Origin of the sequence: uncultured Shewanella sp. (genome assembly GCF_947497935.1) — a bacterium.
Classification (GTDB): Bacteria; Pseudomonadota; Gammaproteobacteria; order Enterobacterales; family Shewanellaceae; genus Shewanella.
Map to the genome: position 1 here is coordinate 173014 of NZ_CANMIO010000001.1, position 56877 is coordinate 229890.

The window sequence follows — 56877 nt, forward strand, 5'->3', positions numbered from 1 at the left end:
TTGAGGTAATCAAAGAGCAAAACAGAGCGGCGGTAAAGCCTATAAACGGCAACTTCAAAACAGCATCCTTAATATTAAACTTAATGGACTTTAGCCCTTATTATTTTCTAAACTTTTGTCTGCCTTTTAAATAGCCTTGGCTCACGAGCAGAAAGGCCATAAGTTACCTTATTTCCAGTTGCTGAAGAAGCATTAAAATGCTCAATTTTAGCCAATAAAAAAGCCAGCATCTCGCTGGCTTTTTTATTGGAGGGTAAATCCGTTACATAATTATAGGCCTAAGAATGACTTAGACTTAACCTTGCGGATCTCTTTCTCGTCAGACCATTCGATTAGGCCTGTTTCTAGGTCCATTAAACGCATGGTCATCTTGTAGTAAACGTCTTTAGTGCTGCCATCTTGCTTAACGATGCTAGATAGGTTGCCGTATAGCATGAACTGGGCACCAATTTGACGACCGAAGTTTATCGCAGTTGATGGATCAACCATGCCAGAGTTGTTTTGGTAGTCTAACTGCTTACGCACTGAGTCCACTTTTGTCATATCGATAAAGCGGAATTTACCCGAACGTAGTAGCTTGTTGCTGATTGAGTCGGTAACCGATTCAGTATCGATATGCTCAGAGGTTTTGTTCTTGATCTTATCGACGAAGATGATTGGGCGATCGTTGGCAGTCATCGCCACCACTGGTGGGAAGGTCAGCATGCTGTCGACCATCTTAGCGGCAATCGCTTGAAGATCGGTTGAGCCGAAGTTCTCGTTAACGGTTTCCACTTCTGTGGCATCACCGTATTCAACTTTTGATTGGCAGGCAGATAAACCGATAACTGCTGCAAGAATAAAAATGACTTTAAATTGTTTCATAGTAAGTTCCATACAAGTGATAGCTAAATGATTATTGAATAAAAACGGGTGTAATTACCAGTGTCAATTACCCAGACTAAGGTTGTACGTCCACTTTTGACTTCAATGGGGTCGGCTGGATTGTTGTCTAGCATGAGTGAATAACGACCTGGTTTTATATAGGTGCGGGCGAGTTGTGCCTGCTCAGGCAAGGTTAACCAGCTGCGTCTATCGGCTTGTTCGCTGACGACGTTAAAAATCTGCATGGCGATAGAGGCGTAATCGATGTCATTGTTGCGTTTCTTGGTTTCACTCTCGACGCTTCGAGCCATCTCAGATTTTGCATAGATCCGTGCGGCTTGCCTAACGAGCGCTGCGGGAAGCTCCTCTTTGAGAGCGGTAATGGCTAAGGCATCGATATTGGCTAAGGGGGCAGTTTTTAGCACTGTACCTAAGCCTTGAATTTGCCCCTGCCTGACGGGCTGCCTATTAGGGTAGTAGGTGGCTAACGACGCCGTCTGCCAATTACCGTGAATGGTAAAAGGCACGGTGAAACTCTGTTTCTCCGGTACGAAGCCACGCTCAAGCATCACGATGATCTGGCCATCCCCTTTGTTCGGCAATACTGCATCCCCCCAACGTCGCTTAAATTCATCGTACTGCGGCATAGAGAGTTGCTTGGCGAGTCTGACTAGATCTTTCTGCAGGTAGGGGTTATTAGGGGTGATCTGCGCCGCCTTTCGATAGTCGATGAAGGCATCGTTAGGCTCTCCTAGTATCTCATGCAGCATGCCTGTTGTGTAATAGCTATAGGCGTTCAAAAAGGAGCTGGTGGTTGTGCCTGCAGCCTTACTGAGCTTATTCATCTCGGCGTCTATGGTGCCGTTTGCCATGGCTTGTACCGACTTGTTGGACTTTTGGTAGCGGGCCTGCTCTTGGCTTTGTAGCTCATTGCTGCGGCGCACTTCGACTAGTGCACCCTGGGGATCGCCAGCAAACAGGTAGTTTAGCGCCTGATATTGGTGCAGCATGATGCGCTCATAACCTGGGCCGCGATAGGGAATAACATTATCGTTGACGAAAAGGCTACTGGCAGTCGCTCCCGCGTCGCTTAGGCTGAGCTTGGCCTTGTCATCGAATGCGAGGTAGGCAGATACGGCTTGCTGGTAATATTGTTTACTGGCATCGAAGTTACCGGCTATCTGTGCGCTTCGTCCGGCTTCTTGGGCATAGAGTAAACCATCGGCCCCATCAATTTTTGACTCAACAATCTGTGCGGCATTTTGTGGGGTGGGTGAATTTAGCTGAGCTTTAACGGGAGCTATTTGAGAAGGGTAATTAATAAAAATACTGTTAAACGCGCAGCCACTAAGGCTTAGCATCATAGTCGCTAGCAGTAGTAAGCTTCTCATTTTAGGATCTCATTGATTTGCATTAGTAGCATTGTCTTCCTTAAAGCTGACTTTGTCTGGCTAATGAACTCTGAACAACATTGGAGCTGTTGGGCGACTCTATTCAATTATAAATGATTAAAGTAATCATAATAAAAACATACAATATTTCAGTACGATATCAAGGCTTTTATAGCGTACCTAAGCTGAACATAAGATGAATATCGTAATCCGATGCTTAAAAAGTACAGGCTATGTTGTACTCTTTTTACTCGGTTAAATCTACTCATCTTAAGTGGCTTGAACCATTAATAATGGGGAGGAGGTGTTTCTTCTGACTGGCTTGCCATATTGCTAGGTTCAACGGCTTGTAACTTGCTAAGAAGGAGTCGTAGTTGCTCCTGCTGTGACGCAAGCAAGTTATTGAGTTTAATTACCTGTGTATTGAGCTCTTCAATGGTGCCGTCTTGAAAGGCAATTTTCATTTCTAGCTCTTCGACTCGATTTTCTAAATTATCCAAATTAACCTCTGATGGATAGGGGATTTCACTTTCTCTGCGACTGATTTTAAGAGGCATCAGAGATGTTATGGTTATGCAGAGTATACAACGCCTGCCTATCTATAGGGAAACTTGCTTTCTAAAACAATGCAGGCAATAAAGCTTAATACTGATTGGTATGAATCAGGAACCTGAATGAAAGCTGACAATTGCGCTTACTGAGTGATGTTGAGAATGAACTCGCTCCGATTTTTGCTGTCTTTAAGGTGACGATTAAGATAATCACTGCTAAGTTAACAGCGAGAAAGCGCTATATTTGGCGAGACAAGTTTAGAGAATCGCTCCATATCCAATTGAAGAAGATTGGTTATTACTAGACGAATCGCTTTTAACCAATCTGATTGGAATAACCAATTTAACTAGTATAAAGTGGTTCGCCTAAATAAAAATAAAGGTTAGTTTAACCACGTGTAAATGCTGAGGAAGCTTTAATGAAATCGATTTATAAATATTCACTAGTGGCTTTGGCCGTAGTCGGTCTAACGGCGTGTAACCAAGAGCAAGCTGTTGCTGTCGATGCCCCTGTAGAATTAAAAACTGAAGCACAAAAAGAAGCTTACAGCGTGGGTGCATCAATCGGTACTTACATGGCTGGCCATATTAAAGAGCAAGAAGAGCTAGGTCTTAAAGTGGACAGAAGCTTGATCGTGACAGGTTTCAGCGAAGGTCTAAACAGCGAGCTAAAACTGACACAAGAAGAGATGCAAACGATTTTGCAAAGCCTTGATGAGAAGCTAAACGAGAAGCGCCAAGCACAGGCTGCAGCTTTAGCTGAAAAGAGCCTAGCTGAAAGCAAGGCTTTCCTAGAAACTAACAAGGCGAAAGAAGGCGTTGTAACAACAGATTCAGGCCTACAGTATGAAGTGATTACCGAAGGTACAGGTGAAAAGCCTGTGGCTGCAGACACTGTTAAAGTTCATTACGTTGGTACACTAACTGATGGTACTGAGTTTGATAGCTCAGTTGCACGTGGCGAGCCTGCAACTTTCCCATTAAACCGTGTTATTCCAGGTTGGACTGAAGGTGTTCAGTTGATGTCTGTTGGTTCTAAGTACAAGTTTGTTATTCCTGCTGACTTGGCTTACGGCGACCGTGACACTGGCACTATCCCAGCAAATTCGACACTAGTATTTGAAGTCGAGCTGTTGGATATTCAAAAGGCAGATGCTCCTGTTGCTGAAGCCGATGCGGCTCACGCACACTAATTGATGTTCATGACTCATGCTCGATCTTTCGATTGAGTGATGATAGCGACGAAAATTGATAGCATTAAAAAAGGACGCATTTAGCGTCCTTTTTGTTGGCTTTTATCCATCAACTTGTCTTCTGACTAACAATTTCTGTTTGTACTGTTTTTCTCGGTCTTTCTTATGGCTAAAAATTCCTATCTTCAGCTCTGTTTTTAACCTTAGCGAATACTTGTGTCATTTTATCTTGCGTGAATCGGCGCAAGCATAGAGTTATTGGGTTAAAATGACTTTTAGAAGAGATATTTAATTTTTGAGTCCAATTATGGAATACGAGTTTTTACGTAACACGATTACCGACACTGTATTTGCCCGCTTCAGTATGGATCATGAGGCATTAGGCTTTTGGTTGTCAGAAGAGCTTGCCGACAATAGCGACCTTTATGTCGAGATCTGTCAGCAAATTGCGCGATTACAAAATGGCCAAGGTAATGAGTGGCGTTTGGTGGGCAAAGCGTTATCGCTTGAATTGGATAGTGAGCAAGCCAGAGTCTTTGCCAATGACATCGAAGATAATGATGATCAAGAATTGGATGAATCCATGTCATTTTATGATGGTGAGTCGGAAGCCTTTTGTGGATTAGAAGACTTTTATGAAGTGATAGTGAGTTGGCGTCGTTTCTTAGACGAAAATTGATTGCCGATCCTCAGATTTATTTGTAGACAAATAAATACCAAAAAGCAGCCGAGTGGCTGCTTTTTTGATCTGACTGGCTATCTTTTTAGAGCCGGTTTGCTATCAGTCTTACTGATTTAGATAGCGTACCGCCATTTCAGTGCGTGACTTTGCATTCGCTTTACGCAGCAAGTTTTTTACATGCACTTTTACCGTGCCTTCACTAATGTGTAGTTGTTCAGCAACGATACGATTACTCTGACCTTCGGCAAGATGCTGCAGAATTTCGAGCTCTCTTGGGGTGAGGTTTTCAAGCCACTCTTGCTCGTTAACCGAGCTATTGAGCTCTGACAAATACTCTTGCACGGTATCGCTGATCACTCTGTGGCCTAACATGGCATTTTTGAGCATCTCAAGCAGTAGATCTGGCTCAGTATCTTTAAGCAGGTAGCCATCGGCACCGGCTCGAACTAAGCGGATCACGTCTTGTTTAGCATCCGATACCGTTAAAATCACGATACGAGAAGTGACACCTTCTTGCCTGAGCGCATTAAGGGTATCTAGACCTGTCATTCCCTTCATGTTGAGATCGAGCAATACGATATCAGGTTCGTCATCACTCACTGCTGATAGCGCATCTAAACCACTGCCTGCTTCTCCAAATAAGGTGAAATCAGAGTCAGAGGTAACAAGCTGACAGATCCCACGACGTAGCAGTGGGTGATCATCAATAACTAGAACTGAGTAGGGCTTTCCCATTTTAAGGCCTCCTGCTGAGGTATATTCGTCAAAGTAATAACGCTAAAATCCATTAATCGCCCTCAAAAATCAGCAGCATAGAAGTTGAATTCTATTCGCTTGGCTCCTGTTGAGGGGGGAAGGTAAGGGTCACAGTAGCCCCTCCTTTTTTATTCTGGCTAAATTCTACCACACCCGAGAGGCGGCTGGCGCGTTCATGCATAATTCCTAGACCAAAATGTTGGTCCCTCTCTTTTAACTCCTCAATGCCAACACCGTCATCACTGATACTGAACACCACTTTTTCCTTCGATACCTTCTGGCAGCTAATATGGATATGTTTGGCATTGGCATGTTTTATGGCGTTTAAGGTCGCTTCACGAGTGAGCTGTAAAATATGAATATGTTGATGCGGGCCCAATAACTGCGCAGGTAATTTGTAGTCCAAGCTGATAACTGCATCAGATTGACTGCGTAGCTGCTCTATCATGGCCTCTATTGCATGGCCTAGGTTCGGGTCTTTGATGGTGAGCCTGAAAGTGGATAGTAGCTCTCTGAGCTGAACATAGGCGGTATTCACTCCTTCATTAATTTCTTGTAGCTGCTGCGCTGCGGTTTCACTCTTAGAGGTCTTATCTAGCTCTTTAGAGAGTAGATTGACTTGGATTTTTAGGAAAGATAGCAATTGTCCCAAAGAGTCATGTAACTCTCTGGCAATTACGCCACGTTCCTCCATAAGGGCGAGTTGCTGACGCTGCTCACCTGCGTTATAAATCACCATAGAGCGGGCGAGCATGATGGCAAAGTTATTAAACAGTGGGAAAGAGAAGGCCTTGGAGGAGAGCACTTCTAAGTACCCTAGGTTGTTCTCTTCAAATTGTAATGGGAACTGATGGGTGCTTTCGCTATTGTGCGGCCAATCACCGTCGTTGTCAGTGGTGATGATGTCGACGACCTCACCATCTTGAACCATGACGAGGCGTAAGTGGGCCTCACTCTCGTGGGTCTGAAGTTGGTTGAGCGCTTGGCTCAAGCTATTAGAGTCTAGCTTGCTGGAATGCAACATCACTAGGCTATCGTAGAGTAAGGTCAATTCGTTGTTAGCGCGGGTCAGAGCGATGGTTTTTTCCTGTACCTGTTCCTCTAGTCCTTGATAAACACCTGCCAGCTTTTTCACTGTCGAGTCTAATGCACTGCTTAATGCACTTAATTCTAGGTACTCTGTTTTAGGCATCTCTACATTAAAGTTACCTTGTGAAATTGTATCTGCAGCCTGCATCAATTGTTGCAATGGTTTAACAACCTTGCGTTTTGCGAGTCTTACGGTAAAGAAGGCAATTAACAGCATTAACGCTAATCCTGTTATTTGACTCACGGCTAAAAACCTTAACTTTAGGGCGGCATATTGCTCAGTTTCGAGCACGAAAAGATCGATTGTATCGACAAAGTCTTTTAGCGCGGCGGCATATAATCGAGAGTTTTCAGTCTCTATGTAGTAGCGCATCACCTGCCACTTGTCGATAACGCTCAAATATTTCTCTTTTAAATCCAGTGGTGTATACCAGCCCATTGATTGCTTAAGTGCCTGAGAATGTAGGGTGTTCTCGAATTCTTGAATTTTTTCGCTGGCACCTTCACTGCCTGAGTTTGTATAAAACATGAGGCGGTAACTTTGCATGCGCAGTGAACCTGAAGCGTTAATGGCTCTGGCATCTCCTAGGCTATAAGACAAGTTGATGATGGCGAAAATAGCTAGGGCACTCGACAATAAAATGAGTGTGAGCATGAAGCCCCAAATCGCCGAAGTGAGTCTGCCTTTTTTCATTTGAAAATCTCTTTATTGGAGTACATAAGCCGATAATTTATAGTCGTTTAACATTAGTGGATACTTGATTACATTAACAAATACGCAAAAGTGTGACCAACAACACGTTCACAAGTTGATCTACCGCAAGGTTTACATCGGATACCTCATAGGGGGTATGTCTTTGTTAAGCGCAAGTGATTAGATTCAACCTTGTAATAGGTGGGACTATACAAAAGAATATAAAAAGTAACATGGAGATGAGATGGTGAAAACATTAACTAAAAAGTCTTTTGCACTCAGTGCAATCGTAGCTGCAAGTTTAATGGCTGGTAGCGCAATCGCAAGTGATAAAACAGAGCCTCGTAACGAAGTTTATAAGGATAAGTTCTCTAAGCAATATAACAGCTGGCATGAAACTTCTGAAAGTGTAGAGATTATTGATGCGCTTGAGCAAGATCCAAATCTAGTTATTCTTTGGGCGGGTTATGGTTTTGCTAAAGACTATAACAAGGCGCGTGGCCATATTTATGCGGTAACGGATCTGCGTAATACGCTACGTACTGGTGCACCAAAAACGGCTGAAGACGGCCCAATGCCAATGGCATGTTGGTCTTGTAAGAGTCCAGACGTACCACGCCTGATTGAAGAGCAAGGTGAAGACGGTTACTTCAAGGGTAAGTGGGCTAAAGGCGGACCTGAAGTTGTTAACTCTATTGGTTGTTCAGACTGTCACGAAAAAGGTAAGTCTAAACTACGCCTATCTCGTCCATTTGCAGAGCGTGGTATGGAAGCAATTGGCACACCATTCGATAAAGCTTCTCGTAAAGACAAGCAGTCAATGGTTTGTGGTCAGTGTCACGTAGAATACTACTTCGAAAAGACAGCTGATAAGAAAGGCTTCGTTAAGTTCCCATGGGACAAGGGCACAACTGTTGAAGATATGGAAGCATACTATGATGCTATCGACTTCGCAGATTGGACTCACGCCGTTTCTAAGACGCCAATGCTAAAAGCACAGCACCCAGGTTATGAAACTTGGCAGCTAGGTATGCACGGTAAGAACGATGTAAGTTGTACTGACTGTCACATGCCTAAAGTTAAGAATGCCGAAGGCCGTAAGTTCACCGATCATAAAGTGGGTAACCCATTCGATCGTTTCGAAGAAACTTGTGGTACTTGTCATGAGCAAAGCAAAGAGTTCATGGTTAACCTTGATAAAGAGCGTAAAGCTAAGGTTAAGCAGATCCAACTTCAAGCTGAAGATCAGCTAGTTAAGGCTCACTTCGAAGCAGGCGCTGCTTGGGAAGCGGGTGCGACTGAAGCTGAAATGGCACCAATCTTATTGGATATCCGTCATGGCCAATGGCGCTGGGATTATGCAATCGCTTCTCACGGTGTTGCATCTCACGCTCCAGATGAAGCCTTACGTGTACTAGGTACTGCGTTAAATAAAGCTGCTGATGCTCGTGTTAAACTAGCTCAACTTCTTGCTAAGAAAGGTGTTAAGCAGCCTATCGCGCTTCCAGATATCTCTACTAAGGCTAAAGCACAAGCGGCTCTAGGTATGGATATGAAGAAGATGAACGCTGATAAAGCTGAGTTCAAGAAGACTATTTTACCTAAGTGGGATGCTGAAGCTGAAAAGCGTGAAGCCACTTACAAGTAAGTCTTACACTGCATAGTGTTTAAATATTAAAAGCCCTCATTTGAGGGCTTTTTATTATTGGCTTTAACCTAGTTTAAATAACCCGATATTCAGGTTTAATAGCCTTAGCTTTAATAACAAATCTCTAAAGAGCAGAGCGACTCTTGTTTATCGGATCAGTCTGTTTATTTGATTAACTTTAGCAGGCCTTTAAACCGCTGCCCCATCGCTTGATGCTGTAGCTCAAACAGCAGTGACTCCACATTGGTCTGTACTGCGCCGCTTGCCAGCATCATTTCAATACCGCTGGTTTTATTGGCCTCTTCCCGCGAGGAGACGGCATCGACCACAAGGTGTACATAATAGCCGTTATCTAATAGATCTCTACAGGTCTGGTAGACGCAGATGTGGGTTTCAATCCCGGCAAGGATAATATGTTTCTGAGTTAGGTCTGTGAGTCTTGTTTGAAACTCATTAGCCTGCCATCCACTGAAGTGCTCCTTGGCGATGGGCGATGTGGTCTTATTTAGTTCAAGGGCTAATTCTTCACTGGTTACGCCGAGTTTATCGGGGATCTGTTCCAGCCAAAGGATTGGGATTTCAAATAATTGCCCGCCCTTAATCAGCTGCGCTAGCTTTTGATGCAGTTGCTCACTCTGGTGCATTATCCGCGCTAACTGCCCCTGAACATCTACCACAACCAATACGCACTCTTCTGGTTTTAGCATCTTTGCCTTCTTTAAATTTATAAGAGGGAGAGTGTGCCAGTAAAGCGGATCTCTCTGAGCCAGCCAATTAGAAATAAGTCTAAGTTGGCACTGCGTGATCTTTGTGCACACACTGAATAGTTGCACCTTGTTGGTGCATTTATATGCGGTATTTTGTTTTGCGGTTTCCCTATCTATCTGAATTTATTGGTTTAGATGTTTTGGCCTAATGCTTGAATTGTGTTTACACAAATCGAAAAAGGAATTGGAGAGAGTCATGAAATTGGTTAGTGCGATCATTAAGCCATTTAAATTAGACGATGTGCGTGAGGCGGTGGCGGGTGTCGGTATTGAAGGCATGACGGTCACTGAGGTGAAGGGTTTTGGGCGTCAAAAGGGTCACACCGAGCTATATCGCGGCGCCGAGTATCAAGTGGATTTCTTACCTAAGGTAAAGCTTGAGATTGCGATTAAGGCTGACAGGTTAGAGATGTTACTCGAGGCTATTACTGGTGCGGCTCGGACCGGAAAGATAGGTGACGGTAAGATTTTTGTGACAGATCTAGAGCAAGCAATCCGGATCAGAACTGGCGAACATGATAACGAAGCACTTTAAGGGGATAAGCGAATGGATGATTTAACCAAATTGGGATTGACGGTAACTGAGTTACGCTTTGCCCTAGATACGTTTTACTTTTTGATTTCAGGTGCATTAGTGATGTGGATGGCGGCGGGGTTTGCCATGCTTGAGGCGGGTTTAGTGCGCTCGAAGAATACCACTGAGATCTTAACTAAAAATGTTTGTTTGTATTCGATTGCTTGTGTTATGTACCTGATTGTTGGCTATAACATCATGTATGTTGATAATGGCGAGGGGGGATGGTTACCCTCATTTGGTTCCTTGATTGGTACTCAGTCAGCAGGTGCCGACCATGCACTAGAATCAGATTTCTTCTTTCAGGTGGTATTTGTTGCTACAGCTATGTCTATCGTATCGGGTGCCGTGGCTGAGCGTATGAAGCTGTGGGCTTTCTTAATTTTTTCAGTCTTTATGACGGCGGTGATCTATCCGGTTGAAGGCTACTGGACATGGGGCGGTGGTTTCTTGTCGACCGCCGGTTTTGTCGACTTCGCTGGTAGTGGTATCGTGCATATGGCTGGCGCGGCTGCAGCGATTTCAGGGGTGTTACTGCTAGGTGCACGTAAAGGTAAATACGGTGCTAACGGCCAAATCAACCCTATTCCTGGTTCTAATTTGCCCATGGCAACCTTAGGTATGTTTATTTTATGGATGGGCTGGTTTGGTTTTAACGGTGGCTCTCAACTGCTGTTGTCTGACGCAGAAAATGCCAGTGCGGTAGCTAAGATTTTTGTTAATACCAATTCGGCTGCGGCTTTTGGTGCTATTTCAGCATTAATTGTATGTCGACTCATTTGGGGCAAGGCTGATTTGACCATGATTTTAAATGGCGCATTGGCAGGCTTAGTGGCAATTACCGCCGATCCCTTGTCTCCGTCACTGGCTATGGCGGGTGTCATTGGTATTGCTGCAGGCGGTTTAGTGGTGTTCTCGATTGTGGCCTTCGATAGAATTAAGATTGATGATCCTGTTGGGGCAATCTCAGTTCATGGTGTTGCGGGTTTATTAGGCTTAATCTTGGTGCCTGTATCGAATAGTGAGGCTTCGTTTTTAACTCAGTTATATGGCGCAGCTGTGATTTTCGCTTGGGTGTTCTTTGCTTCGGGAGCGGTATGGATGGCACTTAAGCTGACCATGGGGATCCGTGTTACCGAGGAAGAAGAGTATAACGGCATGGATGCATCTGATTGTGGTATCGACGCATATCCTGAGTTTGTCTCGGTTAAGAGTGGCAGCTAGTCAGTCAGCTTTAAAAGATATCAACCACGAAGCGCTCACTTCGTTTGCGACACTGTAGTGAGCAACTAATTTGGACATGAAGAAAAGAAAAACTCGATATTGCTTTTCTTCGTGTCCTTTGTGGTTCATTGTTATATTTCGAAGTTATCGCATGTTTATCGGAATTTTTGACTCTATCTTTTCGTGTTTAATACACAAGAAATTTAAGCTAAAGTAGATGCAATATTGCTCATTAATGGTTCATCTATGAAAGCGTTCAATTTTCTGAGTTGTCTACTGCTCGCAGGACTAATAACACTTGCAACGCTAACAACAAGTGTGAATGCTGGGCAAGTAGTTGTGCGTAAGTCCAGTGAACCCTTCGATGCCTTTGCGGTGCGAAATGAGGTGCAAAGGCAACATGCATGGCGTGAGGCGTTACGTTTTCAGCAGCAACTTCAAATCTTACAGGCTTTGCCCTTAGGTTGTGTGCCTGTGGTCATGCCTTATCATCACTTCTCCTGCCAAGGCTTATATTACCGCCCCTTTCCCTACCAGAATAAAGAGCTATTCATTCAAATCGATCCCCCAAATGTCGCGGCTCCTTCGTCTCAGGTCGATTAAGCTTAGCTAGGGAACGCCTCACTGGGTTTACGTTTTGTAACGCATTTACACTCTAGTTGTATTTTCATGGCATATGCTTAATGCAGAGAATCTTTGCGTAGAGTATGTGATGAAACGGTCTATTCTTCTATTAATTCTGCTACTCATTCTATGTATGCTGCTAGTGAGCGGCTGCGCAACTCAGAGCGTCCAAACGTCTGACAACTTATCTGTTTATTTTTATGATGAGTACTTCAGCCCTCCTCAAGCTCTGCCTGATGCCGACACGCTCTTTGACCTGCCTGAGGACGCGTTAAACTCTCTTCGAAGGGAGGTGAATCGCTCTAAGGGCTACCAACATCAGTCTAAGATTATGCTACATGAGTGGTTAGCCAATTATATCAATGCGGCTGATGGGGGCTTTAGCTATGCCGATAACGTCACTCGTAGCGCGAGAGATACCTTTGATGATAGAGAGGGGAATTGTTTGTCGTTAGTGGTATTAACGGCGGCTTTGGCAAAGGAGTTAGGTGTTAAGGTGGAGTTTCAAGAGATTGATATTCCACCCGTATGGGATAGGCAGGGGGGCTTCTATCTTGTGAATGGTCATATCAACCTTAAACTTCTTCCTCAAGATAAAGGCAATGTCTTTAATATTTCTACGCAATCGATTCAAATTGATTTTTTGCCCGAGCGGGCCATGCAGGGCTATCAAAAAAGCAGAGTGAGCAAAGCGACCGTAGTCTCTATGTTCTATAACAATATTGCGGCTGAAGCGCTAGTAGAAGGGAATTATGATCGCGCCTATGGGTTGTTAAAGCTTGCTCTGGAGCAAGATGAATTGTTCTTACCTGCGCTAAATACCTTAGCCGTTCTCTATCGTTATAAAGGATTAGATCAGCAAGCAGAGGCTTTGTATAAATACGTATTGAGTGTTGAGCCTGAAGAAATGAATGCCCTTAATAACTACGCCATCATGTTATCGGCACAAGAGAGGTTAGGTGAGTGGGCCGATGTCCATAAGGTGATGGAACTGGCGCGCATTCGAAATCCTTATTACTACTATGGTATGGCACAGCAAGCTTACTTCGATAAAGAATACCAAGATGCACTCACCTGGTATAAAAGAGCGATTGCTAAAGCCGACTATCGACATGAATTCTATTTTGGCCTATCGCGTACTTATTGGGTTACCGGGGATGAAAGGCGTGCTGAGCAGAGTTTAAAGAAAGCGCTCAAGCTAACGACCGACGAGCATAATAAACGCCGCTATCAAGCTAAGTTACATGCCATGAGAAGCCATTAGCGTGATTACCTCATAAATATTAGACGGCAGTATTGCCCTCATCTTTAGGTCAGCAATACCATAATATATCTGCTTTTATCGGCCTGGTATTTTACTTGGTTTTGCGGCCGAGATGACATAGCTCGGGATCCTGTTTATGTCCCACAGCTCTACTTAAGCTGAAAAATACAAGCTGTCGATAATTATCGGCAGTTTTTTTTGGTTATTAAGGTCATTTTGTTATCACTGCTATAGATTTTCTTATCAGTTATTTTCTTTTTAAACAATAAATTAAAAATAATCATATGAAATAATAATAACTTGATTGCAATCTGGGTTTTTACTGGATAAATTGAATGCAGTATCACAATTGAGAGATCTGTATTCATAGGCTAGACGGAGCTAAGTATTACCATGTATTACCAAAATGATGATGTTCGAATTAATAAGATTAAAGAGTTGTTGCCTCCAATTGCTATCTTAGAGCGATTTCCTGCAACTGAGAACGCATCGGCTACCGTGTTTAATGCCCGTGAAAATATTCATAACATTTTAGCCAAGAAAGATGACAGGCTATTAGTGGTGATTGGTCCATGCTCTATTCATGATCCTGTGGCGGCACTCGAGTATGGTAAGCGTTTAGTTGAACTGCGTGAGCGATATAAAGATCAGCTTGAAATTGTTATGCGGGTCTATTTTGAGAAGCCTAGAACAACTGTGGGTTGGAAGGGATTAATCAACGACCCATACATGGATAACAGTTTTAAACTAAACGATGGTTTGCGCACTGCCAGAAAGCTGTTGTTAGATCTAAACAATCTGGGCTTACCAACTGCGGGAGAGTTCTTAGATATGATCACGCCCCAGTACGTGGCTGATCTTATGTGCTGGGGAGCCATTGGTGCACGCACAACTGAGTCTCAGGTGCATCGGGAATTGGCCTCGGGTCTGTCGAGTCCTGTCGGCTTTAAAAATGGTACCGACGGCACTATCAAGGTGGCTATCGATGCGATTGGCGCCGCAAGCGCGCCTCATCATTTCTTGTCTGTGACCAAGTTCGGCCATTCGGCGATTGTCGAGACCAAGGGTAATCCAGATTGTCATATCATCTTGCGTGGTGGTAAAGAGCCAAATTACAGCGCCGAGCATGTCGCCGATATCAATCTGCAGCTAGAGAAAGCTGGTCTGGCTAAAAACATCATGATCGACTTTAGCCATGCCAATAGCAGCAAGCAGTTCGAACGTCAGATGCTTGTTGCGGAAGATGTTGGCACTCAGATGGCAAACGGCGACAGGTCTATCTTTGGTGTAATGGTTGAAAGTAACTTGATTGAAGGGCGACAGGATCATATCGAAGGTCAATCACTTTGTTATGGTCAAAGTGTGACGGATGCTTGTATCGGCTGGAAAGATTCTGAGAAGCTATTGGATATGCTCAACGAGAGTGTCGTTAAGCGCAGAAATTGCTAGCTTTAAATACATAGCTATAAATACAAAAAAAGGAGGCATTAGCCTCCTTTTTTACAAATCATTGAGTCGGATAAGGTTATTTTATCTCTTGCTCAATTAAGTATTCGTTGGCTTTCGCTAAGCTGCCAAAAGAAGCAATTAGATTACTCTGTCCCTTTTCTTGGATCTCAGGGTTTCCTGATTGAGTCATCATCCATATCCATGTTTGGATGAGTGGTAAGGGGGGATATTTTGGCTTGGATGAGTCCAGCATGTTTGCATCCTTTTTTAGTTAACGTTAAAAGAGCATTTTTTTAGCCCTTCTTGCCTGTTTACCTTTAATATTTTGCGGAAGAGTATCAAATTCTTTTCTTTGGGTTAACAGAATTTGCGCTACTTAACACAAAATTACCGAGAAAGGTGCAAACTACTCCTTATGGAGAGTCTAAAATGCACTCTGTCGGGCTAAAGTCGTACGATACCACAGCTTGTTACCTATGGTCGTTAACTTTTTATAAACATTACTCTGATGTGATTTGTGCCGAATAAAGCTAACTTACTATCACTTAATTAAAAACCTTCTTAGTTTGCACTTTTAAAGAATTTGGAATTTTAAATGCGCCCCTCTTTATATTTCGATGGTCCAATTGGTAAATTAAATTGGCATGTATTGCGCATGCTATGGCCTTACCTGATCGAGTTTAAACAAAGAGTCGGCTGGGCCTTGTTATGTCTGGTTATTGCAAAAGTAGCCAGTGTAGGCCTGCCGTTTGTTCTTAAGGCGTTGGTTGACGGTCTCTCTAACTCTTCTGCCGAGGAGCTTATCTCGGTTCCGATCTCTTTAGTGATCGCCTATGGCTGCATTCGCTTACTGAACACCATTATTTCAGAGGTGAGAGACACGCTATTTGGGCGAGTGACAGAGCGAGCTATTCGCCGCCTAGGGATGGCGGTGTTCGAACATCTGCATCGTTTGGATATGGGGTTTCACTTAGAGCGCAGAACGGGGGGATTATCGCGAGATATCGAGCGTGGTACCAGTGGCATGAGTTTCTTGATGCGCTTCATGGTGTTTAACATTGTGCCGACGATTCTTGAAATCATTCTAGTCGTGGGGATCTTATTTTATAACTATGGCTATGCTTTTGCCGGCGTGACGCTGCTCTCGGTGATTGCTTATGGGGCTTATTCGGTTGTTGCTACCGAATGGCGTACAGGCTATGTACGTGATGCTGCTAAAGCCGACTCGGTCTCTAATACCCGAGCGATCGATAGCTTACTTAACTATGAAACGGTTAAATATTTCAATAACGAGCAGTATGAAGCTCAGCAGTATGATGTGGCTTTGGCGCAATGGGAGGAGGCTAAGCGTAAGAATCGACTCTCCCTGTTTGCATTAAATGCGGGGCAGGCTTGTATCATCTCGGTGGCGATGACATTGATGTTAGGTATGGCGGCGTATGATGTGGTGCAAGGCGAGATGACCATAGGTGATTTTGTATTGATCAACGCCTTTATGATGCAATTATTCATTCCACTTAATTTTTTAGGTTTCGTTTATCGAGAGATCCGCGGCGCCTTTGCTAATATCGAGCGGATGTTTGATCTATTGGATAAAGTCCCTTCGATCCAAGATTCGGCTGACGCTAATAATCAGGTATTGACCCAAGGTCGTGTGACATTTCAGCAAGTGGGATTTAGCTACGACTCTAGAAAGATTTTAGATGATGTCAGCTTTACCATAGAAGCAGGCCAAAAAGTGGCAATCGTTGGTGATAGTGGCGCGGGAAAGTCGACTCTGGTTAAGCTATTATTTCGTTTTTATGATGTGGACCATGGGCAGATCTGTATCGATGGTCATGATATCCGCTCCTTGACGCAGAACTGTTTGCGCAAGGCCATAGCGATAGTGCCACAAGATACTGTGCTGTTTAATGATACCTTGGTTGAGAATATTCGCTATGGTCGCCCTGACGCTACTCGAGAAGAGATAGGTGCAGCGATTAAGATGGCACACCTTAGCCACTTTATTGAGAGCCTTCCTGAAGGCGGGGAAACGAAAGTTGGAGAGCGGGGCCTAAAGTTATCCGGTGGAGAGAAACAGCGAGTCGCGATAGCGAGAGCAATCTTAAAGAAGTCACCTATTTTGGTTTTCGATGAGGCGACCTCATCTTTAGACAGCCATTCTGAACAGGCAATTTTAACCGCCTTAAAGGAGGTGGCAAAAGGGCATACAAGCTTAGTGATTGCTCATCGACTCTCCACCGTTGTCGATGCTGACCGTATCATAGTTTTGAGTAAGGGCAGAGTGGTCGAAACGGGTAACCATAACGAGTTACTCGCAGCGAAGGGCTTCTATGCTAATCTTTGGCGAGTACAACAGGAGTAAGTTTGGTTAAAACCTGCTTATTATTAAAGTATTATTAAGCAAAGCAGGTTTAGGGTTCAGCATAGGTTCAGTTTCATGTGTCTATAATCGTTCTTAACTTAACGGGACGCTAATGCTGAGAAGGTCACAATGAAAAATATACCTATACTCGTACACATTGAAGGGCAAGACAGCCAAGTAAACACCGACTGGCTTGCGATAATGGCGACACTGAAAAAACGTGGGCTAGAAAATGATGAGCTTGAAGTGGTGTACTTTGAATTATGTGCCGGTATGAGGGTGACTACCCGAGGGTTAGGCTTAGCCAAAGCCAGCCCCATCGATCCATTACAAGGCCTGTTACATGAGCCAAAGTTTTCGGCTAGAGATTATGCAGGCATGCTAAGTGCTTAATTAATTTAGTGTTTTATCACTCAAGTCTATCGCTCAAGGCTCTCGCTCAAGGCTCTCGTTCAAGGCTATCGCTCAAGGCTATGCCGATTAAGCTTTAGCTACTTGGGCCTTTAATCACTCAAGTAATTGGTTTACCCATTTTCCAACCGTCGCAGATCAGCTTAGGTTGAGGAGAAGGTTCTTTTGTTGGTTTCAATCCAATGATTTTACCTTCTCTAAAGCAGATAAATTCACCTTCAATGTTGGTCATTCGCTGACAAGTGCTACAACTTGCCGATAGCGGCTTATTGTTTGAAGACGTATTTGAATTGCTCACCGTATATCCCTCACTGCTACTTACTTGCGTCAAATTAATCTTGTGTAGAAGTTCGGTTATCCCCTTTCCCGAAGCCCGTATTTAATCATTTAACGATCAATATACCAAGCTTTATACCTCATTCAGCTAAATAGTTTTCCGTTTAATTCGCATTTTAATTCATGTTTGGCCGTCAGGTTTTGTTGTTAAGCTTACTTACCAAAGTGGGTTTGGGTCAGGTTTACGTCCCCTGATTCAGTAATCGAGAGTTGATATAGAGTGCCATATTGAGCTTCATCAATGGTCGGAAGACTCGGCCCTCCTAATGCCTTAATGATAAGTGGCACAGTGTTGGAGTGTCCGGCAATTAGGCTATTCCCCGAAGTTTGATTGACTAAAGTGACCACTGAAGCCACATGAGCCTCTACTCCAAACTGAGTGTCGGCAATGATTACCGGAAGTGAGCGTTGACTCGAAATGGGATCTAAAGTCAATTGGGTTCTTTGATAGTTAGAGGCAATAAGCTGAGAGAGTTGGAGTTGTTTTAGCGCTTCAGTTAGCGCCAGTGCTCTTTGTTGTCCCGCTTGAGTCAATATTGGGTTATGACTGCCATCTTCAATTTTTTCAGCATGCCTAACTAATACAACTGTCTTCGTTGGCGAGGCGCTCTTAGGGTCAATGATTCCGGGGGCGATTGGCTGTGCGCCACCGACCCAGCTCATAGTAAAAAGTAGTAGCCCGAGCATAGCGACTGCGATTGATTTTAGCTGTGATCCCATAACTCCACTCCGTTAATGCTAACTTGTCTATTGGCTAGACTATTCTTTCTGAATATGAAATAAAAGCTAATGCAGGTATCCCATTTGCAGGAGTCTGCAGGACGCAGCCTCACTCTGTAGAAAAGACTAACAACGGGAAGTTATTAGGATCTGGGACGGTTGAGTTGAGTGTTTAGGTTTAATTGTTCATGTTTTGTCAGCTGTTTAGGAGGTGCTATGTGGATTGAAGGTCGGGTCATAGAGAGGCGAGACTGGAACGATAAATTATTCTCGCTAAAGATTCGCGTCGATATTGGAGATTTTACAGCCGGACAGTTTATTAAGCTCAGCCAGGTAGTGGGTGAAAAACGAATTGGCCGAGCTTACTCGTTAGTTAACCCGCCGGGAAGTGATTATATAGAGGTGTTGGCGGTGGCCGTTGAAGAGGGGCAACTATCCCCAAACCTACAACTACTCGACGTCGGTGACGTTATTGATGTCGCCACCAAAGCGTCAGGCTTTATGACCTTAGATGAATTACCGAAAGAGGAACATAAAGGCAAGCATCTATGGTTTTTAGCCACAGGTACGGCAGTCGGGCCCTTCATCTCTATGATGGATACCAATGAGCCTTGGCTGACCTATGAGAAGTTAGTCTTGGTCTATGGAGTGCGTAAAGTTGAAGACTTAGCTTATCTTGAGCAGCTTAAGCAATATGAAGCAAGCTATCCGCAGCAGTTCAAACTGGTGCTATCGGTGACGCGTGAAGAGTTTAGTGGCGCACTGTCTACTCGGATCCCCGATGCCATTACCTCTGGAGAGTTAGAAGCTAAAGTCGGTTTAACGCTTAGCCCAGAGACTTCACAAGTGATGATTTGTGGCAATCCTGAGATGATTACGCAGTCACAAGAGGTATTAAAAGCTAGAGGATTAGTGAAAAACCTTCGCCGTGCTCCGGGACAGGTTACCGTTGAACGATATTGGTAGAGTGATAGGGCTGCAGGCTTACTATTTTTAGATGCTGATTAGTGGAGCTTTTTCATCCGTCTTAGCCTAGATTCTGTGGATTTATAATAGATAAGGCTAGCTTGAGGTTTTGTCACGGACTGTTATGAATTAATTATTAGCTAACTCCATGTAAGTTAAGTGTTTGCTTATGTAGATCTAGTTGTCATTTTTTAGTTAAAACCATGACAAATGCTTGCTGTTTATGTAAGTTTTTATTACTCTTGCTGCAATTGAGAATTATTATCAGTTGCACCTGGTGATTCGAACACTCGTTTAGGGAGAAGAGTAATGAAAATGGTAAAGAGTCTAGCTGTGATAGGACTGACTTGTTTTGCATCTATAGCCAATGCTGCAGATAGACTAACAGTTTATTCCTACCGACAAGCCTTTTTAATCGATCCTATCTTAGAGAACTTTACTAAAGAGACGGGTGTGAAAGTCGATGTCGTCTTCTCCAAGAAGGGGATAGCCGAGCGTATGGTGCGTGAAGGACGATTATCTAAAGCCGATATAGTATTAACATCTGACTTTTATCGTTTGATGGAGTTAGTGGAAAAGGATTTAGTCGTTCCCGCGAATAGTGACATTCTCAAGCAAAATATCCCTGCAAAATATCGCTCACCAGATGATGAGTGGTATGCGCTAACCATGCGAGTTCGCAACATTTATTCTTCTAAAGATCGTCTTGGCAAACTCGATATCAACTACGAAGATTTAGCGGACCCTAAGTATAAGGGCAAGATCTGTACTCGCAGCGGTAAACATCCATACAATGTTTCTCTCGTTGCTTCTATGATTGCTCACCACGGAGAGCAAGAAACTAAAACATGGCTTGAAGGTTGGAAGGCAAACTTAGCTCGAAAGCCACAGGGTAATGATAGAGCGCAGGTGAAAGCGGTAAGTGAAGGCTTATGTGACTTAGCAGTCGGTAATAGCTATTACTTAGGTAAGATGCTACAAAACCCAGAACAAAAGCAGTGGGCCGATGCGATAGAGATTAACTTCCCTAATCAAGATAATCGTGGCTCGCATATCAACGTATCCGGTATGGCATTGGCCAAGCACTCTAAGAATCAAGCGGTAGCGCTTCAGTTGATGGAGTATTTATCTGGTAATCAAGCGCAGCAAGCTTATGCTGAAGTTAATTTTGAATATCCAGTTAAAGCCGATGTGCAGCCGTCAGAACTCGTTGCTTCTTGGGGAACGTTTAAAGCCGATGACCTACCTATCTATAAGTTGGCTGAATACCATGGCGCAGCGATTAAATTGCTAGATGAAGTGAAGTTTGACCTTTAGTTAAAGGCTGGTCACAACTTAAGGTTGAGCTAACCTATTCAAGCTAGACTAGAAAGAGCGGTTTGAAGTTAATGGTTTAGCTCAGCCTAGCAATATTTCAGTTAACCTATCGTTTTAGATAGGTTTTCTTGTTTATAACGATAATGGTCTCTAACAATAATTAGTCCCGTACACTTAGGTAGTTAATATTATGGTTTTAGGCTTAGCCAAGGGCTGGTCTGTCGCTGGTTATACTTTAGCATTACTGGTTATCATGCCACTTATTGCGTTAATCGCTCAGTCTTTGTTGCCCGATGAAGCAGTATTTGGCCACCTGTTTAACACGGTTTTACCCACCTATATCAGTAACAGTCTGTGGTTGATGCTTTGGGTTGTCGTTGGCTCACTACTCATTGCTATTCCGGCTGCTTGGCTAGTGGCTAAGTGTCAGTTTCCTGGTCGTCAAGTCTTTCAGTGGGCACTGTTACTGCCATTAGCTATGCCTGCTTATGTGGTTGCTTATGTTTATACGGATCTGTTTGATTATGCGGGTCCAGTTCAGGGAGCATTACGCAGCTTTTTCGGTTGGCAGACGCCTCAAGATTACTTCTTCCCTGAGGTGCGTTCATTAGGCGGTGCCTCGATCATGTTGGCGCTGGTACTATTTCCCTATATTTATCTGTTAGCCCGCACTGCTTTTATGGAGCAATCGGCGAGTTTAAGTCAGGCTACGCGCGTGATGGGCTGTGGCCCATGGAAAAGCTTTTGGCGCTTAAGTTTACCTATGGCTAGACCTGCATTAGCGGTCGGTGCGGCCTTGGTGGCAATGGAAACCGCGGCGGATTTTGCGACTGTCAGTTACTTTGCTGTGCCGACATTGACCACAGCGGTTTACGATACTTGGTTTGAATATGGCAGCTTAACGGCGGCGGCAAAGCTGTCTACCATTATGCTGTTGGTGATTTTTGCCATGGTGGGCTTCGAGCGGTTCGCGAGGCGTAAACAAAAACTATTTCAGAAGCAGTCGACGACTGGCGAACTCGATATTTATCCACTGTCAGGTTTTAAGGCATTTGCGGCAACGAGCTACTGTGGTGCTCTTTTAACTCTGGCATTTTTGTTGCCGTTTATTATCTTGCTGCAATACGCCTATGGTTATTTTGCACAGAGCTGGAATCAAGAGTTTTTTGAATACAGTTTTAATAGCTTATGGATCTCTATGCTAGTAAGTGTCATCTGTGTAGCTATTGGTATTGTGCTGATGTTTATTCGCCGTATTAGCCCAAGGCGCGCAGACATATTGCCTTCTAGATTGGCCTCAACAGGGTATGCACTGCCTGGTACAGTATTGGCTATCGGTATCTTAGTGCCTTTTACTCAGCTCGATTTTGCTATTAACGATCTGGTTGAATACTTTGGTTTCGTCGGCCCTGGACTTATCTTAACCGGCAGTAGCTTCATCATTGTCTGTGCCTTTACGATACGCTTCGCAGCCATTGCGATAGGCAGTATTGAGAACAGTTATAAACGTATCTCACCATCGCTGGACATGGCTGGGATCACCATGGGTCTTAAGCCATTAGGCCTTTTAAGGCTGGTACATATGCCTTTGCTTAGAAAAGGTATCTTTGCTGGGTTACTACTGGTGTTTATAGAGTGTATGAAGGAGCTGCCCGCAGCCTTGCTTCTAAGGCCTATAGGCTTTGAGAACCTGGCGACTTATGTATTTCAATTTGTGTCGGATGAACAGCTCGAACACGGTGCGTTAGCCGCCATCGTAATAGTACTCGTAGGCTTAGTTCCACTCATCTACCTTAACCGTTCCTTGGAGCAAGATAACTAATATGGCGACGTTACAAGTTAAGCAAGTGTTTAGCGACTATCAAGGACAAGAGGTGTTAAAAGGCCTAGATCTCACGGTTGAAAAGGGGGAGATAGTCGCCCTCTTAGGTCCTAGCGGTTGCGGTAAGACCACCTTGCTGCGAGCTATCGCCGGTCTGCAGGCGATAAGTCGCGGTAGCATCACCATAAACGATAGAGTCGTTGCGGATGATAGCTGTTTTATTGCCAGTGAACAGCGTGGTGTCGGGATGATTTTTCAAGATTATGCGCTGTTTCCCCATTTAACCGTTGCCGACAATATTCTATTTGGTGTGGTTACACGCGATAAGGCCGTAAGGAATGCTCGTTTAGAAGAGATGCTCTCGTTAGTAAAGCTTGAAGGACTCGCTAAACGTTATCCTCACGAGCTTTCTGGTGGGCAGCAGCAGAGAGTCTCTATTGCTAGGGCGCTAGCCTATGAGCCAGAGGTGCTGTTATTAGATGAACCTTTCTCTAATATCGACGCTAAGGTACGCCGAGAGATGATGCTAGAGATTAGAGATATTCTAAAAAAGCATAATGTAAGCGCAGTTTTTGTGACTCACAGTAAAGATGAAGCGTTTGTGTTTGCCGATAAATTAGCGCTGTTTAATCAGGGGCAAATTGTGCAATGCGGCGAAGCGGAAAGTTTGTATTCAGCACCTTCTGATAAATATGTGGCAGACTTTCTTGGGACCGGAAATTACATAGAAGCGAAGGTGCTTGATGGTCACCGTATTGTTACCGCAATAGGTGAGATTGAGAGTGAATCGCTGCTCAGTTTTCCGATACAGAGCCAGGTTGAGGTCTTGCTAAGGCCACAGCACCTACTATTGAAATCTGATAAGGAGGGGATTGGAGAGGTTATTAGCCGTCGCTTCTTAGGTAATATCTGCCAATATCAGGTACAAGTAGCTGACAATATGCTGGATATTCACAGTTCAGAGCTTGATTTTATCGTTGGTCAGCGGGTTGCTGTCGAATGTAAAAATCATAACTTGGTATTGTTTTAAAAGAATTTTATTTTACAGCCTGAGAGTCAGTGCTGTGCTGCCGCGGATTAAGAGTACCGTAGGCGCCATTAAACTCAATGAGCCTATAGGAATTTTCTATAAATTATAGTTATTGTGCGTCAGTTAATGATATTAATAATTAAAGTTATAGATAATATTGCCGAATATTAATTAAGAGAAAGGGTTACTTATAATAATGGATAGTCAGGTTATGCCTCGTGAACAGCTTGGAGTATGTGCAGAAGGAAATTTGCACAGTGTCTATTTAATGTTTAATGCTAATGAGAGTGTCGAATCTGACATGCGCCCTTGTGTGGCCAATGTTGCTCAATACATCTATGAGTTGGCAGATCAATATTCTGATAGTGCATTTAACGGTTTTGTCGCAGTTGGTGCCAACTACTGGGACACCCTATACCCTAATGCTCGACCAAGTCAGCTAAAGCCTTTCCCTGCAATGAATCGTGATAATCGAGATGCACCAGCTATCGAATATGATCTATTCGTGCAGCTCCGTTGTGACCGTTTTGATATTTTACATTTAGTCGCTAATGAAGTTTGCCAAATGTTTGAAGGCCTAGTAGAGCTTGTAGACGAGGAGCGTGGCTTTAGATTCCTCGACTCACGCGACCTAACGGGCTTTGTCGATGGCACTGAAAACCCTAAAGGGCGCAGCAGACAAGAAGTGGCCTTGATTGGCGATGAAGAGAGTTCATTTAAAGGCGGTAGCTATATTCATGTGCAAAAGTTTGCCCATAACTTGAGTAAATGGAATCGACTCCCTGTTAGGAAGCAAGAAGATATAGTGGGTCGTACTAAGGCCGATAATATCGAATATGCCTCGGCTGACAAACCACTGACGAGCCACATTAAGCGTGTAAACCTTAAAGATAGTGAAGGCAAGTCGATGGAGATCTTAAGGCAGAGCATGCCTTACGGCTCAGTTAAAGAGCAAGGTTTGATGTTTATCTCTACTTGTCGTAATTCGGTACATTTCGAGAAGATGTTAGAGAGCATGGTGCACGGTGACGGTGAGGGGAATCACGATCATTTATTGCATTTTACTCAAGCGCTAACGGGCTCATCATTCTTCGCACCTTCCCTAGACTTTATGATCTCAGTCAACGGCTAATTAGCCCGTTTATTTGAGTAATAAAAAACGCACGTTAAGGTGCGTTTTTTATTGGGAGTGATAGTGAAGTTTATTTGCTATCAACTTCGTCGCTATCCCAATAATTAGTGGTTCGACGAGCGTAAATCTCGTTAACAGATTTTACCAGTACCTTATTGGTTTCTGGATACACGACCACGTCGTGAATGTCTCGGTTGCCGACGACAAGAAAAACAAAGTCTTGATCGCTATGATTAACGAGTTTGTGAGATATACCCGTATCGGCGTTGAAGCAGATATACTCTCCTTGGCTAAAGGTGTGCGGCTCATCGTCGATATAGAGCGTTGCTTCTCCATGCATCGCATAGATGTGCTCTTCTTCTTTGGTGTGGTAATGCGCTACCGCTGAAGACTTACCTGGCGCTAAGCGTTCCATAGTCACACCGATTTTTTCGCCGCCAGCCGCGTCACCTAAGTGTTTTTGCTCGCTGGCATACTTATCTGCATGCTGCCAAGGTTCCCAGCATAGATCATTGATATTTATTATTTTACTCATATTTATTATTCCCCTCGACTAACAATACTGTCGTTTAGGATTATAACGATTATTGCTGAAGAGAAAAGTGTCATTCAATATATAGTATAAAACATACTGTTTTAGAATGAAGCGAGATGAATACTTGCTTTGAATTTATAGCAATCATGATAAGCAAGTGAGCGGCTCAGAGTTAACTCATTTACTAGTGAGAATGGAGATTGGGAGCAATAGATACAAAAAATGCTGTAGCCCTGAGGGTACAGCATTTTAGATGCCGAGAGGTCGTCGCTTAAGGCAATAATTAAAGCACGAGCTTAGTCGGCGTAATTAAATAGTGACTTAACTGTCTCTAATGTATCTTCGATACTATGAATACTTGATGGGCAGATGAAAATCGTATCATCACCAGCAATAGTCCCCAAAATACCTTCAGGCTTGCCTATTGAATCAAGCAGACGAGCGATTAACTGCGCTGCACCTGGGCTTGTTCTAACGACAATCATAGACTGATTATGGTCAACATCTAGAACTAAGTTTTTCAGTGGGCTGCCTGCTGTAGGCACGCCAAGTTCTGCTGGGAGGCAATAAACCATTTCCTGTTTGGCGTTACGGGTTCTAACAGCGCCAAATTTGCTGAGCATACGAGATACTTTAGATTGGTTGATATTGCTAAAGCCCTCAGCTTGTAGGGCGTTAACTATTTCGCTTTGGGAACCAAATCGTTCCTCTTTTAAAATAGATTTGAAAGTCTTAACTAAATCATCTGAGCTTCTACTAGCTTGCATATATTATTATTCTTTATTCAAAAAAATCTGCTCTATCATGATTATTTTCGCCATTTTTGTCAATTGGTATTCGTTTTTTTGAATAAAAATTCATTAAGGAATTCGCTTAGGCTGAATGAACAAACTTAAGTTAGAATGATTATTCTAATTTTTGATTTGCTGATTTACCTTGCTTATTGCTCTACAAGCGCGATGTTCACTCGCTTTACTCGTCCCCCCTCTTATATTAGCGTTCTGAATTATACGGAACGCGACTAAGGGATAATTGAAATTTTTTTGTGAATCCAGTACTGTTGCGGCATTGGGAAGATGGATCTAAATCACAAAATCCGAGAATTAACGGAGATAATTATGAAAGTTGCTGTACTTGGTGCTGCTGGTGGTATTGGCCAGGCGCTTGCCCTATTGTTAAAAACTCAACTACCTGCGGGTTCTAAATTGTCGCTTTATGATATCGCTCCAGTGACACCTGGTGTTGCGGTAGACCTAAGCCACATTCCAACTGCGGTCGAAGTTAAAGGTTTCGCAGGCGAAGATCCAACAGCTGCACTAGAAGGTGCTGATGTTGTGCTTATTTCTGCAGGCGTTGCTCGTAAGCCTGGAATGGATCGTTCAGATCTATTTAACATTAACGCAGGTATCGTGCGTAACTTAGTTGAGAAGTGTGCCGCGACTTGCCCTAAAGCATTAATCGGTATTATCACTAATCCTGTAAATACCACGGTAGCAATTGCTGCCGAAGTATTGAAGAAAGCGGGTGTTTACGATAAGAATCGCTTGTTCGGTGTGACGACTCTAGATGTTATCCGTTCAGAGACCTTTGTTGCTGAAGCAAAAGGTTTGAATGTTGCTGATGTTAAGGTTCCAGTTATTGGTGGCCATAGTGGTGTAACAATTTTGCCTCTGCTTTCTCAGGTTGAAGGCGTAAGCTTTACTGATGCAGAAGTTGCAGCACTGACTACCCGCATTCAAAACGCGGGTACCGAAGTGGTTGAAGCTAAAGCCGGTGGCGGCAGCGCGACACTGTCTATGGGCCAAGCGGCTTGCCGTTTCGGTCTGTCATTGGTTCGCGGCCTTCAGGGTGAAGCTAATGTTGTTGAGTGCGCTTACGTCGATGGCGGCAGCGAACATGCAGAATTCTTCGCACAACCTGTTGTATTAGGTAAGAATGGCGTCGAAGAAGTGTTAGCTTACGGCGAGGTGAGTGCATTTGAAGCAGATGCACGTGATGCGATGCTAGATACACTTAAGGCTGATATCCAGCTAGGCATTGATTTCGTTAAGTAATCAATATTGAGTTGTGGCTAATCAATTAGTCACAACTAAAAAGGGAGCCATTAGGCTCCCTTTTTTGTTTTCGTGCTTTAGCTTTATTGACTAATTGCTACGCTGAGTTGCAATTTTAGCCAAAGAGATAAGCGCAGTTTTATAATCCGAATCAGGAATAATTGATAAGGCTGCAATCGCCTTTTCTGACTCTTCAATTGCGCGTTGCTCTGTGTACTCTAATGCACCACAGTTTTTAAGTGCGGCAAGAATGACGTCGATATGCTCTGTACCGTCACCTTTCTCGATAGCCTCACGGATAAGAGCTTTCTCTGTGTCGTTACCGTTTGCCATGGCAAAAATAAGCGGCAATGTAGGCTTACCTTCGGCTAAGTCGTCACCTATGTTTTTACCCAGCTCTTCAGTTTCAGCAGTGTAATCGAGTAGATCATCGGTTAACTGGAATGCAGTACCTAAATACTTACCGTAATCGGCTAAGGCTGTTTGCACTTCTATTGGGCTGTCTGCAAGTAATCCTGCAAGGCGAGTGGCCGCCTCAAACAGTTTTGCAGTCTTGCAATAGATAACACGCATATAACTGTCTTCAGTGGTGTCAGGGTCGTTACAGTTCATTAACTGTAGGACTTCACCTTCTGCAAGTACGTTGGTCGCATCAGCAAGAATTTCTAGTACGTCTAGACACTTTAGTTCAGTCATCATCTGAAATGAACGTGTATAAAGGAAGTCGCCTACTAATACACTGGCACTATTTCCGAAAAGTGCATTGGCGGTTTTTCTTCCACGGCGCAACATAGACTCATCGACGACATCATCGTGTAAAAGTGATGCTGTATGAATGAATTCAATAATGGCGGCCAATTTAAGGTGAGAATCACCTTTATAGTCTATGGCGCGAGCTGCTAGAATAGATAGCAGAGGTCGCAAGCGTTTACCGCCACCGTTAATAATGTAGAACCCAAGTTGATTAATTAGGGCAACATCTGACTCTAGTTGTTTATAGATCAGTTGATTGACAGCTTGCATATCGCTATCAGTCAATTGACGAATGGCGTTTAAATCCATAAGTAGGCTCTAGTTCTTGTTGGCTGCGGAGTAACATTGCAGCTCAATTAAGGCTTAATGTTATAATAATTGGATTCTACCTAAATTTACGGTACAAGACAGTAGTTGTAGATGATTGTGAGAGTTATTTGGGTCTTTTTTTATTCTAAGTTAATTAAGGCTTGTCAGCAGCCTGTTCTTAGCGTAAACTCCGCGACCATTGTCATTAAAGCTTTTATAGCACCCCTGCATCAAGCATATATGTTTTGAGCGGCGTGTTAGAATATCGGAGTAAAATAGCTATGTACGCTGTTTTTCAAAGTGGCGGCAAGCAACATCGCGTTGAAGCCGGCCATACAGTTCGTTTAGAGAAATTAGAAGTCGCTACAGGCGAAACTATCGAGTTTGACCAAGTTCTTTTGGTTGCTGATGGTGAAACTGTACACGTTGGTGCACCTTTAGTAGAAGGTGGCAAGGTTGTTGCTGAAGTTATCAGCCACGGCCGTGCAGACAAGGTAACTATTGTTAAGTTCCGTCGTCGTAAGCACCACGATAAGAAAATGGGCCACCGTCAGTGGTTCACCGAAGTTAAAATTACAGCTATCAACGCTTAATTAGGAGAATAACTCATGGCACATAAAAAAGCTGGCGGTTCTACTCGTAACGGCCGCGATTCAGAAAGTAAACGTCTTGGTGTAAAGCGCTTCGGCGGTGAATCAGTTCTAGCTGGTAACATCATCGTTCGTCAACGTGGTACTAAGTTCCACGCTGGTGTTAATGTTGGTATCGGTCGTGACCACACTTTATTCGCACTTACCGATGGTAAAGTGAAGTTTGAAGTTAAAGGTCCTCAGAACCGTAAGTTCATCAGCATCGAAGATTAATTTTTAGCTTAAGCTAATAATTAATATAAGCCCCGCCATTGGTGGGGCTTTGTTTTTTCAAAATTAAGTAAATTGTGTTTTGGCGACTAGAATCGTTAAGAGTATAATTCTTTCATTCTGTGGTGCCAGGAGTTGGTATGAAGTTTGTCGATGAAGCTATTATCCGTGTAGAAGCCGGTAATGGTGGCAGTGGTTGCGTTAGCTTTAGACGCGAAAAATATGTTCCGGATGGTGGTCCTGACGGTGGTGATGGTGGTGACGGCGGTAGTGTTTATCTACAAGCCGATGAAAACCTCAATACACTGATCACTTATCAGTTTGAACGCTTCCATATTGCCGAGCGCGGTAAGAATGGTCGTGGTCGTGATTGTACAGGTCACGGCGGTGAAGACTTGATCCTTAAAGTGCCTGTTGGTACTCGCGCTATCGACAACGATACCGAAGAAGCTCTAGGCGATTTAACCACACATGGCCAAAAGTTACTTGTGGCTAAAGGTGGTTTCCATGGCCTTGGTAATACTCGTTTCAAGAGTAGTACTAACCGTGCGCCAAGACAAAAAACCTTAGGTACTGATGGTGAAGTGCGTAGCTTGAAGCTAGAGCTATTACTGTTAGCCGATGTGGGTCTACTTGGTATGCCGAATGCGGGTAAGTCAACCTTCATTCGCTCTGTATCGAAGGCTAAACCAAAGGTTGCGGATTATCCATTTACGACTTTGGTTCCTAATCTAGGTGTTGTTAACCCAAGACCTGGTCAAAGCTTTGTAATTGCGGATATTCCAGGACTTATCGAAGGCGCTGCCGATGGTGCAGGTCTTGGTGTACAGTTCTTAAAGCACTTAGAGCGTTGTCGTGTGTTGTTACACATCCTAGACGTTGAGCCTATCGATGGTAGTGATCCGGTTGAGTCTGCTCGTGCAATCGTTGGTGAGCTTGAGAAGCACTCTCCTAAGCTTGCTGGTAAGCCACGTTGGTTAGTGATCAACAAAGCTGATTTGATGTTGGAAGAAGAGCTGCAAGAGCGTATCGACCATATCGTTAAAGAGCTTGAGTGGGATGGTGACATATACACTATTTCAGCTTATAACCGCGAAGGAACAGCAGAGTTAGCCCTTAAATTATTAGACTTTATCGATTCACTTCCTCCTGAAGAAGAAGTTGATGCTGATGCTGAAGTTGAATTTAAGTGGGATAACTATCATCAGAATGCAAATGATTCTATTAACGAAAACTTTGACGACGATTTCGATGATGACTTCGACGACGATGATTACGATGTAGAAGTTATCTACCAAAGATAATTATTTGCAGAAAGGGAAGTTGAAAAAAGGTGTACGCTACAACGCAAAATGACATTACTCGTCAAGTCGTTAGGGTTGCTCAACTTCTTTTAGCTTATGGCGCTGAATCTGATCTCGTTGAAGAGATCACTCAGCGCTTAGGCCACGCCTTAGGTTTAGAAAGTGTCGAGATATCCATCTCCTCTAATTCCCTCGTTTTAACCAGTCTTTCTGTCGGTCGCTGCATCACAACGACACGACGTATTCGCGAGCATGGCATCAATATGACCGTGGTTTGTGAATTACAACGCATCTGCTTACTGACCGAAAAAGGTATTTACGGCCTATCTGAAGTACGCAAGCGTGTTGGTCGAATCCAGCCCAAAACTTATCCTGCTAGATTTGTAGTGCCCATGATAGGCCTATCATGTGCGAGCTTTTGCCACCTTTTTGGTGGTGACTTAGTGGCTTGTTTGATCACCTTTTTAGCTTCTGCTGTTGGTATGTTTGTGCGCTTATCTATCGCTAAGCGTCACTTTAACTTATTGCTTAACTTCAGCATCACTGCTTTCGTGACGACCCTAGTCGCACAAACCGGTTACCAGTTTGATTTAACCGATACGCCAAAACTGCCTATGGCTGCGAGCGTATTGATGTTAGTCCCCGGTTTTCCAATGATTAACGCTATCTCTGATATGGTAAAAGGCCATCTCAACGTGGGGATCTCGCGCTGGGGACACGCCACTTTATTAACCGTTGCGTCAGTGATCGGCATAACCATTGCGATGCAGATAGGTGGATTGTTTTAATGGTGACGCTTATCTTAACCATGCTCAATGATGCGATTTTTTCTGCTATTCCGGCAATAGGTTTCGCCATGGTGTTTAATGTTCCGCGCCGATTCCTGCCTTATTGTGCTATGGCTGCGGCGATGGGACACGGTAGTCGTACCATGTGGTTAAGCTTTGGCTTGCCTATTGAGTGGGCGACATTCTTAGCGGCGGCTCTGGTGGGGATTGTCACGATTGCCTTCGCCAAGAAACACTTAGCTCCCCCTTTGATGTATGCCGTTGCGGCGATCATTCCTATGATCCCGGGCACTTACGCCTTTAATACCGTTATAGGCTTAGTGCAATTAACAGCACAGGCAGATATGAGCCCTGAGCTGATTTATCAGGTGGTCAGTAACGGCCTTAAAACCGTATTTATTCTCGGTGCGCTTTCGGTGGGATTAGCCATGCCGAGTCTGCTCTATTTCCGATCTCGTCCAGTCATCAAATAACTTAAATTTTTCGAGCCAACGGGGCAGTTGTGTCAAATTTTGCTTCACATTAGACCCATAAAAAAGGGAAGTATCATGAAAATAGCTATGATTGCCGCGATGGCAAATAACCGCGTTATTGGTAAAGATAATCAAATGCCATGGCATCTCCCAGAAGATTTACGACACTTTAAAGCGATGACCTTAGGTAAGCCCGTCGTTATGGGAAGAAAGACCTATGAGTCGATTGGTCGCCCGTTACCAGGTCGTCATAATATCGTCATCAGCCGTCAAACAGATTTGGTTATTGATGGGGTTACAAGGGTTAGCAGCTTTGAAGAGGCTAAGGTAGCCGCGGGCGATTGTGATGAGTTAGTGGTGATGGGCGGCGGTCAACTGTATGAGATGTTACTTCCTCAGGCCAACATCCTTTATCTCACTGAAATCAATTTAACTGTCGATGGAGATACCTATTTCCCTGAGTGGGATGATGGTAGCTGGCAAGAAGTTTCTCGAGATGTTGCGAAAAACGCTAAAGGTGTTGAATATGGCTTTATCAAATTGGTAAAAGAATGTTAAATTCTTAAGGGTTGTTTAGTACCCCCTAAAAAGATAAGCAGGCTACTAGATAGCGCTACTTTTCTATAAATAAAAACTAAAAATAAGGAGTGACCGATGCGCTTGTTGCCTTTGAGCATCGCTACACTAATCGTGGCATCTTCAATTTCTGTTTCATCTACTGCGCTAGCTAATCAAGATCAATTGGCTGCAAATATCTGTAATTATGTTCAGACTGATGATAAAAACCGTCTGCGTAAAAAGCTTAAAGAGAGCCGTGTAAAGCTACGCAATATCTACAAAGGTGTTTCCTGTGGCGGCGATAGCCTGTTAAGAACGGCTTTAAAAAGTGGTTCAAGCAAGGTTGGCACATTCGTGGCTAAGCGACTTCCTGCGTCGGAGCTCGGCAATGCAGAAGCTGATGGGCAAACCATTGTTGCATGGGCTGAGAGCAATGGTCATGGTGGCAGTGATATTACTGCCGCAATTAAAGACCGTATTGCTGGCGGTTAAGCTAATATCGATAAGGTTATGCTAAAAAATACTGGGCTTGTCCCAGTATTTTTTTGCTTGTTGTATGGCCAGTGTTTTAAAGAAATAGAAAAGGCGCTATATCTAGCGCCTTTTCTATTTCTGACTTTGCATGTTACTGATTAATAAAAGTAATAATTATCAGACTCTAAACTCTTTGACCGAGGCTTGTAGCTCTTCGGCTAGCTGAGCGACTTGATGGCTTGATTGCGCTGTCTGGTCTGCACCTGTCGAGGTTTCTTCTGAGATAGCCGCAATATGCTCAAGCTTTTCTGATACCTGCTGGCTTACCAAGTTCTGCTCTTGGGCGGCGTGAACAATATGCGTTCCTGAGTCATGAGCGCGATGTACAGCATCGCTAATACTTTCTAGTGCGTTATTTGCTTGTTCAGTTTTCTCGACGCAAGAGCTCGCCTGAGAGCGTCCTAGGTCCATAACCGATACTGCTTCTTGCGTACCTTGCTGCAACACTTCAATCATCTGCTGGATCTCTTGGGTAGAGTCTTGAGTTCTAGAGGCAAGGCTACGTACCTCATCGGCGACAACTGCAAAGCCTCGTCCTTGCTCTCCTGCTCGTGCAGCTTCGATAGCGGCATTAAGAGCAAGTAGATTAGTCTGCTCTGCAATGCCGCGAATGACATCGAGTATGGAGCCAATGGAGGCGCTATCGGCATGTACCTTGTTAATGACAACGCTGGCTTTAGCGACTTCATCGGCTAGGGCAAGAATAGTACGCTTATTTTCGTTAGCAATGAGGCGCATATGTTGGCTTTCATCATCGGCAGCTTTAATTTGGCTTAGAGCCTCATCGGCACTAGCATTAACCTGCTGCGCGCTAGAGCTTAATTGAGTCGTCGCGGTAGCGACTTGATCGACTTGGCTCTTTTGCTCTTGGATACCGACAGTGGTCTGTGCCGTAATTGCCGAGGTTTCTTCAGCGGCAGCGGCGAGTTGATCTGAGCGATCTAAAATTCCTTGAATAAGACTGCGTAAGCTATCTACCAGTTTATTGCAGTTTGCCGACAACTTGGCAAATTCATCATGGCCAGAGTCGTCTAGTTTATGGGTTAAATCACCCGATGCCAGCACATTTAAGGCGTGGTTAATCTTATCGAGTGAGCGAGTAAGGGGACGCACGACCGCGACACTGACAACAATAGCAACAAGAATGGCTAGCAACATCAACACGATTGTACGCATACTCGCGTTATCTATGTTGTTAATGGCGTCGCTGCTAATGTCACGAGAGATGGTTTCGATGTTCGTCGTCAACGCTTTCATCTGTTCATTGACATTAGCTGCTGTTAGCTCAATGTTTGTCAGTAAAACGGCTGCGCGACGATGAAGCTCAATCTCTTGGCGTTTTAATGTAATGAGTGAGTTCTTGCTTTGAACCATACTAAAGATTTTAGCGGCTTCGGTATTGATCTCTTCGATAAGCTCCGCATCGACCACGCCATCCCAGTGGTTGCTGACATAATCGAGCTTACTCTTGGTGTCACTGACGATATAGTCTAGCTCTTTTGAGATGGTGTCGAATTTAGCAATATCTGTGCTGCCGATAAGGTCAAAACTGGTGCTAGCTATGTTACTAAAACTGAGATCTAAGTTACTTGCGTTGGCAGCGACTTCTTGGTCGACCACATCTTCGCTCATCTCCAAATCAATCAAATCAAGTAAAAGTGAGGCGCTATCATCGACCGCAATTTCGATATCGTCATATTGACCCGCAATCTTCTTACCTGTCACGAGCTCGGCTTCACGGGTGGCGATCATCTCATTGCTGGTGCTATTGAATTGAGTGTATTGCGCTTTGAGAGTTTGAATAACATTATTAAGCTCTGTGTTGTTACTCACTAATGCGCTGAGTTTGCTCAGCTCTCTATTAAATGTCTGGTTCGTAGCCGAATATTGAGAGTCGACCTCAGAAATCTCACTGTTATTTTGGCTGTGATAAGCCACTAAAATCAGTTTCTCCTGTTCGGAGAGTGTCTGTGAAAGTAAGCTACTTGATTCAAGCGCAGGTAGGCTTAGCTCTTGCAGAACTTGAGTACTGGTTTTAAGTTGGTTGTTAGTTAACCAAGAAGCTGCACCCAGAACGAGCAGTAGTATGGTGACGACCGTAAACCCAGCGATTACCCTAGTGGCTACATTTAACTTCATAGGAGCTCCATTTTATTATTATTTTTATCCAATTCTCTGCACCAGCCTGACATGGGCCTCGAGTAGTTTATCGGCAAATGTTGCAATAGCTTAACTCTTTTTTAACTTCTTTTAACGTCTTTTAATTTCTCTTGAGTGATTTTCTGGTTTGACTCCAAATGCCACAGGGTCATATGTTCGCCCCAACAACAACCCGTATCTAAGCCTATGCGATTAGGGTGATTCGTTTGTCCCATTATGGCGGCCCAATGACCAAAGACTAAGGTATAGTCGGCAGGTAATTTGGACTCAAGTTCGAACCAAGGTGTCAGTTCGGCATGGTTACAGTTTTGAATTGGAGATTTACAGTCGAAGTCCAAGCGACCATCTTGTTTAAGGTAGCGCATGCGCGTCAAGGCGTTGATACAAAAGATCTGCCTTTCTAGCGGCGACAGGGACGAGTGGTATTGGTCAACTGAGTTAGTGTACATTTCGCTGACTAAGTCGTGCAGGTAGTTCTCAGACTTAAGGATCTCGCTGACTCGATCGGCTTCAGTATGCAAAGTGGCAAGATCCCAATCGGGTGGTACGCCTGCATGGGTCATAATAAGCTGTTGCTCAGGCCATTCCTGATAGAGAGGCTGCAGTCTCAGCCAGCCGATAATATTATTAATGTCTTCTGCTGCAAGCAGGGCGGTTAAATGATCTTTTGGATTGGCTCGCTTTAACTTTCCATGAATGGCGAGTAGATGTAGATCGTGATTGCCTAAAACGACTCTTGCTGAGCCAGATAAAGACTTAAAGAAGCGCAGGGTTTCCAGAGAGCCCGGCCCCCTAGCTACGAGATCACCTACTGCCCATAAGTTATCTTTGGATGGATTAAACGCGACCTTATCGAGAAGTCGCATTAACTCATCGAAGCAGCCTTGTATATCGCCTACAAAATAATTTGCCATTTTTACCTAGATGTTATTTTTAGTGAAGCAAGCCTGGTATAGATAAACGAAAGGCGGAGATAGGCGCTTCAAATTCATTGCCGTCGCTATCGACCATGGTGTAACTGCCTTCCATTACACCAAGCGGCGTTTCAAGTACTGTGCCACTGGTATATTCGTAGCTGCTATTAGGTTTAATCGTTGGGGTCTCGCCCACCACACCTGCGCCATGAACTTCGCTTTTTCGGCCATCGGCGTCAGTGATGCACCAATGACGGCTCTTGAGGGTGAGCTCTTCATTACTTAGGTTGGATATCGTAATGGTGTAACTAAACAGATACTTATCTTCGTCGGGCGAGGATTGGGTTTCAATATAGGCTGTTTGTACATCAACGCTGACAGACGCTGCTAATTGACTCATATTATCCCCTAAAACGTGAAGTTATCAGATATTTAACTATTAGCGTAATCATCCATAATAAATGGAGAGCATCTGAATTAATAGGTAATAATCTATAAAAAAGGTATAAAAAAAGGGCAGTTAATGCCCTTTATACGTCAGTAGCTTATTGGATTAATAAGATTACTTCTTGTCAAATACGTGGTTAGCCATCGCCACATATTGATCGACACGGATCTGCTCCGGTCTCAGTGTCGCGTCGATACCCAACTCAGCAAAGTCTTCATCAGACAATAGCTGCTTAAGGTTGTTTCTCAGCGTTTTACGGCGCATGTTGAAAGCCGTCGTGGTCAAGTTTCTTAGTAAGTCTACATCTTTACATGGCCAAGGCTTATCTTTGTACGGCACCAAGCGCACAACTGCCGAGTCCACTTTTGGAGGCGGAGTGAAGCATCCTGGTGGTACTTCCAGAACAGGCATCACTTGGCAATGGTACTGAGCCATGACCGTTAGGCGACCATAAGCTTTAGTGCCAGGTGCGGCAGAAAGACGTAGAACGACCTCTTTTTGCAGCATAAAGTGCATGTTTTCAATATGCTGAGCAAACTCAAATAGGTGGAACATTAGCGGTGTAGAGATGTTATATGGCAGGTTACCAAACACCTTCATCTGCTTGTCTTCACGTACTAACTGATTGAAGTCAAATTTAAGCGCGTCACCTTGATGGATCTCAAGCTTATCTTTAAGCACTGGGTGCTCTTGTAGACGTTCAACCAGATCTTTATCGAGCTCGACAACGATTAGTTTGTCGATCCCGCTTGCTACTGGCTCAGTTAACGCGGCTAGACCCGGACCAATTTCAACCATTACATGATCGTTATCCGGTGAAATAGCCCCAACGATGCGGTTAATCACATTTTCGTCGGTTAAGAAGTTCTGTCCAAAACGTTTTCTGGCCGTGTGGCCTAAATGTACTTTATTGCTCATGAGGTAACTTATATCACTAATTCTTTGCAGCCAAATCAATGGCTTTATTTAATGCGCAGACAAAACTGCCGATATCTGCAGTGCCAGTGCCTGCAAGCTCTAAGGCCGTACCATGGTCGACCGAGGTTCTTATATAGGGTAATCCTAGAGTGATATTGACTGAACTGCCAAATCCTCTAGATTTTAGTACTGGAAGCCCCTGATCGTGGTACATAGCGAGTACGACATCAGCATCTTCTAAGTATTTAGGTTGGAACAGGGTATCGGCTGGCAGTGGGCCAACGATATCCATATTGAGTTCTCTCAGTTCATTCAGTGCAGGGATGATGGTATCTATCTCTTCTCTGCCTAAATGACCGTCCTCGCCTGCATGGGGATTTAAGCCACACACATAGATGCGAGGTGACTCAATCGCGAACTTCTCGACTAAGTCTTTATGTAAAATCTTGACTATTTGATGCAAACGGTCGCGGGTAATGGCTTTTGACACATACGCTAATGGGATGTGGGTAGTCACAAGCGCAACCTGTAAACCAGGCGCTGCTAGCATCATAACAACATCTTGGCAGTTTGCTTGATGAGCAAAATACTCGGTGTGGCCGCTAAACGGAATACCTGCTTGGTTAATAATCCCCTTATGAACAGGGCCTGTTACCACAGCATCGAATTCGCCAATCATGTTTTTTTCGCCGGCGAATCTTAATGTATCGACGACATAGGCGCTATTCATTTCATTTAGCTGGCCGCATACCGAATCAGTTTCTAGCGTAAAAGGCACGATAGTCAGTGTGCCCGCTTCTTGCGCCTTAGGAGGCTGATTTGGTTGATATGGGCGTAACTGAATAGAAAGTCCAAGCTTCTTGGCGCGAGACAGTAATAATTCAGGATCAGCACAAACGACTAGCTCAGCAGGCCAAGCCTGCTGAGCTAGTTGTATCACTAAATCTGGGCCAACACCCGCCGGTTCACCCGGCGTGATGGCTATGCGTTTAGTCGACAATAGTATTAACCTCGGTTCGTTTCTGGCTCAAATATATCGATAAATGCTTCAGCGCGCATTTCATCTAGCCAGTTTTGTAACTCTTCATTAAATTTACGACGATAGATAAGCTGGTGAGCTCGATTCGTATTAAATTTATCGGTCGCGTCGGTTGTACGTTTTTCTTCTAATTGAACAATATGCCAGCCATGAGTCGAGCGGAATGGCTCGCTGTACTCGCCAATTTCTAGGCTATTCAACTCTTGCGAAAAAGCTGGCACATAGATATTCGGATCTGCCCAGCCTAATTCTCCGCCTTTAGCCGCAGAACCAGGATCTTCAGAGTACTGGCGGGCTAAATCTTCAAACTTGGCTTCGCCTGATTTAACTTGAGCGAGGAATCTATCCATCATGCTCTTAGCACGTTCTTCTGAAAGGATTGGCGAAGGCTTAAGTAGAATGTGACGAGATTTTACCTCTTGCACTTCTTTAGTCTGTAGGCCACGAGCGTCCATAATCTTAATGATATGGAAGCCTGATGCACTCTTAATTGGGCCTATGATATCACCGGTTTTAGCATCTCCGACAACCTCAGCGAATAAAGTCGGCATTTCGTTGATATTCATGTAGTCCCAGATCCCGCCTTCAAGCGCCTTAGGACCTGAGGACGCAGCGATAGCGATGCTTCTAAAGTCATCGCCATCTTTGAGGCGTTTCATTACTGCTGCAGATCTTTTGCTCGCTGCATCAAGTTGTTGGCTATTGGCATCAGCTGGTACGTCAATCAGGATGTGACCAATTTGAAACTCAACTTCCTTTAGTCCTTGCTCATTGATGAGCTTAACTAGGTTATTGATCTCTTGTGGCGACACTTGAATGCGACGCTGAACTTGGATGCGTTGGATCTCACCAAGGGTGATCTCTTCACGTAGTTGTTCACGGTATTGAGCAAATGTTGTGCCTTCGCTCTCAATTTGCGCTTTCATCTGAGCGACCGTAATCTTTTGCTCTTTAGCAATATTTTCGATTGTTTGATCTAACTGTAAGTCACCAATATGCAGACCAATTCTATCAGCCATCTGTAGCTGCAGACGGGTTAAAATAAGACGCTCAATAACCTGAGTGCGCAGTGCAGAATCTGATGGCAATTTTTGACCCGCATTGGCAGCATTAGCCTTGATGGTCTTAACCATGCCAGTGACTTCACTCTCTAGAATGATCCCTTCATTTATTTGCACTGTTACACGGTCGAGCGGTTCTGGCGCAGCTTGAATCGTCTGGCTCATAGCCAATGTTAAAAGTGCAAAAATCAATTGGTTACAGCGTTTCATCCACTAAAATCCTTGGCATTTATTGAGTGTCATTTACGGTATTTACATACCGGGTTAATGATTCTTTAGTCCTGCTTTGACTGCATGTCGTCAGCTAGGTTCAGCATTTTTTTAAGTTATTTATTTGCTAATTCTTCAAATAAAGTGGTTTACGGTAGTTAAATAGACCGTCATCCAACATATCAGACACACCTAATGGGCCAGAGCCACCGAGTCCTTTTAGAACAAAGTTTAGGTAGATCCCGCTCTCGAATAGTTCTCGAGTATCCTGTACCGGGTTATCTTCGTCAATATAATTGGTCTTAATGCGATAATGATAACTCAAACGTACAGCCCAGCAACATGATTCATATTGAAAACCTGTGTAGGTTTCTACTGCTCGGCTTTCATTTAGATCGTAATACCAGTTACCCACTAAATATAAGCTGTCATTAATCGGCCAGGCGCCACGGAAGCCAACTTGTTTAATATCTACCGACTCATTAGTGTTGGTATTTAGCAGATCTGGCACGTAACGATAGCTCGCTTGCAGCAGTTTATTGGTACCAGGACGGTAGTCTACGGTGACTTCACTCTTCTTGTTTTCGCTCTCTTTAGCATCATATTGAATCGAGCCACTTAAGAACCAGTCGGAATAGAGCTGGGTCGTCAATTCTGCAGCAATTGCGGAGTTGGAGGTGTTCTCTTGCACAAAGGTATCGTTGCTGCCCGTGACATCATTGATGCCAACACGACTGTCTTCAAGATAGATAATCTGACCCAAACTGAACTTAAATACTTCACGGTTCTGTTCGTTAAATAGCTTAGTGGTTAAACCTAAAGTGAATTGATTAGCATCGGCTATTCGGTCGAGACCAGAGAAACGACGATCCCTAAATAGGCCGTTGTAATCCTCTTGCAACAGGGCTGTATCGTAAATACCTATGTCCGATTGGTCTTCGTAGCCTACGTATAGGTATTGAAACTGCGGCTCAAGAGTTTGACGATAGTTGGTATCAAAGTAATCGGTAAAGCGTTCAAAATTGACCTGACCATGAATACGCACCTGAGGCAGAGTACGGTTCACATGTTCTGAAAGCTCCGAAGTCGATAGATTCGATTCATCGTCTTGCCAGTAGTTGGTCTGTAGTAGCTTAACTTCGCTGGTCAATGACCCCGCAGGTCCGTGGATAGGGTAGGAAATGCTTGGCTCTAGATGAACTCGAGTCGCGGTTGAGTATTCGCTATCTTGATGCTCGAAGTTTGTCGCTTCACTGTAAAGATTAAAGTCTAGGCCGTGCCAGTAGCTTGGGGCGCGATAGTTAAATGTAAACTGCGGCATCACCTGATAAGGTTTTTCTTCCTCACCCAGTACCTTAATATCTTGTACACGAGCGCTGAAATCCCAGTTTTGTTCGAAATAACTGATTTCACCGATACGAGTAAGTTGATTATCGGTCGCGCGCTGAACGTCAGAACTTAAGTCATTAAAGTAGTTGTTATCCGAGACATCGGTATAGTTAGCCAAAACGCGCCAGTTTTTATTAATCGCGCCGCTATGTTCCCAGTGATATAGGTATCGATTAGGGCTATTAACCAGCTTGTCGTCATCGGCAAGGTATTCAACGTTTAACTGACCTTGCTGTTTTTCACCGGCTAAATATCTAAACTCGGTCTTAGTGAATAAGCCACGTGCCGACATATAGTTGGGGGTGAAGGTTAAATCATATTCTGGGGCGATATTCCAATAATAAGGTGTCGCAACCTCAACACCGTTGGTGGTGCTGGTACTAAATGATGGAAATAAGAAGCCAGATTTACGTTTGTCCGATACTGGAATCGTCATGTACGGTACATACATCACCGGCACGCCAGCGATTTTAATCTTAGCGTCCCAAATCTCTCCCCACTCTTCGGTGCTATCAATCTTGATACGATCGGCTTCAAGCAGCCAGTCTGGATCTTGGCCTGGACAGGTTGTGAAGTTAGTGCCCGATAGCAGCAGGTTATTTTCTTTGGTGATCTCTAGTCTTTCTGCATCACCGTGGATCTGTTGTCCATGCAGCCAGTATTGCGCCCCGTTTAGCGTAGCGCTATTACTTTGCATTTTAGCGACAAGAGAGTCAGCTGTTACGGTAAACATCTCGTCTTGAAAGACTAAGTTGCCATTGGCATGCAGCTCTTCAGTCTGTTGGTCTAGAATCGCTTCATCGGCGGCGATGTTACGCCCACCTTGGCTGAAGTTGACATCACCATTGAAGGTCGCTTGTTTACCCATTTGCGCCGCAGAGCGGTCGGAGCTGATATAGATCCGCTGCAGATCAGCTGGAGTATTCATCTCGTAAAGTGGAACGTAAGGCTTCACTGGTGGTACAACGACACACTGTGAGCTCGATGCGGCTACAGTTTCGGTTTCGTCTGCTAAGACTAATTGGGGAAGCAGGCTCAAGGCCAGAAAATAACGGATCTGCATCTTAGGTCAATTAATTATGATTTCTTAGTCGGACGGTGAAGAGGAGTAAGTTGCCAATAAGGGCAACACAGCCAAATAAATTTTTTCAATTGCTTAGCTGTTTCCATTTTGTCGTTATAATAAAGCAATTTCTTCTTAAGAGCCATGAGGTGCCCTTGTCAGATCCTAGATTTCTTCAGTTAAATGCATGGCTAAACCAGTATTTTAATGTAAATGTATCGCCGCAGTTAATATCTGGCGACGCAAGTTTCCGACGCTACTTTAGAGTCGAAGTGAATAATCTGTCTTATATTGTAGTCGACTCACCGCCTAACCTTATCGACATTAGCCCTTTTATTCAATTAGCTGACAGTTATTCTAAACAGGGAATAGCCGTCCCCGAAGTGATAGCTAGCGATAAAGCGCAGGGCCTGATGCTATTGAGCGATCTTGGGGATGTGCAACTCTTGTCAGTGCTCAATAAAGACACCTTGCAGGGCTACTACTCTCAAGCCTTAGAACTACTCAAAGATATTGCCAAAGTCACCCACACCCAAGCAGGCCCCTTAGCGCAATATGATGCCGAGTTTGTGATACGTGAATTAACCATTTTCACCGAATGGTTAGCCCTGCACCATCTCAATTTAGAACCACAGCAAGTGCAAACTCATACAGAAGCAGCATTTAAGCTATTAGTCGATAATGCTCTAGAGCAGCCACAGGTCGGTATGCATCGTGACTACCACAGTCGCAATATCATGCTGCAAAATAATCAGCTCAAGGTGATCGATTTTCAAGATGCGGTTATTGGGCCTGTGACCTATGATGCGGTTTCGCTGCTGAGGGACTGCTACATTCGCTGGCCAGATAGCGCTGTCGACGCTTTAATGCAGCAACACTATAAGCAATGTCTTAAAGCCAATCAGATCGATTCTGCTGTGAGTTTTGCCCAGTATCAGCGCTGGTTTGATTTAATGGGAATACAGAGACACATTAAGGCGGCGGGTATTTTTGCAAGACTAAATTATCGTGATAATAAACCCGCCTATATGGCAGATATACCACTGACGCTCGAGTATATTCGTGATATTGCTGGGCGTTATGCTGAGTTGCAGGTATTGAGCAACTGGATCGCAGAGGTGATTATTCCAGCGGTAAACGCCAAGATTGATGTTGAGACTGATGTAAAGAGTGAAGGGTTATAAATGAAAGCGATGATCTTAGCGGCTGGGCGAGGAGAACGTCTACGGCCATTAACTGACTCTCTACCTAAACCTTTGGTCGAGGTAGCAGGAAAACCTTTGATTGTTTATCACATCGAAAAACTTGCTGCCGCAGGCTTTACGGAGATAGTGATCAATCACGCTTGGCTTGGACACAAGCTGGTCGAGCTATTAGGTGACGGGCGTAAATGGCAAGTTAACATTCAATATAGTGAAGAAACATCGGCGCTAGAAACAGGCGGCGGTATTAAGCAAGCACTGACTCTATTGGGCGATGAAGCATTTCTGGTTATTAACGGAGATATCTTCATCGATGAACTGCCGGATATTAAACCACTTGAGGCGGGCACGCTTGCACACCTATGGCTTGTCGATAACCCTGTACAGCATCCTCAAGGTGACTTTGCTTTACAAGCAGACAGAGTAAATGAGCAGGGAATTGATAAGCTAACATTTTCTGGAATGGGGGTATATCACCCTGAATTATTTAAAGATACGCCTGACGGGGCTTTTGCGTTAGCCCCTTTGTTACGTCAAGCCATGGCAAAAAATCTAGTTGGTGGCGCTCATTTTAAACAGTATTGGTGCGATGTGGGAACAATAGAACGACTCGCGCAAATAGAAGAACGTGAAACAAGTAAGGTTAGATAATGCGTATTTGGGGTAAGGTTTTCGGTTTCATCATTGGATTTATGTTTGGCCGTATTGGTGGCGCGATTTTTGGGCTTTGGCTTGGGCATATGTATGATCGCAGGCAAAGCCAAAAGGCGGGGCTAGGGGGCGGTGGTAAGCGTCAGGCGCTGTTTTTTAATACCACCTTTTCGGTCATGGGCCATGTTGCCAAGGCATCGGGGCAAGTGACTCAAAATGATATCCGTATGGCGACTTCGCTGATGGATCAGCTTAATTTAAGTGGACAAGCAAGAGCCGATGCTCAGGCTGCTTTTCGTGAGGGGAAGGAGGCCGATTTCGATATTTACGCCTGCCTAAAAACCTTTAGGTTGATCTCTATGGGGCGTAAAGAGTTGTTGCAGATGTTTTTGGAGATCCAAATTCAGACGGCGCTTGTCGATGCTCAGTTGGATCAAAAAGAGCTATCAATATTGTCCATCATCGCCAAGGAACTAGGCTTTAGTCAGCAGCAACTCGATGACTTGCTTGCACGTTGGCAGGCTGAGTTTAACTTCCATCGAAGTGGTGGTGCGGGCAATCAAACTTCGATTAAAGATGCTTATAAGCTACTGGGTGTGTCCGAGTCGATGTCGGATCAGGATATCAAACGAGCATACAGAAAGTTAATGAATGAACACCATCCGGATAAACTAGTTGCCAAGGGATTACCCGCCGAAATGATGGAAATCGCAAAGTCAAAAGCGCAAGATATTCAAGCAGCTTATGATAGAGTTAAGGGTGATAGAGGTATGCGCTAGTGATGTATAACTAGTTATAACTGGGTCAAAATAATAACGGTATAGGGACATATTATGAAAACCAGCTTAGCGATTTTATTAGGTTCGTTTTGTGCACTACCTGCTATGGCAGAAGTTTATGTCGCGCCGTTTGGCGGCTATAGCTTTGGTGCGAGCGAGTTCGATATCTCGAGTACCGATTCGGAGGATAAAGGCAAGGTTAAGGTCGCCGAATCACAAAACTATGGCGTGATGCTGGGTTTCACCACCAAGGACCCCGGCAATGTTTACCTGCTCTATAGCCACCAATCAACGGACTTAAAAACAGGCGATAATTTCAGTCCAAGTGTGATTACTTCGATGGATGTGGATTATTTCCATGTAGGCGGTAGTCTCTACTTCCCGATGCAAAGTGTGAAACCTTATATTACAACCAGTCTAGGCTTAACCAGTATGCGACCCGGTGGAGCCTACTCTAACGAGACGCGTTTCTCTGTGGCGATTGGTGGTGGCGTCGAATATCAGGCAACAGAAGCGTTCTCGGTTTTTGCTGAAGTCAAAGGCTATGCGACCTTTATCAATGCCGATAATGCGCTATTTTGTGGTAACAACGGTTGCCTGTGGAATATTCAATCGGACATCATGTGGCAAGGGCAGGCTAATATTGGCGCCAGTTTTAAGTTCTAAGCGCTAATTTTTAGGGACAAGGTTTAGAGCCAACTTTTAGAGCTAAGTTTACGTTTTGGAGCTAGTGATTTTTTAGCTAAGGTTATTTTGATGAAACTTGTTGTGCTCGATGGGTATACGCTAAATCCAGGTGATCTCGATTGGCAAGCATTAGCAGCGTTTGGAGAGCTAAGCGTCTTCGAACGTAGCGCGCCTGAAAAGGTACTCATCCGTAGTCAGGATGCTGAGATTCTCTTTACCAATAAAACTGTGCTTGATGCAGAAGTATTAAGTCAGCTGCCTAAGCTGAAGTATATTGGAATTTTGGCAACTGGCACCAATGTTGTGGATCTTGAGGCTGCGAAAGAACTCGGTATTGTGGTCACCAATGTGCCGGGTTATGGCCCCGATGCGGTAGCACAGATGGTGTTTGCCCATTTACTCCATGCCACACAACAGGTTGCGGTGCACACCGACGCCGTAAAGCGCGGGATCTGGAGCGAGTCGAAAGACTTTTGTTTTACACTTATGCCGCTGCAATCGTTAAAGGGCAAGAACTTAGGTTTAATCGGTTTTGGTGATATTGGTAAGGTGGTCGCTCAAATTGGTCAGGCCTTTGGTATGAAGGTATTGGTCAATACCCGTAATCCTCAAGTCAAATTGCCAGATGGTTGCAGATGGGCCGAGCGAGAGGCGCTATTTAGCCAGTCGGATGTTATTTCACTGCACTGTCCGCTCACTCCTGATACCGATAAATTGATCGATGCGGCAGTGCTTGAGAAGATGAAGTCTTCAGCAATCTTGATTAATACTGCCCGTGGTGGTCTTATCGATGAAGCTGCATTGTCGGCGGCCTTAGAGCAAGGAGTGATAGCATTTGCAGGCGTCGATGTATTGTCTACAGAGCCGCCATCGCTAGATAACCCATTATTGAGTACCAAGAATATCAGTATCTCACCCCATAATGCCTGGGCGACCATCGAAGCTCGGCAGAACTTGCTTGATATAGCCGTTGATAACCTTTCAAGTTTTACTCAAGGCCAAGTGAATAACAGGGTTAATTGAAGTCCTAACATTGCTCGCAATTAATTCGATACAAGTCCATTCGATACTCGTTCGAGACCATTAGCGTCTTGGGATGATATAGACATGTAAGCCTCAAACTTAATGCTAACTCTGTTTAGCAAATGTTTGAGGCTTTGTATTGGCAAGTTTATTTATAAAACGACGTTAATCTTGCTCGCAGCGTTTAAGGCTTTTTCGACTGCCTTGTCGATATCAGTATCTCTAGCGAGTGCCACACCTAAGCGTCTTTTTCCGTCTATCTCTGGTTTGGCAAATAAACGCACCTGTGTATTTGGATCGACTAATGCTTCGGCCACTCCTGAGAACTGAATATTGTGTGAGGTGCCTTCGGCCAAGATCACCGCTGATGCACTCGGACCATGCTGTGCAATATTGCTAATAGGCAGCCCCAAGATAGCACGAACATGCAGGGCAAACTCCGATAGATCTTGGCTGATAAGAGTTACCATACCTGTATCATGTGGGCGAGGAGAGACTTCGGAGAAATAGACCTCATCGCCTTTGATAAATAGCTCAACCCCAAATAGGCCGTAGCCCCCGAGTGCTTCAACGACTTTTTTGCCGATAGCTTGTGACTTCGCGAGTACAACTTCAGACATCGCCTGTGGCTGCCAGGATTCACGGTAATCTCCATCTTCCTGACGATGGCCAATAGCATCGCAGAAATGAATACCATTTACCGCACTAATAGTGAGTAAGGTGATCTCGTAATCAAAGGGGATAAAGCCTTCGACAATCACTCGTCCCTTACCCGCGCGGCCACCTTCTTGAGCATATTGCCAGGCTGATTGAATTTGTTGCTGGGTGCGAATAACGCTCTGGCCCTTACCCGATGAGCTCATCACAGGTTTTATCACACAAGGTAAACCGATAGTTGCAACAGCATCGTTAAACTCAGCTTCAGTATCGCAGAAGAAGTATGGCGAGGTTGGAATGTCTAAGGTCTCGGCCGCTAGGCGGCGTATGCCCTCTCTGTCCATGGTGAGTTGAGTCGCTTTAGCTGTCGGTACGACATTGACGCCTTTAGCCTCCATTTCAACCAGAGTCTGTGTCGCAATTGCTTCAAGCTCTGGAATAACTAAGTCAGGCTTTTCGAGCTCGATAACCTCTTTTAAGGCCTGAGCATCGAGCATATTGATCACATGTGAGCGGTGAGCGATTTGCATTGCAGGCGCGTTAGGGTAGCGATCAACACCTATGACTTCTATACCGTAGCGCTGAAGTTCGATTGCCACTTCTTTACCCAGTTCTCCGCAGCCAAGCAACATGGCGCGCTTAGCATTTGCAGATAAAGCTGTACCTATCATTTTGATTACCTTTTTAGATTGTAGGGGATTGTTATTGGTTGCTAAACCGATAAGGCGGTCAAGTTAGCAACTCAGCGAGAGGGACTCTTGTCCCCTCATTTTTATTTTTCTTTAGTGTAACGTGCAGCCTATTTAGCAAGGGCAGTTTTAGCGGCAAGTGTGGGCGAGATCACTCTTGTTGACTAAATAGGCTGTCCCTAATATGCGGTTTTAAGTGAAAAAAAATGGAATTGTATGCTCAATATTGCCATGATGTTGTTAGAATGTGTTCAGGCTCGATCGCCGTAAATGACGGTTTAAAAAGGAGTGCACCGTGTTTTTAGATTACTTTGCGTTAGGAATTATATTCTTCGTTGCGATTTTCCTCTTTTATGGGGTGATAGCTATCCATGACATCCCATATGAAATCGCTAAGAAACGTAACCACCCGCAGCAAGACGCCTTGCATATTGCAGGCTGGGTAAGCTTGTTTACCTTGCATGCCATTTGGCCATTTTTGTGGATTTGGGCAACCCTTTATCGTGAGGACCGCGGTTGGGGATTTCAAGAGGTGGTCGAGAAAGAGCAGCTACTTGAGAGTGAGGTGAAAGGATTGACTGAATCCGTAAGAAAACTAGAACAAAGATTAGCAGAGGTTGAGTCATCGAGTCGTGGTCCCAAAGCGATGAGCGCGGCTGACAATTCTCGAACAGACAGTACTCAAACCAGCAGTGCTCAGGCTGGCAGTGCTTCAGCAGACGGGGAGGTGGTGTAACATGGATTTATTACTCGTACTGACCTATACCGCTATCTGTATTGCGATCTTTAAAATATTTAAGATCCCGCTGACTAAGTGGACCGTACCGACTGCCATACTCGGTGGCATCTTCATCGTAGGTGCCCTGATCTTATTGATGAACTATAACCATCCTTATACGCCCTTTGCGAAGGAGTATTTTGTCACTACTCCCATCAACCCGGCTGTTAGAGGCGTGGTTGTATCGGTAGAGGTGGAGCCTAACACCCCGATAAAGAAGGGAGATGTGTTATTTAGGATTGACCCAACCCCTTTCCAAGCGATTGTGAAGCAAAAGCGAGCGGCCTTGGTTGCTGCAGAGCTTGAAGTGCCACAATTAGAGGCTGCATGGGAAACCTCAAAGGCCGCTGTAACACGAGCGACTGCCGATAGAGACAGAACAAAGTCCGCGTTTGAACGCTATGAGAGAGGGCGTAAGCGAGGCGGTGTTAATTCACCTTTTACCGAACTTGAGCTTGATAACAAGCGCCAACTTTATTTTGCATCTGAGGCGCAGCTTACTGCCGCCAATGCTGAAGAGTTAAGAGTGCGTTTAGCCTATGAGTCAAATGTCGATGGGGTAAACACTAAGGTTGCAGGCATTCAAGGTGAGCTTGAAAAGGCACTGTTTGAGCTTGAACAAACTGTGGTCAAAGCTCCAGCCGATGGCATGGTGACACAGATGGCGCTTCGCCCAGGTATTGTGGCTGTCCCTATGCCTTTAAGACCCTTGTTAAGCTTTATACCAGATGAAGAACGTGCTTTTGTCGGTGCTTTTTGGCAAAACTCTCTGTTAAGACTGAAAGAGGGCGACGAAGCCGAGGTGATTTTAGATGGTGCACCGGGTCAGGTGTTTAAAGGCAAGGTGGCTAAGGTGTTACCTGCGATGGCCGAAGGAGAGATCCAGTCATCGGGAGCATTAGTTTCCTCTAACCGTTTAATGGTTAGAGGCAGAGCCTTAGTACTGATTAAGCTTGAAGATGATGAGGTGAGAACTCGCTTCCCGGCGGGTGTTTCGGGTCATGCAGCTATCTATACCGAGCACTTTGCTCATGTGTCAGTGATGCGAAGAGTCTTATTAAGAATGCAGGGTTGGCTAAACTACATCTTCCACTAATCGATGCAATAAAACGGTGCTTGATACTGTTACAAAGCTGAAACGCACTTGATAAAAAGGGACCTTAGCGTCCCTTTTTCTTTTTAGGTAATATGCCATTAGCCATTAGCCATTAGCCATTAGCCATTAGCCATTAGCCATTAGCCATTAACATTCGATATCTGTTCAAGGATTAACATGCAAGATATTCAAGACCTTAGTGCTGTACTGCGATCCAACACCCCTATTGTCGTCATAGAGACCTATGAAGAGTATCGGGTGCTCGAATTACTCAGAAAAGTTTCTAACATCTTATATCAACCGCTGTTTAGTTGGAGCGTTACTCAGGGGTTGATGCGAGTCGATAGTGGCATGGGGAGGCAGAAGTTTAACTGTGAGCCTGGTGACATTCTTGGGCAGATAAAATCAACGAAGGAGCAAGGCATTTATGTGTTATGCGATTTCCACCCATTTGTTGAGGACGCACCTAAAAATGTACGCCTACTGAAAGAGATAGCACTTGAATACGAAGCGCTTAAACATACCATAGTGTTAGTGAGTCATGAGTTTACTATCCCACCTGAAATCAAACATTATTGTGCACATTTTAGACTGTCGCTACCTAATACCGCTCAGCTATTGAATCTTATCTACGAGCAAATAGATAAAGTACGTAGTGAGGGCGTGATGCTAAGTGTCGATGATGAGGCAGTAGCAAAGCTTGCTGAAAACTTAAGGGGCTTGACCTTTGATGATGCGAGGCGCTTAGCCCACAAGGCAATAGTCGATGATGGGGCGATTACTCACTCTGATATTGACAGTATTAACCGTGGTAAGTTTGAGCTGCTGGATATGCAGGGGGTATTGCAGTTTGAGTATGATACCAGTGATTTTTCTCAGGTGGCGGGTTTGCATAACCTTAAACAATGGCTGAGTCATAGAACGCCGTCAGCCCATACACAGATACTTGAGGATAAACCTAAAGGCATTTTATTACTTGGGGTGCAGGGTAGCGGCAAGAGTCTTGCCGCAAAAGCGGTTGCCGGTATGTGGCAAAGACCGCTACTAAAGATGGATATGTCTGCGCTTTATAATAAATACATAGGTGAAACCGAAAAGAATCTGCGTAAGGCACTGGAACTTGCTGATTTGATGGCGCCATGTGTACTCTGGATAGATGAAATAGAAAAAGGCCTGAGTAGTGGCACTGGTGATGATGGTACCTCTCAGCGAATTTTAGGGACCATTTTAACTTGGATGTCGGAGCGTAAATCTGATGTCTTTCTGGTTGCTACTGCCAATGATATCAGTGCACTTCCCCCCGAATTAATGCGTAAGGGGCGCATGGACGAAATCTTCTTTGTCGATCTGCCCGATGCCAATATCCGCCAAGCTATTTTTCTGATCCACATTCAACGTCGTCAGCTTGAGCCAACACAGTTTGACTTAGCCCAGCTTGCTAAGTTGAGCCAGGGCTTCTCTGGTGCCGAAATCGAGCAGGTGGTGATCTCTGCCATATATACGGCTAAGGCTTCTGAGCGAGAGGTGGATCAGAGAGCTCTGCTTGAGGAGTTGATGAAGACGCGGCCACTGTCGGTGGTCATGCGCGAAAAATTAATGGCGTTAAGACAATGGGCCGAGGGGCGCACGGTTAATGCCCATCAATGACGTTACGCCTGCTAGAGGGCTGAGACACTGAGTTTTCTATAGGGGATTAAGCGATGAACCGAACGAGAGCTGTTCGGTTCATTCTGAGGTTACTTTTCTTGTTTAGGTGGGAATTGTGCGAGGATCTTTGCGACTGTCGCCTTGGTTTCTTCAGCCTTAGCTTCACCGCCATCATCGAAATTGAATTTATCTGTTCCGCGCCAAATCAGCCGATTAGTTTTCGGATCGATAATATCTATCTGTATGGTCTGTATTTTTGCGGTATCACTACCAACAGGTACATCTACACTAGTGCCTATACTTGCTCCGCCCGAGCTGCCCCAAGAGCCTGTTCCTAATCCAATAGAAAATCCTGAATCTTTGGGTTTATCTTCAACCTTAAAGCCATAGGTAACATTGAAATCGCCATTCTCAGCTTGGGCAACAAAGCCTTGATTACCGAGTGAGTTAGCAATGGCCTGCTGAATTCGACTGGCGCTTAATGGGTCGCTGTTGTGGCTCGGTTCGAGCTGCGAAAAACTCTTTAAGCTGGAAAAGTCATAATTGAGGTCGTAATCATTTTTAGGAGTAGAGCTGCAGGCGACAAGTAATACTAGCGGCAGCAAAACTAGGCTGAATAAAAGGCCTCTTGGCTGTATCTTCATATTGTTGTTATCTCTATGTCTGAAATGCGATGAAAGGCTGTGTTTCGCTGCACTTAGTGAATATCAATTGTTATCACTGTATTTATTTTAGCCTTTCATTGTCAAGATAGTATATGTTTAAGGTATGGAGCAGTTAGAGTTTTTTGAAATCCCCAGTCCCTGTATTGGCGTTTGCCAGAGTGATGCAAGAGGCTACTGTAAAGGGTGTTTGCGTAATCGAAACGAGCGCTTTAATTGGCTTGAGTTTTCCGATGCGCAAAAATATGATGTAATCCGTTTATGTAAGCAACGTAAGCGGAGGCGTCAGCTTGCGCTTTTAAAAGCTAAAAAAGCTCAGCTCTTAGATGAAAGGGCGAAGGTGAATACTCACCTCGACTTTGGTAATGAGATAACTGCTGAAACACAAGACAATATAGGGGAATTTAAACTAGATTAATCTTCCTTTTTCTTAGGCCAGAATAGGGTAAATTGGGTAAAGCCCGGTCGGCTTTCTAAGCTGACTTCTGCATGATGTCTGTCCATGATCCGCTTGATTATTGCTAAGCCTAAGCCGTGCCCCTTATTGCCATTTTTACTGCTACTACTGCGATAAAATGGCTCAAATATCTTGCTCTGATCTTCTTCTAAAATTCCCTCGCCTCGATCGGTAACGGACAGCCGGATCCCGTCTGTAGCTTGAGATATTTTGACTTGAATATCGTCAGTTGAAAACCTTTGAGCGTTAGTGATGAGATTCTGTAATGCACGCTCGACTAGTGAAGGCTCTGCGATTAAGTAGACGATTTCCTCCGGCTTTTCGAGCACGATAGGAGTCGGATTGTGACTTTGGAGTCGTCTGATCGTTTGTGCGACTAAGCTGTTTAAATCACAGCGCTCAAAGTTGAGTGACTCTCTTTGAGCCTCTAAACTGGCATAAGTGAGTAGCTCTTGCAGTAGATTTTCCATCTCTTTGATATCGAGCTTCATCTCATCTAAAAAGCGCTGACGATTAGCCTCGTCAGACTCTGGCTGGCAGTACTGAGGTAATAAGGCTAGGGCGAACTTAAGCCGCGCCAATGGAGTTCGGATCTCGTGAGAAACGGCATTAGAGAGGTGTTTCTGATTATCAATAAGGGCACTGATATGAGCGGCCATATCGTTAAAGGTAGTTGCTAAGGGTAATACCTGAGAGCGTTTAGTTAACTTTATTCGGGTGTTCCAGTTGGCTTGACCAAACTCTTTGGTTGCCTTACGTAAGATCTTAAGATCTTTAGATAATGGCCACACCCAAATGAGTGCAATAAATGCCAGCAACAGATAGAAAAAGATATTATAGATATTTCTTAGACGGGGAACGGGGTCAATAGCAATGGGACCTGCCATTAAGACTTGCTCACCCACAGCCACAAATTGGAGCTCGTGGTTGATACCATAGGGAGTGGCAATCACCTTATTGGCTTGAACGAGTTGTTCGCTTGAAAAAGCGACTTGCTCAGAGTCGAGTAGGGTGAGAGCAAAGTCTGGGTCGGCTTCTATGGAGTCTAGCATCGCCTGACGTTCAACAGGCGGGAGGGCCGCTAGTACTTGCGCCAAAGCGACTAAAGGTGCATCGAGTGCACCTTTGTCGTCAACATTGTTCTGCCATAAATTATCTAGAGTCCAGCCTATACCTAAAAAACCGAGGCTGAGTAGAAGATAGAGGCTTATAAAAAGACGTTTCATCTTTATAAATATGCAGGTTTAGTTGTTCCACGCTTCAGGTGCAAATAGGTAACCTTGGCCCCATACTGTCTTGATCCTAAATGGCGTTTCAATATTATCGCCCAGTTTTTTTCTTAGGCGAGAGATGCGTACGTCGATCTTTCTATCCTTACCGTCAAAATCGATATTGAGCAAGTATTGATAGATGTACTGACGACTCATTACTTGTCCCGCTTGTGATGCAAGCAGCCATAGTAGTTCAAATTCGTGGCTGGTCAGATCGACTTCTGTGTCACCTAAGCGAATAGCTTGAGTGTGCGGGTCAATGCTTAATTTACCAAAGCTAAGGCAGTGGGACTCAACTTGTGCAGGCTTTGCCTGTCGGCGTAACAAATTATTGATACGCGCCACCAATAAAGCTGGATCGACAGGCTTAACGACATAGTCATCGGCGCCTAACTCTAAGCCTTTAATTTGGTCTTCATTTGAACCAAGGGCGCTCATTAGCAGGATAGGACCGGCAAAGTAGTCTGGTAGCTTTTCACATAGGGTTAAACCGTCCATGCCCGGCAACATGATATCAAGTAAAATAATGTCAGGCTTATAGTTTATCAGGCGAGTTAAAACTGTATCGCCTCTACGCTCTACTTCGACGTGCATGCCATGTGATTTTAGGAAATCAACAATCAAATTGGCCAAACGAATATCATCTTCAACTAACAAAACTCTATGCGTCGATTGAGAGTTGGTCATTAGAATAAGCTCCATGGGTTGCGATATCGTCGCCTTACTTGAGGCGAAGAAGCGGGTGTGACTTTTAATTTTACACCTGCAAGTGTCTCGTGGGTATCTTTGTCTATCATCACAAACTGAATATCACGATCTGCTCTGATATTAACGGTTAAAGAGTGAATATCTGGTGAGGGTGTACACCATTTCTTTAAATCTTTGTAATCAGAAATGATGCAGACTGTTTGGTTTATTAACAACTGCCATTCTAAGGTGACTTCAATATCACAGGACTGCCCATCTTCCGATGTGATGCAGAACTCTGGTGACAGCTTGAGAGTCGGTTCTGGAGCCTCCAAGTTATCTATTGCAGCGGCAGATGAACTCACAAGTGAGCCTAGAAGCATCCAGAAAAGTATAAGTTTAAATTTTGAAAACACTCGCTTAGAACCTATACGCTGCGCCAACAAAATAGGTGGTTGTGTAATCTTTCTCCACAAGCGGACTATCGACTATTTCGTCGGCAATGTCTGTGTAACGCGCAACTAAGAGCAAATTCCAGTTTTGAGTTAATACATACTGGCCGGTAAATTCGATGCTCTTATTCAATGCAGACTCCGCTTGATATGCTTGGTTCCAGTAGAGGCTTTCACTCGATCTTACGCCGTAGTAATAATCAACGACCTCATCACTTCTCCAGTCTAACAATGCTGCAAATTCGAAATTCCATTTATCTAAAGGAATGTTATAGAACCACTTCAATTTAGACTCTAGGCCGCCATGAATATCTAAAATATCATGAGCGACGCTAGCGTGTACTATACCAAATCTGGTGTAAATAAAAGCCTCGGCTCCGCCAAGATATGTAAAGTTTCGATTTTCAAGCTTGCCTATGGCTGGTTCTTCTACGGTCGGGCTTGAAAAGGTGGATCTTACTGAAGATATCGCAGTTTGGTTCCCGCCATTACTTAACAGGAAAATATTTGAAGGATCCCAACGATGGAAGAAGGCGCTGTCATGGCTAAAGGTCGTTACCAGGTTGACTGTGTAGTTTTCACCTTCGGCCAAGGTGTAACCGATATTACCATTATCGAAAAACCAGCTATCGCCATAATAGGCTAAGGTTGGCACAACATAAATGGGGATATCTTTATAGTCTTTAAGCGGGTTAGATTTATTACCATAGCCTAAGCTGAAGCCAAGATCCCAGCGTCCGACTTCGATGCAGTCTGTATTGTTATCACAGCTTGTTGGAGCATTTGCGAACACGGCTCCTGAATATAAGCTGGCACTGAGCAGAAGTACTAAAAAGTATGGCATCTAAAACATTGACTCTTGATTACAAAATTAACAAATGAAGCTATAGAGTATCATCTATTCCAAAATGCAGCATGCTAGATAGGAAAGTTGTTGCAAACTGATACAGTTCAAAAAATAGTCATCTTTTCGATATTTGTTGATGAGCTTTGAACAGTATAGCCAAGCACTAATGTTCGCTTATCTATTGACATACAAGCTATTTTATCGAAAGTTATACATTATAATAATGCCATGGCGTATAAAGGAGAACGTAGTGACTGGAGAGCGGAACCCTCTAGAGATGAGGAAAACAATTTTGGTAGATATAGATATTCGTCACAGCTTAGATACCGATATTGATGGTATTTGCCAACTTTATAGCCAGCCAAGTTGCTATGGCGCAACCTTGCAGCATCCTTTTCCCTCTTTACAGCTCTGGCAGAAACGTTTGATGAACCTGCCTGATAACTTCTACAGTTTAGTTGCCGTCAGAGAAGGCGAGGTTGTAGGACAAATTGGCATGGAAGTGTTTAGTAATCCAAGGCGTAAGCATGTTGCTAATATCGGTATGGCCGTGCATGAGTCATACAGAGGCATAGGAATCGCTTCGGCTCTGCTCGAAGCCATGGTGTCATTAGCACAAAACTGGCTAGCGGTGCGGCGGATAGAGCTCGAAGTCTATACCGACAATCACTTAGCGGTTAGCCTATATAAAAAGCATGGTTTTGTGATTGAGGGAGAAATGCGTGAATATGCTTTTCGTGATGGCGAATATATTGACGCATTTCTGATGGCAAATGTTAGAGATTAACCATTCTTCTTAGACATCTTGTCTAAAACAAACTCAGTGGCTTGCTTATCTAGGCTGCGCTTAGAAAGGTAACTGGTTCCCTTGGCGTGCTTGATTAAGAAGCCTTGTTCTGTCGAGGTGATGCTGTTGACGTCTTGCCACAAAATAGTACCTTGAACATAGAATGAGTCATTAGTTATGCCTGTCTCATCTAAGGTTAGAGTCACTTCATTGTTTGCTGCTTTGCTCATCATCTGACGCATCAGCCACCAAGGTTTTCTAAA

General features: G+C 44.2%; 60 protein-coding genes (2 of these 60 cut by a window edge). 33 read left to right on the forward strand and 27 right to left on the reverse strand.

Going from position 1 to position 56877, the window contains the following annotated elements; translation table 11 throughout:
• From pepN to Q1A86_RS00690, 4 genes are all read right to left on the reverse strand, one after another.
• A protein-coding gene (gene pepN / locus Q1A86_RS00675; protein WP_299801756.1) for an aminopeptidase N crosses the window boundary here: on the reverse strand, positions 1–58 show its 5' portion. The gene continues 2627 nt to the left of window position 1, outside the view; the window shows 58 of its 2685 coding nt (coding positions 1–58); the start codon lies at positions 56–58; its stop codon lies beyond the left edge, outside the window.
• Between the two features lie 212 nt (positions 59–270).
• Positions 271–864, reverse strand: a complete 594-nt coding sequence (gene lpoB / locus Q1A86_RS00680; protein ID WP_190272095.1) for a penicillin-binding protein activator LpoB — start codon at positions 862–864, stop codon at positions 271–273.
• 23 nt (positions 865–887) lie between these two features.
• A complete protein-coding gene (locus tag Q1A86_RS00685; RefSeq protein WP_299801761.1) occupies positions 888–2255 on the reverse strand; it encodes a hypothetical protein in 1368 nt (455 codons plus the stop codon).
• Between the two features lie 287 nt (positions 2256–2542).
• Positions 2543–2755: a SlyX family protein gene (locus Q1A86_RS00690; RefSeq protein ID WP_299801763.1), complete on the reverse strand. Its 213-nt coding sequence runs from the start codon at positions 2753–2755 to the stop codon at positions 2543–2545.
• Positions 2756–3225: 470 nt separating this feature from the next.
• On the opposite strand from Q1A86_RS00690, the gene fkpA reads away from it, so the two are divergent.
• Complete coding sequence (fkpA, locus tag Q1A86_RS00695) at positions 3226–3999, forward strand: FKBP-type peptidyl-prolyl cis-trans isomerase (RefSeq protein WP_299801765.1); 774 nt, start codon at positions 3226–3228, stop codon at positions 3997–3999.
• 307 nt (positions 4000–4306) lie between these two features.
• On the forward strand, positions 4307–4678 hold the full coding sequence (locus Q1A86_RS00700; protein ID WP_299801767.1) for a YacL family protein: 372 nt from the start codon (positions 4307–4309) through the stop codon (positions 4676–4678).
• 108 nt (positions 4679–4786) lie between these two features.
• On the opposite strand, the gene Q1A86_RS00705 is transcribed toward Q1A86_RS00700, so the two are convergent.
• Positions 4787–5416, reverse strand: coding sequence for a response regulator (locus Q1A86_RS00705; RefSeq protein WP_299801769.1), 630 nt, complete (start codon positions 5414–5416; stop codon positions 4787–4789).
• Positions 5417–5507: 91 nt separating this feature from the next.
• Positions 5508–7220: a nitrate/nitrite two-component system sensor histidine kinase NarQ gene (gene narQ, locus Q1A86_RS00710; protein ID WP_299801771.1), complete on the reverse strand. Its 1713-nt coding sequence runs from the start codon at positions 7218–7220 to the stop codon at positions 5508–5510.
• Between the two features lie 244 nt (positions 7221–7464).
• Here narQ and nrfA point away from each other — a divergent pair, with 244 nt between their 5' ends.
• The gene (gene nrfA, locus Q1A86_RS00715) at positions 7465–8868 is read left to right on the forward strand and encodes an ammonia-forming nitrite reductase cytochrome c552 subunit (protein ID WP_299801773.1); all 1404 of its coding nucleotides are present in this window, start codon (positions 7465–7467) and stop codon (positions 8866–8868) included.
• 164 nt (positions 8869–9032) lie between these two features.
• Here the strand turns inward: nrfA and Q1A86_RS00720 are convergent, their stop codons facing one another.
• On the reverse strand, positions 9033–9575 hold the full coding sequence (locus Q1A86_RS00720; protein WP_299801774.1) for an isochorismatase family protein: 543 nt from the start codon (positions 9573–9575) through the stop codon (positions 9033–9035).
• Positions 9576–9831: 256 nt separating this feature from the next.
• On the opposite strand from Q1A86_RS00720, the gene Q1A86_RS00725 reads away from it, so the two are divergent.
• The 5 genes from Q1A86_RS00725 (at position 9832) to aroG (ending at position 14770) form a co-directional block, all read left to right on the forward strand.
• Complete coding sequence (locus Q1A86_RS00725; RefSeq protein ID WP_299801775.1) at positions 9832–10170, forward strand: P-II family nitrogen regulator; 339 nt, start codon at positions 9832–9834, stop codon at positions 10168–10170.
• Between the two features lie 12 nt (positions 10171–10182).
• Positions 10183–11433, forward strand: a complete 1251-nt coding sequence (locus Q1A86_RS00730; protein WP_299801776.1) for an ammonium transporter — start codon at positions 10183–10185, stop codon at positions 11431–11433.
• Positions 11434–11679: 246 nt separating this feature from the next.
• Positions 11680–12036, forward strand: a complete 357-nt coding sequence (locus Q1A86_RS00735) for a hypothetical protein (RefSeq protein WP_299801777.1) — start codon at positions 11680–11682, stop codon at positions 12034–12036.
• A gap of 109 nt (positions 12037–12145) precedes the next feature.
• Positions 12146–13321 carry a hypothetical protein gene (locus tag Q1A86_RS00740; RefSeq protein ID WP_299801778.1) on the forward strand — a complete coding sequence of 392 codons (1176 nt, stop codon included), beginning with the start codon at positions 12146–12148 and terminating at the stop codon, positions 13319–13321.
• Positions 13322–13714: 393 nt separating this feature from the next.
• Positions 13715–14770, forward strand: coding sequence for a 3-deoxy-7-phosphoheptulonate synthase AroG (gene aroG / locus Q1A86_RS00745; protein ID WP_299801779.1), 1056 nt, complete (start codon positions 13715–13717; stop codon positions 14768–14770).
• 76 nt (positions 14771–14846) lie between these two features.
• Here the strand turns inward: aroG and Q1A86_RS00750 are convergent, their stop codons facing one another.
• Positions 14847–15023, reverse strand: coding sequence for a hypothetical protein (locus tag Q1A86_RS00750; protein ID WP_299801780.1), 177 nt, complete (start codon positions 15021–15023; stop codon positions 14847–14849).
• Positions 15024–15365: 342 nt separating this feature from the next.
• Between Q1A86_RS00750 and Q1A86_RS00755 the strand changes: the two genes are divergently transcribed.
• A complete protein-coding gene (locus Q1A86_RS00755; RefSeq protein ID WP_299801781.1) occupies positions 15366–17138 on the forward strand; it encodes an ABC transporter ATP-binding protein/permease in 1773 nt (590 codons plus the stop codon).
• Positions 17139–17267: 129 nt separating this feature from the next.
• Positions 17268–17531, forward strand: coding sequence for a hypothetical protein (locus tag Q1A86_RS00760; protein ID WP_299801782.1), 264 nt, complete (start codon positions 17268–17270; stop codon positions 17529–17531).
• Between the two features lie 118 nt (positions 17532–17649).
• Here the strand turns inward: Q1A86_RS00760 and Q1A86_RS00765 are convergent, their stop codons facing one another.
• Together Q1A86_RS00765 and Q1A86_RS00770 are read right to left on the reverse strand one after the other, a co-directional pair.
• Positions 17650–17847 carry a hypothetical protein gene (locus tag Q1A86_RS00765; protein ID WP_299801783.1) on the reverse strand — a complete coding sequence of 66 codons (198 nt, stop codon included), beginning with the start codon at positions 17845–17847 and terminating at the stop codon, positions 17650–17652.
• Between the two features lie 191 nt (positions 17848–18038).
• Positions 18039–18605: a histidine phosphatase family protein gene (locus Q1A86_RS00770; protein ID WP_299801784.1), complete on the reverse strand. Its 567-nt coding sequence runs from the start codon at positions 18603–18605 to the stop codon at positions 18039–18041.
• Positions 18606–18821: 216 nt separating this feature from the next.
• On the opposite strand from Q1A86_RS00770, the gene Q1A86_RS00775 reads away from it, so the two are divergent.
• The 5 genes from Q1A86_RS00775 (at position 18822) to Q1A86_RS00795 (ending at position 24872) form a co-directional block, all read left to right on the forward strand.
• On the forward strand, positions 18822–19571 hold the full coding sequence (locus Q1A86_RS00775) for a ferredoxin--NADP reductase (protein ID WP_299801785.1): 750 nt from the start codon (positions 18822–18824) through the stop codon (positions 19569–19571).
• A gap of 309 nt (positions 19572–19880) precedes the next feature.
• On the forward strand, positions 19881–20888 hold the full coding sequence (locus Q1A86_RS00780) for a Fe(3+) ABC transporter substrate-binding protein (protein ID WP_299801786.1): 1008 nt from the start codon (positions 19881–19883) through the stop codon (positions 20886–20888).
• Between the two features lie 190 nt (positions 20889–21078).
• Entirely contained in the window at positions 21079–22710 is a 1632-nt protein-coding gene (locus tag Q1A86_RS00785; RefSeq protein ID WP_299801787.1) for an iron ABC transporter permease, read from the forward strand.
• A 1-nt stretch (position 22711) separates the two neighbouring features.
• Positions 22712–23740, forward strand: coding sequence for an ABC transporter ATP-binding protein (locus Q1A86_RS00790; protein ID WP_299801788.1), 1029 nt, complete (start codon positions 22712–22714; stop codon positions 23738–23740).
• Between the two features lie 196 nt (positions 23741–23936).
• Positions 23937–24872, forward strand: coding sequence for a Dyp-type peroxidase (locus Q1A86_RS00795; protein ID WP_299801789.1), 936 nt, complete (start codon positions 23937–23939; stop codon positions 24870–24872).
• Positions 24873–24942: 70 nt separating this feature from the next.
• Here the strand turns inward: Q1A86_RS00795 and Q1A86_RS00800 are convergent, their stop codons facing one another.
• Both Q1A86_RS00800 and argR read right to left on the reverse strand, forming a co-directional pair.
• Positions 24943–25407: a cupin domain-containing protein gene (locus Q1A86_RS00800; protein WP_299801790.1), complete on the reverse strand. Its 465-nt coding sequence runs from the start codon at positions 25405–25407 to the stop codon at positions 24943–24945.
• Between the two features lie 296 nt (positions 25408–25703).
• Positions 25704–26174, reverse strand: coding sequence for a transcriptional regulator ArgR (gene argR / locus Q1A86_RS00805; RefSeq protein ID WP_220761056.1), 471 nt, complete (start codon positions 26172–26174; stop codon positions 25704–25706).
• 351 nt (positions 26175–26525) lie between these two features.
• On the opposite strand from argR, the gene mdh reads away from it, so the two are divergent.
• Complete coding sequence (gene mdh, locus Q1A86_RS00810) at positions 26526–27461, forward strand: malate dehydrogenase (protein WP_299801791.1); 936 nt, start codon at positions 26526–26528, stop codon at positions 27459–27461.
• Positions 27462–27551: 90 nt separating this feature from the next.
• On the opposite strand, the gene ispB is transcribed toward mdh, so the two are convergent.
• Positions 27552–28523 (reverse strand): octaprenyl diphosphate synthase, encoded by a 972-nt coding sequence (gene ispB, locus Q1A86_RS00815; RefSeq protein ID WP_299801792.1) that lies wholly within the window; start codon positions 28521–28523, stop codon positions 27552–27554.
• Between the two features lie 281 nt (positions 28524–28804).
• Here ispB and rplU point away from each other — a divergent pair, with 281 nt between their 5' ends.
• The 7 genes from rplU to Q1A86_RS00850 all read left to right on the forward strand — a co-directional run bounded on the left by rplU (position 28805) and on the right by Q1A86_RS00850 (position 32998).
• On the forward strand, positions 28805–29116 hold the full coding sequence (gene rplU / locus Q1A86_RS00820) for a 50S ribosomal protein L21 (protein ID WP_012154113.1): 312 nt from the start codon (positions 28805–28807) through the stop codon (positions 29114–29116).
• Positions 29117–29131: 15 nt separating this feature from the next.
• Positions 29132–29386: a 50S ribosomal protein L27 gene (gene rpmA / locus Q1A86_RS00825; protein WP_012154114.1), complete on the forward strand. Its 255-nt coding sequence runs from the start codon at positions 29132–29134 to the stop codon at positions 29384–29386.
• Between the two features lie 137 nt (positions 29387–29523).
• Entirely contained in the window at positions 29524–30687 is a 1164-nt protein-coding gene (gene cgtA / locus Q1A86_RS00830) for an Obg family GTPase CgtA (protein ID WP_299801795.1), read from the forward strand.
• Positions 30688–30716: 29 nt separating this feature from the next.
• Positions 30717–31475 carry a threonine/serine exporter family protein gene (locus Q1A86_RS00835; RefSeq protein WP_299801796.1) on the forward strand — a complete coding sequence of 253 codons (759 nt, stop codon included), beginning with the start codon at positions 30717–30719 and terminating at the stop codon, positions 31473–31475.
• Complete coding sequence (locus tag Q1A86_RS00840; RefSeq protein ID WP_299801798.1) at positions 31475–31948, forward strand: threonine/serine exporter family protein; 474 nt, start codon at positions 31475–31477, stop codon at positions 31946–31948. Before Q1A86_RS00835 ends, Q1A86_RS00840 begins: the two co-directional genes overlap by 1 nt.
• A 75-nt stretch (positions 31949–32023) precedes the next feature.
• Positions 32024–32506, forward strand: coding sequence for a type 3 dihydrofolate reductase (folA, locus tag Q1A86_RS00845; RefSeq protein ID WP_299801800.1), 483 nt, complete (start codon positions 32024–32026; stop codon positions 32504–32506).
• 96 nt (positions 32507–32602) lie between these two features.
• Positions 32603–32998 (forward strand): DUF3718 domain-containing protein, encoded by a 396-nt coding sequence (locus Q1A86_RS00850; protein ID WP_299801803.1) that lies wholly within the window; start codon positions 32603–32605, stop codon positions 32996–32998.
• Positions 32999–33157: 159 nt separating this feature from the next.
• Here Q1A86_RS00850 and Q1A86_RS00855 read toward each other — a convergent pair whose 3' ends face one another.
• The 7 genes from Q1A86_RS00855 to lptD form a co-directional block, all read right to left on the reverse strand.
• Positions 33158–35179, reverse strand: a complete 2022-nt coding sequence (locus tag Q1A86_RS00855) for a methyl-accepting chemotaxis protein (RefSeq protein WP_299801804.1) — start codon at positions 35177–35179, stop codon at positions 33158–33160.
• 101 nt (positions 35180–35280) lie between these two features.
• Positions 35281–36114 (reverse strand): symmetrical bis(5'-nucleosyl)-tetraphosphatase, encoded by an 834-nt coding sequence (locus tag Q1A86_RS00860; RefSeq protein ID WP_299801806.1) that lies wholly within the window; start codon positions 36112–36114, stop codon positions 35281–35283.
• A 19-nt stretch (positions 36115–36133) separates the two neighbouring features.
• Complete coding sequence (gene apaG / locus Q1A86_RS00865; RefSeq protein ID WP_299801808.1) at positions 36134–36514, reverse strand: Co2+/Mg2+ efflux protein ApaG; 381 nt, start codon at positions 36512–36514, stop codon at positions 36134–36136.
• A gap of 162 nt (positions 36515–36676) precedes the next feature.
• Positions 36677–37480, reverse strand: a complete 804-nt coding sequence (gene rsmA / locus Q1A86_RS00870) for a 16S rRNA (adenine(1518)-N(6)/adenine(1519)-N(6))-dimethyltransferase RsmA (protein WP_299801809.1) — start codon at positions 37478–37480, stop codon at positions 36677–36679.
• Between the two features lie 16 nt (positions 37481–37496).
• The gene (gene pdxA / locus Q1A86_RS00875) at positions 37497–38480 is read right to left on the reverse strand and encodes a 4-hydroxythreonine-4-phosphate dehydrogenase PdxA (protein WP_299801810.1); all 984 of its coding nucleotides are present in this window, start codon (positions 38478–38480) and stop codon (positions 37497–37499) included.
• 5 nt (positions 38481–38485) lie between these two features.
• Complete coding sequence (gene surA, locus Q1A86_RS00880; RefSeq protein ID WP_299801811.1) at positions 38486–39790, reverse strand: peptidylprolyl isomerase SurA; 1305 nt, start codon at positions 39788–39790, stop codon at positions 38486–38488.
• Positions 39791–39917: 127 nt separating this feature from the next.
• Positions 39918–42242 carry an LPS assembly protein LptD gene (gene lptD / locus Q1A86_RS00885; protein ID WP_299801813.1) on the reverse strand — a complete coding sequence of 775 codons (2325 nt, stop codon included), beginning with the start codon at positions 42240–42242 and terminating at the stop codon, positions 39918–39920.
• A gap of 149 nt (positions 42243–42391) precedes the next feature.
• Here lptD and Q1A86_RS00890 point away from each other — a divergent pair, with 149 nt between their 5' ends.
• The 5 genes from Q1A86_RS00890 to Q1A86_RS00910 all read left to right on the forward strand — a co-directional run bounded on the left by Q1A86_RS00890 (position 42392) and on the right by Q1A86_RS00910 (position 46584).
• Complete coding sequence (locus Q1A86_RS00890) at positions 42392–43426, forward strand: phosphotransferase (protein WP_299801814.1); 1035 nt, start codon at positions 42392–42394, stop codon at positions 43424–43426.
• Complete coding sequence (gene murU, locus Q1A86_RS00895; protein ID WP_299801815.1) at positions 43427–44095, forward strand: N-acetylmuramate alpha-1-phosphate uridylyltransferase MurU; 669 nt, start codon at positions 43427–43429, stop codon at positions 44093–44095.
• Positions 44095–44874 (forward strand): co-chaperone DjlA, encoded by a 780-nt coding sequence (gene djlA / locus Q1A86_RS00900; protein ID WP_299801816.1) that lies wholly within the window; start codon positions 44095–44097, stop codon positions 44872–44874. Before murU ends, djlA begins: the two co-directional genes overlap by 1 nt.
• A gap of 54 nt (positions 44875–44928) precedes the next feature.
• On the forward strand, positions 44929–45540 hold the full coding sequence (locus Q1A86_RS00905) for an outer membrane beta-barrel protein (RefSeq protein WP_299801818.1): 612 nt from the start codon (positions 44929–44931) through the stop codon (positions 45538–45540).
• A 90-nt stretch (positions 45541–45630) separates the two neighbouring features.
• The gene (locus tag Q1A86_RS00910) at positions 45631–46584 is read left to right on the forward strand and encodes a D-2-hydroxyacid dehydrogenase (protein ID WP_299801820.1); all 954 of its coding nucleotides are present in this window, start codon (positions 45631–45633) and stop codon (positions 46582–46584) included.
• A gap of 152 nt (positions 46585–46736) precedes the next feature.
• On the opposite strand, the gene purT is transcribed toward Q1A86_RS00910, so the two are convergent.
• Positions 46737–47912 (reverse strand): formate-dependent phosphoribosylglycinamide formyltransferase, encoded by a 1176-nt coding sequence (gene purT / locus Q1A86_RS00915; RefSeq protein WP_299801821.1) that lies wholly within the window; start codon positions 47910–47912, stop codon positions 46737–46739.
• A 313-nt stretch (positions 47913–48225) separates the two neighbouring features.
• Here purT and Q1A86_RS00920 point away from each other — a divergent pair, with 313 nt between their 5' ends.
• The 3 genes from Q1A86_RS00920 (at position 48226) to Q1A86_RS00930 (ending at position 51451) form a co-directional block, all read left to right on the forward strand.
• Entirely contained in the window at positions 48226–48666 is a 441-nt protein-coding gene (locus Q1A86_RS00920) for a DUF3302 domain-containing protein (protein ID WP_299801823.1), read from the forward strand.
• A gap of 1 nt (position 48667) precedes the next feature.
• The gene (locus Q1A86_RS00925) at positions 48668–49804 is read left to right on the forward strand and encodes an HlyD family secretion protein (protein ID WP_299801825.1); all 1137 of its coding nucleotides are present in this window, start codon (positions 48668–48670) and stop codon (positions 49802–49804) included.
• A 177-nt stretch (positions 49805–49981) separates the two neighbouring features.
• Positions 49982–51451 carry an AAA family ATPase gene (locus Q1A86_RS00930; RefSeq protein WP_299801827.1) on the forward strand — a complete coding sequence of 490 codons (1470 nt, stop codon included), beginning with the start codon at positions 49982–49984 and terminating at the stop codon, positions 51449–51451.
• 89 nt (positions 51452–51540) lie between these two features.
• Here Q1A86_RS00930 and Q1A86_RS00935 read toward each other — a convergent pair whose 3' ends face one another.
• Positions 51541–52095 carry a DUF4136 domain-containing protein gene (locus tag Q1A86_RS00935; RefSeq protein ID WP_299801829.1) on the reverse strand — a complete coding sequence of 185 codons (555 nt, stop codon included), beginning with the start codon at positions 52093–52095 and terminating at the stop codon, positions 51541–51543.
• A 124-nt stretch (positions 52096–52219) separates the two neighbouring features.
• Here Q1A86_RS00935 and Q1A86_RS00940 point away from each other — a divergent pair, with 124 nt between their 5' ends.
• Entirely contained in the window at positions 52220–52531 is a 312-nt protein-coding gene (locus Q1A86_RS00940; RefSeq protein ID WP_299801830.1) for a DUF1289 domain-containing protein, read from the forward strand.
• Here the strand turns inward: Q1A86_RS00940 and Q1A86_RS00945 are convergent.
• From Q1A86_RS00945 to Q1A86_RS00960, 4 genes are read right to left on the reverse strand one after another with little or no spacing between them, the layout of a single operon-like run.
• Positions 52528–53796 carry an ATP-binding protein gene (locus Q1A86_RS00945; RefSeq protein WP_299801832.1) on the reverse strand — a complete coding sequence of 423 codons (1269 nt, stop codon included), beginning with the start codon at positions 53794–53796 and terminating at the stop codon, positions 52528–52530. The genes Q1A86_RS00940 and Q1A86_RS00945 overlap by 4 nt on opposite strands.
• An 18-nt stretch (positions 53797–53814) precedes the next feature.
• On the reverse strand, positions 53815–54528 hold the full coding sequence (locus Q1A86_RS00950; RefSeq protein ID WP_202720571.1) for a response regulator: 714 nt from the start codon (positions 54526–54528) through the stop codon (positions 53815–53817).
• Positions 54528–54911: a DUF3019 domain-containing protein gene (locus tag Q1A86_RS00955; RefSeq protein WP_299801838.1), complete on the reverse strand. Its 384-nt coding sequence runs from the start codon at positions 54909–54911 to the stop codon at positions 54528–54530. The genes Q1A86_RS00950 and Q1A86_RS00955 overlap by 1 nt, the downstream gene beginning before the upstream one ends.
• Before the next feature lie 37 nt (positions 54912–54948).
• Positions 54949–55824 carry a MipA/OmpV family protein gene (locus Q1A86_RS00960; RefSeq protein WP_299801841.1) on the reverse strand — a complete coding sequence of 292 codons (876 nt, stop codon included), beginning with the start codon at positions 55822–55824 and terminating at the stop codon, positions 54949–54951.
• Between the two features lie 280 nt (positions 55825–56104).
• On the opposite strand from Q1A86_RS00960, the gene Q1A86_RS00965 reads away from it, so the two are divergent.
• On the forward strand, positions 56105–56614 hold the full coding sequence (locus tag Q1A86_RS00965; RefSeq protein WP_299801842.1) for a GNAT family N-acetyltransferase: 510 nt from the start codon (positions 56105–56107) through the stop codon (positions 56612–56614).
• Here Q1A86_RS00965 and Q1A86_RS00970 read toward each other — a convergent pair.
• A protein-coding gene (locus Q1A86_RS00970; RefSeq protein ID WP_299801844.1) for a YcxB family protein crosses the window boundary here: on the reverse strand, positions 56611–56877 show its 3' portion. 219 nt of this gene lie beyond the right edge of the window; 267 of the gene's 486 nt are visible here — the last part of the coding sequence; the start codon falls outside the window, past its right edge; it ends in the stop codon at positions 56611–56613. The genes Q1A86_RS00965 and Q1A86_RS00970 overlap by 4 nt on opposite strands.

Coding starts and splice junctions, on each gene's coding strand:
- fkpA (WP_299801765.1), top strand. CDS start 3,226: ATGAAATCGATTTATAAATATTCACTAGTGGCTTTGGCCGTAGTCGGT.
- Q1A86_RS00855 (WP_299801804.1), bottom strand. CDS start 35,179: ATGAAGTTAAATGTAGCCACTAGGGTAATCGCTGGGTTTACGGTCGTC.
- Q1A86_RS00840 (WP_299801798.1), top strand. CDS start 31,475: ATGGTGACGCTTATCTTAACCATGCTCAATGATGCGATTTTTTCTGCT.
- Q1A86_RS00750 (WP_299801780.1), bottom strand. CDS start 15,023: ATGCTGGACTCATCCAAGCCAAAATATCCCCCCTTACCACTCATCCAA.
- Q1A86_RS00960 (WP_299801841.1), bottom strand. CDS start 55,824: ATGCCATACTTTTTAGTACTTCTGCTCAGTGCCAGCTTATATTCAGGA.
- Q1A86_RS00700 (WP_299801767.1), top strand. CDS start 4,307: ATGGAATACGAGTTTTTACGTAACACGATTACCGACACTGTATTTGCC.
- Q1A86_RS00935 (WP_299801829.1), bottom strand. CDS start 52,095: ATGAAGATACAGCCAAGAGGCCTTTTATTCAGCCTAGTTTTGCTGCCG.
- narQ (WP_299801771.1), bottom strand. CDS start 7,220: ATGAAAAAAGGCAGACTCACTTCGGCGATTTGGGGCTTCATGCTCACA.
- Q1A86_RS00705 (WP_299801769.1), bottom strand. CDS start 5,416: ATGGGAAAGCCCTACTCAGTTCTAGTTATTGATGATCACCCACTGCTA.
- Q1A86_RS00965 (WP_299801842.1), top strand. CDS start 56,105: ATGAGGAAAACAATTTTGGTAGATATAGATATTCGTCACAGCTTAGAT.
- Q1A86_RS00925 (WP_299801825.1), top strand. CDS start 48,668: ATGGATTTATTACTCGTACTGACCTATACCGCTATCTGTATTGCGATC.
- Q1A86_RS00860 (WP_299801806.1), bottom strand. CDS start 36,114: ATGGCAAATTATTTTGTAGGCGATATACAAGGCTGCTTCGATGAGTTA.
- Q1A86_RS00930 (WP_299801827.1), top strand. CDS start 49,982: ATGCAAGATATTCAAGACCTTAGTGCTGTACTGCGATCCAACACCCCT.
- Q1A86_RS00940 (WP_299801830.1), top strand. CDS start 52,220: ATGGAGCAGTTAGAGTTTTTTGAAATCCCCAGTCCCTGTATTGGCGTT.
- lptD (WP_299801813.1), bottom strand. CDS start 42,242: ATGCAGATCCGTTATTTTCTGGCCTTGAGCCTGCTTCCCCAATTAGTC.
- Q1A86_RS00780 (WP_299801786.1), top strand. CDS start 19,881: ATGAAAATGGTAAAGAGTCTAGCTGTGATAGGACTGACTTGTTTTGCA.
- Q1A86_RS00785 (WP_299801787.1), top strand. CDS start 21,079: ATGGTTTTAGGCTTAGCCAAGGGCTGGTCTGTCGCTGGTTATACTTTA.
- purT (WP_299801821.1), bottom strand. CDS start 47,912: ATGATAGGTACAGCTTTATCTGCAAATGCTAAGCGCGCCATGTTGCTT.
- murU (WP_299801815.1), top strand. CDS start 43,427: ATGAAAGCGATGATCTTAGCGGCTGGGCGAGGAGAACGTCTACGGCCA.
- lpoB (WP_190272095.1), bottom strand. CDS start 864: ATGAAACAATTTAAAGTCATTTTTATTCTTGCAGCAGTTATCGGTTTA.
- Q1A86_RS00905 (WP_299801818.1), top strand. CDS start 44,929: ATGAAAACCAGCTTAGCGATTTTATTAGGTTCGTTTTGTGCACTACCT.
- ispB (WP_299801792.1), bottom strand. CDS start 28,523: ATGGATTTAAACGCCATTCGTCAATTGACTGATAGCGATATGCAAGCT.
- Q1A86_RS00760 (WP_299801782.1), top strand. CDS start 17,268: ATGAAAAATATACCTATACTCGTACACATTGAAGGGCAAGACAGCCAA.
- Q1A86_RS00770 (WP_299801784.1), bottom strand. CDS start 18,605: ATGGGATCACAGCTAAAATCAATCGCAGTCGCTATGCTCGGGCTACTA.
- surA (WP_299801811.1), bottom strand. CDS start 39,790: ATGAAACGCTGTAACCAATTGATTTTTGCACTTTTAACATTGGCTATG.
- Q1A86_RS00755 (WP_299801781.1), top strand. CDS start 15,366: ATGCGCCCCTCTTTATATTTCGATGGTCCAATTGGTAAATTAAATTGG.
- rplU (WP_012154113.1), top strand. CDS start 28,805: ATGTACGCTGTTTTTCAAAGTGGCGGCAAGCAACATCGCGTTGAAGCC.
- aroG (WP_299801779.1), top strand. CDS start 13,715: ATGTATTACCAAAATGATGATGTTCGAATTAATAAGATTAAAGAGTTG.
- Q1A86_RS00720 (WP_299801774.1), bottom strand. CDS start 9,575: ATGCTAAAACCAGAAGAGTGCGTATTGGTTGTGGTAGATGTTCAGGGG.
- rpmA (WP_012154114.1), top strand. CDS start 29,132: ATGGCACATAAAAAAGCTGGCGGTTCTACTCGTAACGGCCGCGATTCA.
- Q1A86_RS00730 (WP_299801776.1), top strand. CDS start 10,183: ATGGATGATTTAACCAAATTGGGATTGACGGTAACTGAGTTACGCTTT.
- Q1A86_RS00945 (WP_299801832.1), bottom strand. CDS start 53,796: ATGAAACGTCTTTTTATAAGCCTCTATCTTCTACTCAGCCTCGGTTTT.
- nrfA (WP_299801773.1), top strand. CDS start 7,465: ATGGTGAAAACATTAACTAAAAAGTCTTTTGCACTCAGTGCAATCGTA.
- Q1A86_RS00725 (WP_299801775.1), top strand. CDS start 9,832: ATGAAATTGGTTAGTGCGATCATTAAGCCATTTAAATTAGACGATGTG.
- Q1A86_RS00955 (WP_299801838.1), bottom strand. CDS start 54,911: ATGCTTCTAGGCTCACTTGTGAGTTCATCTGCCGCTGCAATAGATAAC.
- mdh (WP_299801791.1), top strand. CDS start 26,526: ATGAAAGTTGCTGTACTTGGTGCTGCTGGTGGTATTGGCCAGGCGCTT.
- folA (WP_299801800.1), top strand. CDS start 32,024: ATGAAAATAGCTATGATTGCCGCGATGGCAAATAACCGCGTTATTGGT.
- djlA (WP_299801816.1), top strand. CDS start 44,095: ATGCGTATTTGGGGTAAGGTTTTCGGTTTCATCATTGGATTTATGTTT.
- cgtA (WP_299801795.1), top strand. CDS start 29,524: ATGAAGTTTGTCGATGAAGCTATTATCCGTGTAGAAGCCGGTAATGGT.
- Q1A86_RS00850 (WP_299801803.1), top strand. CDS start 32,603: ATGCGCTTGTTGCCTTTGAGCATCGCTACACTAATCGTGGCATCTTCA.
- Q1A86_RS00910 (WP_299801820.1), top strand. CDS start 45,631: ATGAAACTTGTTGTGCTCGATGGGTATACGCTAAATCCAGGTGATCTC.
- Q1A86_RS00950 (WP_202720571.1), bottom strand. CDS start 54,528: ATGACCAACTCTCAATCGACGCATAGAGTTTTGTTAGTTGAAGATGAT.
- Q1A86_RS00735 (WP_299801777.1), top strand. CDS start 11,680: ATGAAAGCGTTCAATTTTCTGAGTTGTCTACTGCTCGCAGGACTAATA.
- Q1A86_RS00795 (WP_299801789.1), top strand. CDS start 23,937: ATGGATAGTCAGGTTATGCCTCGTGAACAGCTTGGAGTATGTGCAGAA.
- Q1A86_RS00685 (WP_299801761.1), bottom strand. CDS start 2,255: ATGAGAAGCTTACTACTGCTAGCGACTATGATGCTAAGCCTTAGTGGC.
- Q1A86_RS00800 (WP_299801790.1), bottom strand. CDS start 25,407: ATGAGTAAAATAATAAATATCAATGATCTATGCTGGGAACCTTGGCAG.
- Q1A86_RS00775 (WP_299801785.1), top strand. CDS start 18,822: ATGTGGATTGAAGGTCGGGTCATAGAGAGGCGAGACTGGAACGATAAA.
- apaG (WP_299801808.1), bottom strand. CDS start 36,514: ATGAGTCAATTAGCAGCGTCTGTCAGCGTTGATGTACAAACAGCCTAT.
- Q1A86_RS00790 (WP_299801788.1), top strand. CDS start 22,712: ATGGCGACGTTACAAGTTAAGCAAGTGTTTAGCGACTATCAAGGACAA.
- argR (WP_220761056.1), bottom strand. CDS start 26,174: ATGCAAGCTAGTAGAAGCTCAGATGATTTAGTTAAGACTTTCAAATCT.
- rsmA (WP_299801809.1), bottom strand. CDS start 37,480: ATGAGCAATAAAGTACATTTAGGCCACACGGCCAGAAAACGTTTTGGA.
- Q1A86_RS00740 (WP_299801778.1), top strand. CDS start 12,146: ATGAAACGGTCTATTCTTCTATTAATTCTGCTACTCATTCTATGTATG.